Origin of the sequence: Asaia sp. W19, from assembly GCF_003994335.1 — a bacterium.
Lineage (GTDB): Bacteria > Pseudomonadota > Alphaproteobacteria > Acetobacterales > Acetobacteraceae > Asaia.
On record NZ_PNQZ01000001.1, the window covers coordinates 113340 to 165677 of the forward strand.

Annotated in this window: 45 protein-coding genes and 2 tRNA genes (1 of these 47 cut by a window edge); 26 read left to right on the forward strand and 21 right to left on the reverse strand. The window is 61.0% G+C overall.

The features are described from left to right. From C0V97_RS00535 to C0V97_RS00555, 5 genes are all read right to left on the reverse strand, one after another. A protein-coding gene (locus C0V97_RS00535; protein WP_158625312.1) for an FUSC family protein crosses the window boundary here: on the reverse strand, positions 1-1588 show its 5' portion. The gene continues 506 nt to the left of window position 1, outside the view; the window shows 1588 of its 2094 coding nt (coding positions 1-1588); the start codon lies at positions 1586-1588; its stop codon lies off the left edge, out of view. A gap of 86 nt (positions 1589-1674) precedes the next feature. Further along, a complete protein-coding gene (locus C0V97_RS00540; RefSeq protein WP_127099672.1) occupies positions 1675-2697 on the reverse strand; it encodes an efflux RND transporter periplasmic adaptor subunit in 1023 nt (340 codons plus the stop codon). An 11-nt stretch (positions 2698-2708) separates the two neighbouring features. Continuing rightward, on the reverse strand, positions 2709-2996 hold the full coding sequence (locus tag C0V97_RS00545) for a YtcA family lipoprotein (RefSeq protein WP_127099674.1): 288 nt from the start codon (positions 2994-2996) through the stop codon (positions 2709-2711). Between the two features lie 304 nt (positions 2997-3300). Continuing rightward, positions 3301-3376, reverse strand: a tRNA-Ala gene (locus tag C0V97_RS00550). Positions 3377-3469: 93 nt separating this feature from the next. After that, positions 3470-4102 carry a nucleoside triphosphate pyrophosphatase gene (locus tag C0V97_RS00555; protein ID WP_127099676.1) on the reverse strand — a complete coding sequence of 211 codons (633 nt, stop codon included), beginning with the start codon at positions 4100-4102 and terminating at the stop codon, positions 3470-3472. A 317-nt stretch (positions 4103-4419) separates the two neighbouring features. Between C0V97_RS00555 and hemE the strand changes: the two genes are divergently transcribed. Genes hemE through hemJ form a run of 3 tightly spaced genes read left to right on the forward strand, consistent with a single transcriptional unit; the run spans position 4420 to position 6638 of the window. Further along, a complete protein-coding gene (gene hemE, locus C0V97_RS00560) occupies positions 4420-5475 on the forward strand; it encodes a uroporphyrinogen decarboxylase (protein WP_233581844.1) in 1056 nt (351 codons plus the stop codon). Positions 5476-5481: 6 nt separating this feature from the next. Continuing rightward, on the forward strand, positions 5482-6189 hold the full coding sequence (locus tag C0V97_RS00565; protein WP_127099680.1) for an HAD family phosphatase: 708 nt from the start codon (positions 5482-5484) through the stop codon (positions 6187-6189). After that, positions 6186-6638 (forward strand): protoporphyrinogen oxidase HemJ, encoded by a 453-nt coding sequence (gene hemJ / locus C0V97_RS00570; protein WP_127099682.1) that lies wholly within the window; start codon positions 6186-6188, stop codon positions 6636-6638. Before C0V97_RS00565 ends, hemJ begins: the two co-directional genes overlap by 4 nt. 369 nt (positions 6639-7007) lie before the next feature. Here hemJ and pqqE read toward each other — a convergent pair whose 3' ends face one another. The 5 genes from pqqE to pqqA form a co-directional block, all read right to left on the reverse strand. Then, positions 7008-8090 carry a pyrroloquinoline quinone biosynthesis protein PqqE gene (gene pqqE, locus C0V97_RS00575; protein ID WP_127099684.1) on the reverse strand — a complete coding sequence of 361 codons (1083 nt, stop codon included), beginning with the start codon at positions 8088-8090 and terminating at the stop codon, positions 7008-7010. Further along, positions 8087-8362, reverse strand: a complete 276-nt coding sequence (gene pqqD, locus C0V97_RS00580; RefSeq protein WP_233581852.1) for a pyrroloquinoline quinone biosynthesis peptide chaperone PqqD — start codon at positions 8360-8362, stop codon at positions 8087-8089. The genes pqqE and pqqD overlap by 4 nt, the downstream gene beginning before the upstream one ends. After that, positions 8359-9105, reverse strand: coding sequence for a pyrroloquinoline-quinone synthase PqqC (pqqC, locus tag C0V97_RS00585; RefSeq protein WP_127099688.1), 747 nt, complete (start codon positions 9103-9105; stop codon positions 8359-8361). Before pqqC ends, pqqD begins: the two co-directional genes overlap by 4 nt. Then, positions 9102-10013, reverse strand: coding sequence for a pyrroloquinoline quinone biosynthesis protein PqqB (gene pqqB / locus C0V97_RS00590; protein ID WP_127099690.1), 912 nt, complete (start codon positions 10011-10013; stop codon positions 9102-9104). The genes pqqC and pqqB overlap by 4 nt, the downstream gene beginning before the upstream one ends. Positions 10014-10163: 150 nt before the next feature. Beyond that, positions 10164-10244: a pyrroloquinoline quinone precursor peptide PqqA gene (gene pqqA / locus C0V97_RS00595; RefSeq protein WP_023978294.1), complete on the reverse strand. Its 81-nt coding sequence runs from the start codon at positions 10242-10244 to the stop codon at positions 10164-10166. A gap of 360 nt (positions 10245-10604) precedes the next feature. Between pqqA and C0V97_RS00600 the strand changes: the two genes are divergently transcribed. From C0V97_RS00600 to C0V97_RS00650, 11 genes are all read left to right on the forward strand, one after another. Next, positions 10605-11750, forward strand: coding sequence for an AI-2E family transporter (locus tag C0V97_RS00600; RefSeq protein WP_370264776.1), 1146 nt, complete (start codon positions 10605-10607; stop codon positions 11748-11750). 232 nt (positions 11751-11982) lie between these two features. Next, positions 11983-13128, forward strand: coding sequence for an efflux RND transporter periplasmic adaptor subunit (locus C0V97_RS00605; RefSeq protein WP_127099692.1), 1146 nt, complete (start codon positions 11983-11985; stop codon positions 13126-13128). A 34-nt stretch (positions 13129-13162) separates the two neighbouring features. Then, on the forward strand, positions 13163-16255 hold the full coding sequence (locus C0V97_RS00610; protein WP_127099694.1) for an efflux RND transporter permease subunit: 3093 nt from the start codon (positions 13163-13165) through the stop codon (positions 16253-16255). Continuing rightward, a complete protein-coding gene (locus C0V97_RS00615; RefSeq protein WP_127099696.1) occupies positions 16252-17751 on the forward strand; it encodes an efflux transporter outer membrane subunit in 1500 nt (499 codons plus the stop codon). The genes C0V97_RS00610 and C0V97_RS00615 overlap by 4 nt, the downstream gene beginning before the upstream one ends. Positions 17752-17801: 50 nt before the next feature. Beyond that, the gene (locus tag C0V97_RS00620) at positions 17802-19589 is read left to right on the forward strand and encodes a DUF885 family protein (RefSeq protein ID WP_127099698.1); all 1788 of its coding nucleotides are present in this window, start codon (positions 17802-17804) and stop codon (positions 19587-19589) included. 351 nt (positions 19590-19940) lie between these two features. After that, entirely contained in the window at positions 19941-21218 is a 1278-nt protein-coding gene (locus C0V97_RS00625; RefSeq protein WP_127099771.1) for an MATE family efflux transporter, read from the forward strand. Positions 21219-21749: 531 nt separating this feature from the next. Beyond that, positions 21750-22805, forward strand: a complete 1056-nt coding sequence (gene rfbB, locus C0V97_RS00630; protein ID WP_127099700.1) for a dTDP-glucose 4,6-dehydratase — start codon at positions 21750-21752, stop codon at positions 22803-22805. Further along, entirely contained in the window at positions 22802-23713 is a 912-nt protein-coding gene (gene rfbA, locus C0V97_RS00635) for a glucose-1-phosphate thymidylyltransferase RfbA (protein ID WP_127099702.1), read from the forward strand. Before rfbB ends, rfbA begins: the two co-directional genes overlap by 4 nt. Positions 23714-23724: 11 nt before the next feature. After that, positions 23725-24285 (forward strand): dTDP-4-dehydrorhamnose 3,5-epimerase, encoded by a 561-nt coding sequence (gene rfbC, locus C0V97_RS00640; RefSeq protein WP_127099704.1) that lies wholly within the window; start codon positions 23725-23727, stop codon positions 24283-24285. After that, entirely contained in the window at positions 24282-25184 is a 903-nt protein-coding gene (gene rfbD, locus C0V97_RS00645) for a dTDP-4-dehydrorhamnose reductase (RefSeq protein WP_127099706.1), read from the forward strand. The genes rfbC and rfbD overlap by 4 nt, the downstream gene beginning before the upstream one ends. A 2-nt stretch (positions 25185-25186) precedes the next feature. Beyond that, complete coding sequence (locus C0V97_RS00650) at positions 25187-26206, forward strand: glycosyltransferase (RefSeq protein WP_233581854.1); 1020 nt, start codon at positions 25187-25189, stop codon at positions 26204-26206. Here C0V97_RS00650 and C0V97_RS00655 read toward each other — a convergent pair. The 5 genes from C0V97_RS00655 to C0V97_RS00675 form a co-directional block, all read right to left on the reverse strand. Further along, positions 26179-26838, reverse strand: a complete 660-nt coding sequence (locus C0V97_RS00655; RefSeq protein WP_127099708.1) for an RluA family pseudouridine synthase — start codon at positions 26836-26838, stop codon at positions 26179-26181. The genes C0V97_RS00650 and C0V97_RS00655 overlap by 28 nt on opposite strands. 16 nt (positions 26839-26854) lie before the next feature. Further along, positions 26855-29518: a DNA translocase FtsK 4TM domain-containing protein gene (locus C0V97_RS00660; protein WP_370264766.1), complete on the reverse strand. Its 2664-nt coding sequence runs from the start codon at positions 29516-29518 to the stop codon at positions 26855-26857. A 385-nt stretch (positions 29519-29903) separates the two neighbouring features. Further along, positions 29904-30458 (reverse strand): 16S rRNA (guanine(966)-N(2))-methyltransferase RsmD, encoded by a 555-nt coding sequence (rsmD, locus tag C0V97_RS00665; protein ID WP_127099712.1) that lies wholly within the window; start codon positions 30456-30458, stop codon positions 29904-29906. Further along, entirely contained in the window at positions 30458-31258 is an 801-nt protein-coding gene (locus C0V97_RS00670) for a pseudouridine synthase (RefSeq protein WP_127099714.1), read from the reverse strand. Before C0V97_RS00670 ends, rsmD begins: the two co-directional genes overlap by 1 nt. Beyond that, the gene (locus tag C0V97_RS00675) at positions 31255-31995 is read right to left on the reverse strand and encodes a gamma-glutamyl-gamma-aminobutyrate hydrolase family protein (RefSeq protein ID WP_127099716.1); all 741 of its coding nucleotides are present in this window, start codon (positions 31993-31995) and stop codon (positions 31255-31257) included. The genes C0V97_RS00670 and C0V97_RS00675 overlap by 4 nt, the downstream gene beginning before the upstream one ends. A 126-nt stretch (positions 31996-32121) precedes the next feature. Between C0V97_RS00675 and C0V97_RS00680 the strand changes: the two genes are divergently transcribed. The 6 genes from C0V97_RS00680 (at position 32122) to C0V97_RS00705 (ending at position 38037) form a co-directional block, all read left to right on the forward strand. After that, on the forward strand, positions 32122-32568 hold the full coding sequence (locus C0V97_RS00680) for a nucleoside deaminase (RefSeq protein WP_127099718.1): 447 nt from the start codon (positions 32122-32124) through the stop codon (positions 32566-32568). A gap of 107 nt (positions 32569-32675) precedes the next feature. Next, positions 32676-34238 (forward strand): Do family serine endopeptidase, encoded by a 1563-nt coding sequence (locus tag C0V97_RS00685; RefSeq protein WP_233581856.1) that lies wholly within the window; start codon positions 32676-32678, stop codon positions 34236-34238. A gap of 139 nt (positions 34239-34377) precedes the next feature. Beyond that, complete coding sequence (locus tag C0V97_RS00690; protein WP_127099720.1) at positions 34378-34857, forward strand: YaiI/YqxD family protein; 480 nt, start codon at positions 34378-34380, stop codon at positions 34855-34857. Positions 34858-34987: 130 nt separating this feature from the next. Further along, positions 34988-35800 (forward strand): hypothetical protein, encoded by an 813-nt coding sequence (locus tag C0V97_RS00695; RefSeq protein ID WP_127099722.1) that lies wholly within the window; start codon positions 34988-34990, stop codon positions 35798-35800. A 153-nt stretch (positions 35801-35953) separates the two neighbouring features. Further along, positions 35954-36790, forward strand: coding sequence for a 2-keto-4-pentenoate hydratase (locus C0V97_RS00700; protein WP_158625313.1), 837 nt, complete (start codon positions 35954-35956; stop codon positions 36788-36790). 311 nt (positions 36791-37101) lie between these two features. Next, a complete protein-coding gene (locus C0V97_RS00705) occupies positions 37102-38037 on the forward strand; it encodes a 2-hydroxyacid dehydrogenase (protein WP_127099726.1) in 936 nt (311 codons plus the stop codon). On the opposite strand, the gene C0V97_RS00710 is transcribed toward C0V97_RS00705, so the two are convergent. The 3 genes from C0V97_RS00710 to C0V97_RS00720 form a co-directional block, all read right to left on the reverse strand. Beyond that, on the reverse strand, positions 38004-39101 hold the full coding sequence (locus C0V97_RS00710; protein WP_127099728.1) for a hypothetical protein: 1098 nt from the start codon (positions 39099-39101) through the stop codon (positions 38004-38006). The genes C0V97_RS00705 and C0V97_RS00710 overlap by 34 nt on opposite strands. Beyond that, entirely contained in the window at positions 39098-39361 is a 264-nt protein-coding gene (locus C0V97_RS00715) for a DksA/TraR family C4-type zinc finger protein (RefSeq protein ID WP_127099777.1), read from the reverse strand. The genes C0V97_RS00710 and C0V97_RS00715 overlap by 4 nt, the downstream gene beginning before the upstream one ends. Before the next feature lie 216 nt (positions 39362-39577). Further along, entirely contained in the window at positions 39578-40642 is a 1065-nt protein-coding gene (locus C0V97_RS00720) for a hypothetical protein (protein ID WP_127099730.1), read from the reverse strand. A 440-nt stretch (positions 40643-41082) separates the two neighbouring features. On the opposite strand from C0V97_RS00720, the gene C0V97_RS00725 reads away from it, so the two are divergent. Further along, complete coding sequence (locus tag C0V97_RS00725; protein WP_127099732.1) at positions 41083-41514, forward strand: hypothetical protein; 432 nt, start codon at positions 41083-41085, stop codon at positions 41512-41514. A 38-nt stretch (positions 41515-41552) separates the two neighbouring features. Further along, the gene (locus C0V97_RS00730; protein ID WP_199751565.1) at positions 41553-41999 is read left to right on the forward strand and encodes a hypothetical protein; all 447 of its coding nucleotides are present in this window, start codon (positions 41553-41555) and stop codon (positions 41997-41999) included. A 53-nt stretch (positions 42000-42052) separates the two neighbouring features. Here the strand turns inward: C0V97_RS00730 and tldD are convergent, their stop codons facing one another. Next, positions 42053-43516, reverse strand: coding sequence for a metalloprotease TldD (gene tldD, locus C0V97_RS00735; RefSeq protein WP_127099734.1), 1464 nt, complete (start codon positions 43514-43516; stop codon positions 42053-42055). Between the two features lie 95 nt (positions 43517-43611). Then, positions 43612-44715, reverse strand: coding sequence for an MFS transporter (locus tag C0V97_RS00740; protein ID WP_199751566.1), 1104 nt, complete (start codon positions 44713-44715; stop codon positions 43612-43614). A gap of 200 nt (positions 44716-44915) precedes the next feature. Here C0V97_RS00740 and treF point away from each other — a divergent pair, with 200 nt between their 5' ends. Continuing rightward, on the forward strand, positions 44916-47120 hold the full coding sequence (treF, locus tag C0V97_RS00745; RefSeq protein ID WP_233581861.1) for an alpha,alpha-trehalase TreF: 2205 nt from the start codon (positions 44916-44918) through the stop codon (positions 47118-47120). Here the strand turns inward: treF and C0V97_RS00750 are convergent. Beyond that, positions 47108-48283, reverse strand: a complete 1176-nt coding sequence (locus C0V97_RS00750; RefSeq protein ID WP_127099738.1) for an aminotransferase — start codon at positions 48281-48283, stop codon at positions 47108-47110. The two genes, treF and C0V97_RS00750, sit on opposite strands and share 13 nt — an antisense overlap. Positions 48284-48851: 568 nt before the next feature. On the opposite strand from C0V97_RS00750, the gene glnA reads away from it, so the two are divergent. The 3 genes from glnA to C0V97_RS00765 all read left to right on the forward strand — a co-directional run. After that, complete coding sequence (glnA, locus tag C0V97_RS00755) at positions 48852-50342, forward strand: type I glutamate--ammonia ligase (protein WP_127099740.1); 1491 nt, start codon at positions 48852-48854, stop codon at positions 50340-50342. A gap of 541 nt (positions 50343-50883) precedes the next feature. Beyond that, positions 50884-50958 (forward strand) — tRNA-Thr (locus tag C0V97_RS00760). A gap of 488 nt (positions 50959-51446) precedes the next feature. Further along, on the forward strand, positions 51447-52338 hold an 892-nt coding region (locus C0V97_RS00765), incomplete at its 3' end, for a hypothetical protein (protein ID WP_148114908.1).

Sequence of the window (52338 nt, forward strand, 5' to 3'; positions counted from 1 at the left end):
GCGCCACATGGGTTGCGCTCACGGGCCACAGGGCAGCCGCCATCAGATAGACCACGACATTACCGATCAGGATGCCCACCACGCGGTTGCGCGCCGTCTCCATATCGAGCGTCGGGCCATAGCCCTGCAGAATGGTCATGAAATAGGCCATGGCAATCTGCACCCCGGCATAGGAGATGCGCTCACTGCCGCTCTTGATCCAGCCGGCAAAGGCCGCCACCGGAATCACGACCAGGATCAGATCCAGACAATCGGTCAAGGCAGGCATGAGCAGCAGGATTGTCCCGATGCCGAACACGGCACCGATCATGGCCCCCACAACGCGCAGGAGCATCTTGTGCACGGAGTCGCCAACCGTGCCGAGCGAAACAAGAAAGCACGTGACCACGCAGGTCTGTATACCCGGCCAGGACGTGAAGCGGGTGATGGCGTAGCAAAGCACCACCGACAAGGCGATGCGAATGGCGGCCTGAGGATAGGCCGGGTTGGTAAAGGCATCAGGTTTGAAGAAGCTGCGCGCCGCCGCCTTCATTTCAGGGGCAAAGCTTGCCGCTGTGGTTTCGGGACGGATCAGCAGGCCATGAATGATGGTGACGCTTCGTATGAACTCCTGGGCCAGTGGGTAGAGGCGCGGATTATCACCAAACTCCATGGCCAGGGCTTCAAGTTCATCCGGGTCGAAATCGATGGCGGGAGCGCGCTCGCGCCCGTGGCGATAGACCAGCCCGCACTGCGCCACGATCTGCCCCATACGATGCAGGAAACGCGCCCCGGCGGCTTCGCCCAGCCCGCTCCAGGCCACGACGATCATGACCAGACGCGCCGTATTGCGGATCATCGCGAGACCCACATGACGGCTGGTGATCTCGGGATGCAGCTTCACGCCCAGATCATGATACTGGCGCAAAAGCGCCACGCCCTGAGCAGCCAGCGCCAGAATGGTCTGCATCGTGGCGCTGCCAGGTAGCGCACCAGCCTCGCAGGCTTCGGAAACTGCATCGAACCGTCTGGCCAGCCCCTCACGCAGCATGGTGAGCGGATCATGGCCAGCCAGACGATTGGCCACCACGATGATTCCCAGTGCGATGACAAAGACCGATCCTACCCAGAGCAGCGTATGAAGCATCGCCTCTTCAGGTGGCATGAAGGCGGAATCCGGTACGGCGCTATCAGTCGTATTGCCGATGAACCCGTCGAGCGAGCCGCCGATCGTCTGCAACATATCGGCACTCATGCCCATATAGACGATCCAGAAAAGCAGGATATTGGCGAGCTGCCCCATGGTCATGGCCTGGGACAGAAACCCGGCGGCCAGTGTCATGAGCAGCATGAGCGGCAGGCGCAGCCCCGGTTCTGAGAGGCTCAGCATCATCAGGATGATCGTGAGCGCGGTACCTGCCACAATCATCGCGCCACCCATCAATGCGGTGCTGGTATTGGAGGCCGCGTCATTGCCCGACAGAAAAAAGCAGATAAAGACGAGCACCGGCAGATCGGGCACGCGAAACGTCTCACCGATCAGAATGGTCACGATCACCTGTGCCACCAGAAGCACCGTATTACGGGCACGCCCGGGGACAGGGGCCATTTCCTTTTTCAGAAATGCGTAAGTCGAGGGCGGCTGCGTGTGCCATGAGCGCCGCAGCGCGACAACGCCCCCCTGTCCGGAGGGGGTCATCGCATCACGACCACAACGACGGTCGCTCCGATACGCATCAGATCGGTTGGCGGGTTGTCCAGACGGATACGCACCGGAAAACGCTGCGCAATCCGCACCCAGTTCAGCGTTCTCGGCACTTTGGGCAGGCCATTCGCGCTTGTGCCCTCATCAGGCACCACCCCGACATTCAGGCTCTCGAGCGTGCCCGTGATCGGTGTGCCAGGCTGGCTCATGGCATAGACCCTGACCTTCTGCCCCACGGCCAGACCCGCCAGCTGTGTCTCGCGAAAATTCGCGATCGCCCACCAGATCTCGGTATCGACAAGGGTAAAGACCGGCTTGCCCGTCGTGGCATATTCGCCCGCTGCGATGTTGAGATCGGTCACGATCCCGTCGCAGGGGGCCCGCACCGTGGTCAGACGCAAATCACGTTCGGCTTCGCGCAGCTGCGCCTGGGCTGCCGCCAGATCGGCGCGCAAAGGCGCGACGCTGCGCACGGCCTGCTTCGCAGCCAGCGCCGATTGAAGGGATTGCTGCAAGCTGGCCTCGGCGCTGCGTGTCTCGGTACGCGCCTGGTCGAGGGCTTCACGGGTCACGAAGCCCTGTCGCGCCAGAGGGGTGAGCCGTCCTTCAGTGGCCTGAGCGAGGGTCAGGCGCGCGCGCGCGCTCGTGACAGCGCTCGCCTCGGCCCCTGCATGGGAGACCTGCGAACTGACCTGGCTGGTTTGTACATCGATCTGGGCCTGGAGGCCCTCAACCTGCGCCCGGGCGGCCTGAACGCGGTAGGTGTAGGGCTCGGGATCAATCACATACAGGATCTGTCCGCGCTTCACCTTTTCATTGTCATGGACCGGGAGAGAAACGATACGCCCACTGACCTCAGGCGCCAGATGCACAATATTGGCCGCAACATAGGCATCTTCCGTTCGCGGGCGACTATGTAAACGATCCAGCACGAGGAAACCCGTGATCACACAGGCTGCGAGCGACAGGATCAGCAGCGCGATCCCGCCGATACGGGAGGGGAGAGAGTTCATGTCAGCGCCGCCTAATGACCGAAAAACAGGAGCCAGACCACGAAGGTAATGGCGACCATGAAGGCAAGATAGGTCAGCATCGGCGCTGGAATGGCCTGCTGCCAACCCAGAGCTCCCACCACTGCGCGCAGCAGCGCCGCAGCCACCGCGCCAAGTGCGACGCAAAGCATCCAGGATGGAAAGAAGGAGCCCAGTACATCCTGCAGGGGTGCTCTTGTACAACCACTCAGCCCAATGGCCGGGAGCAGCAATACCCCGCGCGAAAAGGGCGAGGATCGGGGGGCGACAGGGTCGGTCATGATGCTTCTATCGGGCTTCGAAAAACGGAGCCCAACCGAAGCACGGATATGGTTTACATATCAACCATATAATCGGCCGAAATCCTGGTGTCTCTCGCTTGTGATGAGAAAACACGGCTCTTCACAAAGCTGAGGGACCGATTGATCGTGCGGGGGATGAGGATCCAGGAATAGTTGCCGCCTGAGAGCACTGCGTCCAGTCACCCGAGAAGCGTCACGGACGGAACCCGATGCGCTTTCGGCCTTGAACGCTCTGACAAGCAGGTGTCAGAGAAAACAGTCGAACCGGAATTTTCGAGGATGATGGTGGAGCCAATCGGAATCGAACCGACGACCTCCTGAATGCCATTCAGGCGCTCTCCCAACTGAGCTATGGCCCCGCCGTATCAAGACCAGCCTCTTGGGTCAGGCCAGTGGCGCGGGTATAGCGGGGGGCTTGATGGCTGACAACCCCCTAAAACAAGATTTTCTTGCTATCCCTCAATCACGCCCAGATCGCGCAGTACTGCCAGAAGAGGAAGCCGTGGCAGACCCAGAATGGCGTCATAATCACCCTCTATCTTTTCGAAGAGCTGTACACCCCGCCCCTCCAGACGGTATGCGCCGACACAGGATAAGAGTGCCTCGCCTTCTTCCGCCAGATACCGCTCCAGGAATGCGTCGCTGAAGTCGCGCATGGTCAGACGTGGCGTCACAAGATGCTGCCAGAGCTTTTTGCCATCATGGTACAGCACGGTCGCCGTCTGCAGATGATGCGTACGCCCCCTGAGATACTGGAGCTGATGCCGCGCCTCTCCAAGGTTTTCCGGCTTGTCGAAACCGACGCCATCGCACTCCAGAATCTGATCTGCCGCAATCACGAAATCGGCGCTCATAAATTGCGGATTCGTTGAAAACTCTAGAGACTTGGCATTTGCGAGCGCCAGAGCGATGGCGCCGTGACCCTCGTTTCTCGCCCTCATCGCGTCACGCAGTACGGCCTCATCAAATCCCACCGGACAGGACAGGACATCGAGCCCTGCTCCACGCAGCAAACCAAGCCGGGCCGTTGATCCGCTGGCCAGTACAAGCCGCGATTGACCGGGATTCGTGCGTTGCGACTCCATAAGGGGCTCCTTCTTTCAGGTCGTTGAATGAGTACCGTCAGTACTGGGGTACATGGGGATTGTACGGGGTTCGTCGGAGAGGCGTACCGAGTACCGTGGATTGTACTTTCTTTCGCAGAACCAGTGGGTTGTACACAGCCCTTCTGTGGGTATTTCGGGATAAGCTTCGCAACCGCCTCAAACCAAAGGCTTTATCGTTTGTACACAGTGTTGGTAACTCGGGGTACGTTTTCGGAAAGATGGGTACCCCGTCATCCACAGGGATCAACCTATCCGACAGGATATCTATCTTTTTTCTTTTATGGTTATTGGTCGGTATGGATCGCGAAATCACCCCTCAGCCCAAGCCTGCAAAACCGCTCCTGCGTGTCCTCCAGGGAGAGGCTGTCTGGCCCCCTCCGGTCTGGCTCATGCGCCAGGCAGGGCGTTATCTGCCCGAGTTCCGCGCCGAACGTGCCAAGGCCGATTTTCTTACCCGGTGTACCACGCCAGACATCGCGGCCGAGCTGACCCTTCAGCCGATCCGTCGCTATGCGATGGATGGCGCCATCCTGTTCTCCGATATCCTCGTCCTGCCATGGGCCATGGGACAGGATCTGAAATTCATCGAGGGGCGTGGCCCCGTGATGGAGCCGATCCGTAACCGGGAGGCGCTTAAGGCCCTGTCTCCTGCACGCGTAGCCGAAACCGTCGCGCCGATCCAGGAGACATTGCGGATTCTGGCTCGTGAACTGCCTCAGCCCACCACGCTTCTGGGCTTTGCCGGCAGCCCGTTCACCGTTTCCTGCTACATGGTCGATGGAGGTTCCTCGCGGGAATTCGGCGTCACCCGCGCCATGGCGCTTCAGGACCCGGATCTCTACGGCGATCTGATCGCCCTGCTGACCGAGGCCACCACCACCATGCTGATCGGTCAGATCGACGCCGGCGCCGAAGCCGTCATGCTGTTCGACAGCTGGGCCGGCCTGTTGCCCCCCTCTCAGTTCCGCAAGCACGTCATTGCCCCGACCCGTGCCATCGTGCAGGGCATTCGTGCAGCTCGCCCGGGTGTGAAGATCATCGGCTTTCCCCGTCTCGCCGGGCTGATGGCGCTGGAATACGCCCGCGAAACCGGCGTGGACGCCCTGGCCTGCGACACTTCGGTCGATATGGCCCGGATGGCAGCTCTCTGCCCCGACACGTTGGCCCTTCAGGGCAATCTCGATCCCATCATTCTGCGCAATGGCGGACAGAGCCTGATCGACGAAGCCCATGCTGTCCGCGATGCGCTGAAGGGACGGCCTCATGTGTTCAATCTCGGTCATGGCGTCATGCCAGACACCCCACCCGAGCATGTCGAGGCGTTGGTCGACGCCGTGCGCGATATTGGCTGATCGGCCATGAGCGCTTTGTCCCCCCATGCCCTCTCCGCCTCGGGCCAGCTACGTCTCGTGATCTTCGATTGCGATGGCGTGCTGATCGACAGCGAGCTGCCTTCATGCCGCCTCGTGGCCCGAGAGGCGCGCGCGCGCGGCATCGAACTGAGCGATGAGGCGGCGCTGGAGCGTTTCGCGGGCAAGGCGCTCGGACAGGTGAAGCGCGAGCTCGAGGCAGAAACCGGGTGCGATTTGGGTGCCGATTACGTTCAGATCATGCAGGACAAGCTGGTCGATCTGATGCGTGACGAGGCCGCGACGATCGACGGTGCTAAAACCATGCTCGCCGGTGTGCGGGCCTTGGGCGTGCCGTTCCGGGTGGGATCGAATTCCTCCTGGCCCGAGATGGAGGTCAAGTTCGCCCGCGTCGGTTTCACCCGCTTCTTCCCGCGTGACCGGATCCATTCGGCGCGCGACATGATGCGGCCCAAACCCGATCCTTATGTCTTTCTTCAAGCTGCCGAACAGGAAGGCGTCGAACCGAACCAATGCGTCGTGATCGAGGATTCGGACACGGGCGTTCAGGCCGCGCATGATGCGGGGATGGCTTGTATCCTGTTCCGTCCCGAAGGCCCTGCCCCGGCTCTCGACTGGCCGGGATTGGAGCGCATCACGCATCTTGACGCGCTGGTGCCCCGTCTCGCCCGGGCCTTGCAGGAGCAGGCACGATGAACGCTTTCCTGCCCTGGTTTCCGTGGCTGAAAGTTGTGCATATCCTGGCGTTCACCTCCTGGATGGCCGGGAATTTCTACCTGCCCCGGTTGTTCGTCTATCACACCCAGGTAGCGCCCGGCTCGCCCGAGAGCGTGCGTTTCCAGATTATGGAGCGCCGCCTGCTCCGTGCCATCATGACGCCTGCCATGATCGTCACCCTGCTTTCGGGCGCGGCACTGGCCTCTGTACCCGGCGTGATCGACTGGTCCGCGCCATGGTGGTGGGTCAAGCTCTTCACCGTGCTGCTCCTGTGCGGCTTTCACGGCTTCTGCACCCGTTGGCGCCGTGACTTCGCTGAGGATCGCCGCCCGCATCCGGAACGGTTCTATCGCATCGCCAATGAAGTCCCGACCCTCCTGATGATCGTGATCGTCATCATGATCGTTGCTCGTCCTTTTTCCGGGTGAGATGCAGGGCTCTGCCCTGCACCCGCGAAGGGACAGGTCCCTTCGATCCCCGCTTAATCAAACAGGTGTCCAGAGGATGACTATCCTCTGGCGGGGTGGGGGGCAGAGCCCCGCATCGGTCCAATCCCGCAGGGCTCTGCCCTGCACCCGCGAAGGGACAGGCCCCTTCGATCCCCGCTTGATCAAACAGGTGTCCAGAGGATGACTATCCTCTGGCGGGGTGGGGGGCAGAGCCCCACTTCGATCCGTTCCCGCAGAGCGCTGCCCTGCACCCGCGAAGGGACAAGTCCCTTCGATCCCCGCTTGATCAAACAGGTGTCCAGAGGACGACTGTCCTCTGGCGGGGTATGAGGCAGAGCCCCACATCTCTTATGCCTTGGCGAACCGCCGGTAGGTGAAATCCCCATCATGCCCCGCTTGAGCGGCTTCCTGCACCAGAACGTGCCGGTCTGAGCGGGCGCAGACAGGATCTGTAGCAGCGGCGTCGCCGGTCAACGCGAGGGCCTGACAGCGGCAGCCGCCCCAATCCACTTCCTTGAGGCTGCAATTGCGGCAGGGTTCGGGCATCCAGTCCGTACCGCGAAACAGGTTGAAGAGGGGGGAGTCCTGCCAGATGGTGCCCAGGGCTTCTGTCGCGACGCTTGGGAAGGTGATGTTCGGGATGGTCTCTGCGGCGTGGCAAGGCAACACCTTGCCAGAGGGGGTGATGTTCACGAAGCGCTGGCCCCAGCCGCCCATACAGGGCTTGGGCTGATCGGCGTGATAATCGGGTGTGACGTAATCGATGGCGAGGCTGTTACCGAAACGGGCGCGCGCCCTGACGACGGCCTCGGTCGAGGCTTCGAGCTGGGCGGCCGACGGCATGAGCAGATCGCGGTTTTTCAGGCCCCAGCCATAATACTGGGTATGAGCAATTTCCACGCGACCGGCGCCGAGGTCATGGGCGAGGTCGAGCATGGCAGGCACGCGCGCCACGTTCTCACGATGAACGACGAAATTCAGCGTGAGCGGGATGCCGCGCGCCTTGATGAGTCGGGCGGCGGCAAGTTTCTTTTGCTGAGCACCGCGCAGACCGCCGATACGTTCCGCGCCTGCCTCGTCGACATCCTGGAAGGAAAGCTGGACATGATCGAGTCCGGCCTCATCGAGGGCGGTAAGCGTGGCCTCGGTGATGAGGACGCCAGAGGTGATGAGATTGGTATAGAGATTGAGCGAGCTGGCGTGGCGCACCAGCTCTGGCAGATCGTGGCGCGCCATGGGCTCGCCGCCGGAAAAATGCACCTGCAGAACGCCTAGGGCCGCGGCCTCGTCCAGAACACGCAGCCAGTCCCCGGTTTCGAGCTCGACGGCCCGTCTTTCGAGATCGACGGGGTTGGAACAATAGGGACAGGCGAGCGGGCAGCGATGGGTCAGTTCGGCCAGCAGGCTCATGGGCGGCGGCGCAAAACTCATGCGCCCAGCACTTTCTGGTCGAGCAGAGAAGCGAGAAGGGCCTGCACATCGGTGGCAATGAGGTCACGCGGGGCCTGATAACTGGCAGCAAGATCGTCGATGATTGCGCTCAGGGGGCGCGCGCCATCGACGAGCCGCAGAATGGCGGCCGCGACAGGGTCGGCAATGAAGGCTTTTTCCGGCGCCTGGATCAGCCAGACATCGCGAACGCGGTCATGCTGGAGGCGATGACCGCGGGTGAATTTCAGAACGCTGGTTTCGGAAACGCTCACGCGGTGAAGGCCTCTGGTGTATGGGCTCCGGCGAAGGCGCCGGGGGCGGGATGACCTTCCATATACACATGCTGCAGGGCATCGAGCATGGTCCAGAGCACGTTGCATTTGAAAATCAGCGCATCGATGACTTCCTTTTGCTGCTCGGCGGTGCGGGCGTGTTCCTTCACATAGGCCAGAGCAAAATCGGAATCGCGCGGGGCCTGGGTCAGTCGTGGGGCGAAATAGGCCAGGGTCTCTTCGGAAATGAAATCGTAGTGACGCAGCATGCCAGAGACGCGCTCGCTGATGATCGTCGGCGAGAAAAGCTCGGTCAGCGATGAGGCAATGGCGGCTAGAACCGAGCGGTCGCGCACGTAATGCACATAGGCCTCCACGGCAAACCCTGTTGCGGGCAACATGCCCTGCAGGCTCTCGACGTACTCGCGTGACAGACCCAGACCGTCGGTCAGCTTCAGCCAGCGGGCGATGCCGCCCGTGCCGGGCTCATTGCCATCATGGTCTTCCAGACGGCGGCGCCATTCGCGGCGCAGTTCGGCCGTGGGCAGGCGGGCGAGCAGGGTCGCATCCTTTACCGGGATCGAGGCCTGATAATAGTAGCGATTGAGTGCCCAGGCCTGGACCTGGGTGCGGTTCAGCTTGCCATCATGCAGGGCGCGATGGAATGCGTGACGGTTATGATAGCGCGCGGCGCCAATCTCACGCAGTCGGGCTTCGAGGGCGTCGGGGGTCAGAACCGTCATGAATTTTCTCCCAATGTCAGGTGCAGGCCATCTTCACCGATGGTCCAGCCTGCTTCTTCCGCCATGCGCCTTTCCGGTGAGTCCGGAAGGAGAACGGGGTTCGAGTTGTTGATATGAATGAAGATGCGATGAGATGGCGCGTCATGAAGCTGCGCAATGATGCCATCAGGGCCGGACATCGAGATATGTCCCATGCGTAGCCCGGTCTTGGGGCTTAGCCCGGCACGGATCATCTCGTCATCGCGCCAGAGCGTTCCTTCCATGAACAGCGCGTCGGCATGACGGATGCGCGCACGGATATCAGGGGTAAGATCGGCGCAGGCAGGCAGAAAGACCATGCTATGCCGCCCGTCGCTGAGCGTGAGGCCGATCGTCTCGCCTTTCTGGCTTGGCAAGTGTTCGGCATAGAGCGGCGCCTTGCCGGGCACGTCGAACGCCGTGAGCGTGAGGCCAGATGGGGTTCCGTCCTTGTTGGGGAGCGCGATAGGGACGTCGCCGTCGAGCGGCAGACGCGGCACGATTTCCCGGTTCACAGCCTCGAAAATCGGGTTGGCGTCAAGCTGGGAGAGCGTTGCGGGAGTGCCATAAAGCCGGAACGGCTCGCGCTCGCGCAAGGTGAGCAGGCCGGTGATGGAGTCGATTTCACCATTGGTCAGGACCACGCCCTGTATGGGGGTGGAGCGTACGCCCTCCTGCGCCTGCAACTCGGGTGTCGCGAGGATCTGCGCCCGCAGATCGGGTGAGGCATTGAGCACGAACCAGTGCCGGCCATCGGCGCTTACCGCAAGAGAGGCCTGGCTGCGCGACGGGATCTCGCCCGCGCGGGCAGCGCGGCAGGCGGGTGCATTGGAGTTCCATTGCGGAAAGCCGCCGCCTGCGCCGCTCCCCAGAACGATGATGTGAAGCATGGTCGGACTCGGTCAGATCAGAACAGGCGCAAGCGCACCGGTTCGGGACGGGTCAGCCTGAAAACAGAGGCCCCGATGGGGCAGGCCAGAAACGACAACAGCCGCACGAGAGGTGCGGCTGTTGCTGATATGCATAGCGGTGAGAAGAGCTTACTTCTTCTGGCCGCAGACATAGGAGTTGATTTCGGCGCCGAGCGGAATTTCGGTAACCTTCGGGGTGTTCCAGGCCATGACGAGATCCTTGTGACAATCTTGAAAGTGCTTGATCAGCTATACGATAGAACCCGAAAATGGGTTGCAAGCCAAATTGATTCAACCCAATAAAATGTAACATGCTTCACGTTGACGGCAACGTTTGCGATCCCGGGTGGTTGTGCGTCGTTCATCACGGCGCCCTTCTCGTGCTGCAACCCGCCTTTCAGGAAAGAAACGCCCGCCATGTCAGGCCCGTCTCTGGCTTCGGATACGCCCACGCCTGAAGACAGGCAGACGCACGAAAAGACGATCGCACCGACCATCCTCCCCGCAATGCCCTCCCAGGAGGAAACCGCGGAAAGCGACGCCTATCAGGCCGGAGTGATCCGTAAGGCGATGCTGCGCCATAGTCTCGGGCTACGTGATGTCGGGGTTCTCATCCTGTCATTGCTGGCAGTGTTCTACACCCTGTATTTTGCCGCCGACATCGTGCTGCCCTTCGTGTTTGCGATGGTGGTCAATCTGCTGATGATCGGGCCGATGCGCTTTCTGCATGGTCGGCTGCATATCCCCAAGCCCATCTCGGCGCTGCTCCTGATCATCGCGATGTTCCTTTTGGTGGTCTGCATAGGCACGGCCATTTCGGTCCCTGCGGCGGCGTGGCTGACCAAGGTTCCGCAAAGTCTGCCCGCGCTCCAGCAGAAGCTTGCCTTCCTGCAGGGGCCGATCGACTCATTGCAGCGCGGCTATATGCGCGTGGTCGCGCTAATGTCGAATGGGGGTCATCACCATGTGAGCGCGGCGACGGCTGCCGCCCAGTCAGCATCGAATGGTGCTGAGACGTTGCGGGTCTGGGGGTCATCCTTCCTGATCGGGACTCGCGCCTTCATGGGTGAGTTTTTCACCATGCTGCTGATGCTGTTCTTCCTGATGACAGAGGGAGACAGCCTTCTGCGTCGTATCGTGGAGATCATGCCGACCTATTCGGACAAGCGTCGTCTTGTGCAGATCACCACACAGATCGAGCGCAACGTGTCGCTTTATCTGGCGACCATCACCATCATGAATATCCTGGTGGGGCTGCTCAATCTGTTGCAATGCTGGCTGACGGGCATGCCCAACCCCCTGCTATGGGGGGTTCTGGCCTTTCTGCTCAATTACGTGCCGATCATCGGTCCTCTGACCGGTGTCGTCGTCTATTTCTGTGTGGCACTCATCAGCTTCCCATCCTTCCTGATGGCGTTGCTGCCCCCTTCGATCTATCTGTGCATTCATATACTGGAGGGGGAAACGATTACCCCCATGCTGCTGGCCAAGCGCTTCACGCTCAATCCGGTGCTGGTCATGGCCTCGCTGCTGTTCTGGGACTGGATGTGGGGGATTGGCGGGGCTTTTCTATCCGTGCCCATGCTCGCCGTATTCAAGATCTTTTGCGACCATATCGAAGGCCTCTCTCCGATCGGCCATGTGCTGGGCGGTCCGGTACGCCCACGCTCCCTGCGCACCCTTGGCCCCGAGGTCACTCCCGGCCCTACCCCCTGAAGGTCGGCTAACGCCACCGCCGCGTTTGTCCAGATCAACCCATTCTGATCTGGCAACGGGCATGTGACATGAAATTATCATGCGTAATCCGCAGCCATATTCTATTAGAAGGCGGGTTCGGGGCTGAAGGTCGCTTGGCGCGATAGGTCGAACCGGCTATCAACTGCAACAAATCATTTCAAAGATCCTGAGCCGAGGTTTTAATGCGCTCCCTAGACGGCCTTGCCTGACAATGCAGGCACCTCTCCTTCGCCGCCTCGGTCTGGCAGCGCTTATCGCCATCATCCTTCTCGGGATCGTCATCACGATCATTCATGAGCATGGAGGTCCCCGCTCGGACGGCCCCCATCCGCAACTGACGCGTGAAAACGGTCTGGTCATCGTCGCCGATGATTCACCGCTCATGAAGCGGCTCCATGTCGCCCCCGTGAAAACGAGCGTGCTCGATCACGGGCTGCGCGTTCCGGGCATGGTGCAGGCCGAGCCCCGGCGCAGCATCAACATCCTGACCCCTGTGACCGGTCACGTGATCAGAACCGATCTCCAGCCTGGGCAGATGGTGCACAAGGGCGATGTCCTGGCCGTGCTGGCTTCTGGGGATCTGGATCAGGCCTATGCCGATTTGCTCAAGGCGCGTGCTCAGGAGACCTATCAGGAGCGCGTGGTCAAACGCGCGCAGGACGTGCTGGCTATCGGGGGCAATGCCCGCAAGGATCTGGACTCTGCCAGCAATGACCTTTCCCAGGCCCGTGCCGAACGTCAGCGTGCGGAGCGTCGTCTCCAATCTCTGAACAGCCGCACCGATCAGGATGGCGAGGGGCTGGTAAGGCTTGTCGCGCCCGTCGATGGGCTGATTGCCAGTACGAGCCTTGCACCAGGGGTGAATATCACCGATGCCACAGCTGTGCAGGCCGTATTGCTCGATATCTCGCAGCTCCAGATCGACGCCGAGATCCCTGAGGAGTCTGCCGGGATCGTTTCTCTGGGACAGCAGGCTGTCGCGCATATTGCGGCCCTGCCGGGACGGCATTGCGATGCGCCCATCATGTCGATTGACCCGGCCCTGCATAGCGACACGCGTCGCATGATCGCGCATTTCCTATGCGATAATCCCGACGGGATGCTGCGTCCCAACATGTTTGCCGATGTCGAGATTGCAGTGAAGCAGCCTGAGATGATCATCGTGCCAAAAACGGCCCTGCTGATGAATAATGATCGTCTGACCGTTTTTGTGCAGGACGGCGGCAGAATGCATTTCCGTCGCCGAGCCGTGACGGTGAGCTATGACGAGGGCGAGAACGTGCGCGTTCTGACCGGTCTGCAGGGGGGCGATACCATCGTCACCCGTGGCGCCATCCTTCTCAATGATAATGACTGAGCCGTCAGCGCCGCAGATGAGAGTCTCCTGATCCGTGATTGCGACCCTGATTTCATGGTGCTTTGCGCGCCGTCATATCGTTTTCATATGCGCCGTGTTTCTGGCGCTTGCCGGGGGCTATGCCTGGCGCGTGCTGCCTGTCGAGGCCTATCCCGATCTGGGCGCGGTCAACGTTCAGGTCACGACCCAGGTTTCCGGCCTGGCTGCCGAAGAGATGGAACAGCAGATTACGGTGCCGCTCGAGCGCGCGCTCTCTGCCGTGCCTGGTGTGACCGAGAGCCGCTCGAGTAGTACGTTCGGCCTGTCGCTTATCACGCTGATTTTTCATGATGGCGTCGATGTGTTCACGGCACGACAGCTCGTGCTGGAACTGCTCGGCACGGCCAGCATGCCCGATGGCGTGACCCCGCAGCTCGGCCCCATCACCGGCCCGGCAGGCGAGATTTTCCGCTACACGCTGGAATCGGATTCGATGGATCTGATGCAGCTTTCGGATGTGCAGCGCTGGATTGTCATCCCCACGCTTCAGCGCGTACCGGGAATCGTCAACGTCAATAATTTCGGTGGGCTGACACGTGAGTACCAGCTCGTGCTTAGGCCCGACGCGCTGCTGCGCTACGGGCTGAGCACCGATGACGTGGTCAACGCCATCAAGAACAACAACGCCAATGCCGCGGGCGGGCGCATCACGCGTGGCGAGCAATCCTATATCGTGCGCGGCGTGGGCATGATCCATACGCTGGACGACATGAAGCGCATCGTGGTGGCGCAGCATAACGGTACGCCGGTTCTGCTGAGTGATCTGGGGCAGGTCCAGTTCGGCCATCAGATCCGTGAGGGTATTCTGGGCAAGGACAACAACCCCGATACCATCGAGGGGATCGTGACCATGTTGTCCGGTGCCAATCCCTCTCTGGTTCTGGATAACGTGCATAACGTGGTCGACCAGTTGCAGGAGCGCCTGAAGCCGCTCGATGTGCGGCTGGTGCCCTATATCGACCGCGATAATCTGGTGAAGGCTACCACCCACAAGGTTGGCGAAACCATGGTCGAGGGTATCGGCCTCGTGCTGATCATTCTCACCCTGTTCCTCGGGAGCCCGCGCAGTGCGGTGGTCACTGCCGTCACCATTCCGCTCGCGCTCTCGACCGTTTTCGTGCTCATGCATTTCTTCGGCATGGCGGCCAATCTGTTCTCGCTGGGCGCCATCGATTTCGGCGTGATCGTGGACGGGGCTATCGTCATTACCGAGGCGATCCTGCGCCTGCGCGAGGAATCGCCCAAGGCCACGCTGACCAGTACCGAGGTGCTGAGTGTCGCGCGTATCGCGGGGCGCTCGATCTTCTCTTCGACTCTTATCATCATCGTGGCCTATTCGCCGCTCTTCGCCTTCGAAGGGAGCGAAGGGAAGCTGTTCCGGCCCATGGCCTATACCGTCAGCTTCGCTCTCATGGGGGCGCTGGCCTGTGCGCTCTGCCTTATTCCGACACTGAGCTATCTGGCTTTGTACAAGCCTCGGCGTATCTGGCATAACCGCCCGCTTGAAAAGCTGCATCATGCCTATGAGCGCGGGCTCAATCACATGCTCGCCCGCCCTCTGGTCACCTATATCGGTGGGGGAGCGGCCCTGCTTTCTGTCGTCATTCTGGGGGCTACCGTCGGGCGCGAGTTCCTGCCTGATCTGGATGAAGGGGCGCTCTGGCTTCAGGTTCAGTTGCCCACGGGTATCTCATTGGATGAGGGCAGCCGTATCGCCAGCGAGGTACGCTCGGCGGTGCGCGAATTCCCGGAAACATCCTATGCCATTACCCAGCTCGGCCGTAACGATGACGGGACCGATCCCTGGACCTTCTCGCATATCGAGATGCCCGTCGGGCTTAAGCCCTATGACCAATGGGCGAGCGGTGAAACCAAGGCGCAGTTCATCGCACGTTTGCGCGACCGTCTCTCCCAGATTCCGGGTATCAGTTTCGGTATCAGCCAGCCGATCCAGGATGGCATGAACGATCTGGTAGGGGGTGCGCATTCGCCTCTGGTGCTTCGTGTCTATGGCAATGATTTCCACGAATTGCGCCGTATCGGCCGACAGATCGTGAGCATCCTGCATGACGTACCCGGCACGACCGACGCCTCGATCTTTCAGGAGCCGCAGATCCCGCAGCTCATGATCACGCCTCGTCGCGAGCAGGCGGCGCGCTATGGCATCAACGTGTCCGATATCAGCACCGTCGTGCAGAACGCGATCGGCGATGGCGCGATCACCCAGGTTTATGTGGAAGACCGCGTCTATAACGCGACGCTGCATGTCGGGAACAACGACCTCACCGATCTCGCCTCTATACGTTCCCTGCCGCTGCGCTCCACTGATGGTGCGCCCATTCCCCTGGCTGAAGTGGCCGATGTGGGCCTTCATATGGGTGAGAGCAACATCGCGCATGAAATGGGTGAACGCCAGATCACCATACGGGTCGATAACGGGCAGCGCCCCTTGTCTCAGTATCTTGAGGATGCCCAGAAGCGCATCGCCTCGCAGGTGCATTTCGATCCACGCAAATATCGCCTGCAATGGGCGGGCAGCTTCGAGCAGGAGCAGCGTGCCCAGGCGCGTCTGGGTGTCGCGCTTCTGGTCATGTTCGCCATCATGCTGTTGCTCCTGTTCATGGAGTTCGGGACCTTCCGTCATGCCGTTCTGGTGCTCAGCGTCGTCCCGCTCGCGACTTTGGGCGGCCTGATCGCGCTTCACCTGCGTGGTGAAACCCTCAATATTGCCACAGCCGTCGGCTTCATCGCGCTGTTTGGCGTGGCGGTACAGAATGGCATCATCATGATTGCGGCGATCAATCGTCATCATCGCGCCGGGCTCAGCATTCATGACTCCGTACTGGCGGGTGCGGCCGAACGTTTCCGTCCCGTTCTCATGACCGCGACCGTGGCCAGCGCCGGCATGTTGCCCGCTGCCCTCGCTACGGGTGTCGGCACCGACGTGCAGCGCGGTCTGGCGACGGTCGTGGTGGGTGGCCTTGGCATTGCAACCCTGCTGACCCTGTTCGTCCTGCCCGTCTTCTTCTTCGAGATGGAGCATTATATCGAGCGCCGCAGGGCGCGCCGTTCGGGAGGTCTGTCATGAACCGTCTCGCGCTTTTGACCTGCGCGGCTGGCCTCGCCCTGTCGGGCTGCGCCATCGGTCCGGATTTCCATCGTCCTGACATGCTCAAGACGGGCAGCTATCAGAGCACGGCCCTGCCTGCCGCCATTCATGGTACCGCCGGTAGCGGCGCCGCAGGCGCAGCCCAGACCCTGACCGCCGGGGCTGACCTGTCAGGCGCCTGGTGGCAGGCCTTGGGCGTGCCGCAACTTGATGCCCTCGTAACACGAGCGCTTCAGAACAATCCGTCGCTCAAATCGGCCCAGGCCACGCTCAAGGCCGCGTATGAGCAGACCAAGGTGGCTGGTGCGCCCCTGCTGCCCAGTATCTCGGCCTCGTTCAATCCAACGCGTAACAAGACCTCGCAGGCCCTCTCGCCCGTGCCAGGCAATAATGCCTATCTCTACAATCTGCATACATTGCAGCTGAATATCTCCTATCAGCCCGATCTCTGGGGTGGACTGCGCCGTCAGGTGGAATCTCAGGCTGCTCAGGCCGAGATGCAGCGTTTCCAGCTGATCGCGACGACCAACACGCTGATCAATACGCTGATCGTGTCGTTGATCACGCAGTCGAGCCTCAACGCCCAGATCGAGGCCGCGAACGACATCATTGCGACGCAGCAAAAACTGCTCGGCATCATGGAGAAGCAGTTCAGGCTCGGGGATATTTCCGAGGCGCAGCTTCTGGCGCAGAAGGCCGCCCTGACGCAGGCCCAGGCCACTTTGCCGCCTCTGCATCTGCAGGCCGAGCAGGCGCACGACCAGATCGCATCTCTGGTTGGTACCACGCCCAATGAGGTCCTGCCCGAGATCCCGCTTGAGGCCTATCGCCTGCCTGCCACCCTGCCGGTCAGCCTGCCCAGTGCGCTTCTGGCCCAGCGTCCGGACATACGCGCAGCGGAATCGCAAATGCACAGCGCCAGCGCACAGGTCGGTGTCGCCATTGCCAACCGCCTGCCAAACGTGCAGCTCTCTGCCACGCCGGGTCAGGCTATCAATGCCATGAGCCAGTTCTTCACCCCTGGCTACGGTAACTGGTCGATCGGTGCGATGGTGACCCAGCCGATCTTCCAGGGCTTCGAGCTCATGCATCTGGAGCGTCAGGCGCGCGCCAATCTTCTGGCGGCGACGGAGCAATACAAGAATACCGTGCTGACCTCGATGCAGAATGTGGCCGACACGCTCCACGCCCTGCAGGATGATTCCGATGCCCTGACGATCAGCGCAGCCAATGAGGATGCGGCTGTGCGCAGTCTGCGCATTTCGCAGAGCCAGATGTCCTATGGCGATATCAGCCCTGTCCTGCTTCAGGCCGCCGTGCAGATCGAGCTCGAGGCCCGGCTCACTCTGATTCAGGCCAAGGCCACACGGTATACCGATAGCGTGGCACTGTGTCAGGCCCTGGGCGGCGGGTGGTGGCATCGTAACGATACCGCTATGAAGGTTCCCTCGACAGACTGGCGCGCGGCGTTCTGACCCGGTTCGGATCGTCCTGCGCCTGGCGCGAATCAGGAGATCCGACCCGCATGAGATTCCCCCGCTCCTCTCGCCTCGCCCTGATGGGACTTGGCTGCCTCCTTGCTTCGACGACGGCGCTCGCGGCCCCTGCTGCACCGTCGGACAACAAGGCGGCGGCCGCGTTCGATCGTCTCCTCGACGAGGAATGGCAGTATCAGTTGCAGAACGCGCCTGAACTCGCCACATCGATTGGCGATTACCGGTACAATGATCGGTGGAGCGATCTGTCTCTCGCCCATATCCAGGGCTCCGTCCCTGTTCTGACCGGCTTTCTCAAGAAGTTCGAGGCGATTTCGCCCGCCTCGCTCGATGAACAGCGGCAGATCAGCCGCGCGATGATTATCCAACAGATCCAGGACACGCTCGAGGGGATCCATCTCAAGACCTATGAGATGCCGATCGACCAGATGAACGGTGCCCAGCTTCAGTATCCGGGGTTTGTCTCGAGTATCCCCTTCGACACGACCAGGCAGTATGAGGATTACCTCGCACGCCTGCGTGCCATTCCCAAGGCCATCGATCAGGTGATCGCCCTGGCACGCCTAGGCGAGAAGGATGGGCTGATGCCGCCGCGATTCCTGCTCGAGAAAGCAGAGCAGCAGGTCGAGCAGATTGCCGCACCCGCCGGTGAGAAGAGTCCGTTTGGCGAACCTGTCACGAAATTCCCGGCCGCCGTGCCTGTCGCCGATCAGACCCGCCTGCGCAAGGCGATTCTGAATGCGATCGACCACGACGTTCGCCCGGCCTATCAGCGCCTCGCGGCCTTCATGAAGAAGGGTTACACGGCACATGGCCGTGCTCAGGACGGCGTCTGGGCTCTGCCTGGTGGCGATGTGCTTTATCGCTACGATATCCGCACTCTGACCACCACCACCATGTCTCCCAAGGAAATCCATCAGCTCGGGCTGGATCAGGTCGCCAAGATCGAGGGCGAAATGGGTGAGATTGCCCATAAGCTCGGTTTCGCCGACCTTTCTGCCTTGCGCGCTTCGGTGGCCAAGGATTCCAAGCTCTATGCGACCTCGCGCGAGCAGATCATCGAACTGTATCGCAAGTATATCGCGCAGATGGAGCCTGCTCTCACCCGCGATTTCGACAAGATCCCGACCACCAAGCTGGAGGTGCGTCCGGTCGAGCGGTATCGTGAGGCCGAGGCTGCTGGCGCCGAATATCATCAGGGTACGCCCGATGGTTCACGTCCTGGCATTGTATTCGTGAATACTGGCGACTACGCCAAGCGTGACCTCTACACCATCGAGGACACGGCCTATCATGAGGGTGTTCCCGGCCATCATTTCCAGATTTCTACCGCCCAGTCCCTGCCGCTGCCGCCTTTCCGTCAGCAGGGTTTCTATAACGCCTATATCGAAGGCTGGGCGCTCTACGCCGAAGGTCTCGGCAAGGAGTTGGGCTTCTACAAGGACCTCTACAGCGACTACGGGCGCCTGAACGGTGAACTCCTGCGCGCCGATCGTCTGGTGCTTGATACGGGTGTGCATGACCTGCACTGGACGCGTGCCCAGATGCTGGAATTCTTCCACGCCCATCCGCCCACCAGCGAACCCGATATGCAGGCCGAAACCGACCGCTACATCGCCTGGCCCGGACAGGCCCTGGGCTACATGCTGGGTCAGCAGACCATTCTGCGCCTGCGTGAAAAGGCCAGAACGGAACTGGGCCCGAAATTCGACATCCGTAAATTCCATGACGTCGTTCTCTCCGGAGGAGCCCTGCCGCTCAACCTGCTTGCCGATCGGGTGGATAGCTGGATCAGGGAAGTGAAAAACCACAAGTAAGGGCGGGTGGGGGCCCGGCCCCACACCCCACCAATGGCCGATCATTTTCTCGAAGCCTGCCCGTTGAGAGGCGGGAATCGAGGGGACCTTTTCCTATCTGGGTGCGGGGCTTTGCCCTGCATGCCCGACCCCGATCCGCGCAACGGCAGAAGCGGTCCTCTGTAAAAAAAGGCAGGTTTCGGGATTTCTGTCGTTTCCAGAGTGGCAGGAAACGGGCAGGATCGGAAGGATATGTCCCTGACTGCTCCTTCCCCCGGCAAGATATCCCCTGATGCATCGACGGTGCAGGATTCTGAACCTGCTGTCGATCTGAAGGCCACGCGTCCGGCGCGCTTCGTGCATGGCAGCATCATGCGTCATGTCGTGGTCATGGCGGGCACGGGGGCGATCGGATTGATGGCCGTGTTTGCGGTCGATCTGCTGAATTTCTGGTATATCTCGCATCTTCATGATCCGGCCCTGACGGCGGCGATCGGTTTCGCTGCGGCATTGGGTTACGTGCAAGTGGCCGTGTCGATCGGGATGACCATCGGACTGGGAGCGGTCATCGGGCGCATGATCGGAGCCCGTCGTATCATCAGGGCACGACGCTTTGCCTCGGCGTTCATGGTGGTGATGGTGGCCGTCACGGCGATCCTGGGTTGTCTGACCGCCTTGTTTGCGTCGTTTTTCCTGGCCTTGCTGGGCGCAAGGGGGGAAGCGCTGGAACAGGCTTCGGGCTTCCTGCATCTGGTGTCCCCCGCCTTGCCTATGGTCTGTTATGGCATGGCGCAATCGGCACTTTTGCGTTGCGTGGGCGATGCGCGGCGTTCGATGCAGGTCACGCTGGTGGGGGCCTTCGTTTCGGCCATTCTCGATCCGATTCTGATCTTTGGCTTTCACATGGGACTGACAGGGGCTGCGATTAGCACCATCCTGTCCCGTGGAGCGGTGGTGTTGTTCGGCTTCGTCAGTCTGCGCGATCATCGCATGCTGGAATGGCCGCGGCTTTGGGCGATTGCCCCGGCCACGCGTCAGATCGGAGCGGTGGCGCTCCCGGCGATCGCGACCAATCTGGCGACGCCTGTGGGCGGGTTGTTCACCACGCATTTCATGTCGCGTTTTGGGCTGGAAGCCATCTCCGGACAGGCGACGATCGATCGGATCGTGCCGGTCGCCTTCGCCTTCGTGTTTGCGCTGACAGGTTCCGTCGGACCGATCATGTCGCAAAACCTTGGAGCCGGGAAAAAGGATCGGGTGCGTGAGACGCTCCATGCCTCGTTGAAGCTGACGGCCTTATGTGTCGTGCTCACCTGGGCGATCCTGGCCCTGTTTCACGTGCCGATCCTGCATCTCTTCGCGTCCAAGGGGGTCGCGATCCATATCGTCACGCTTTTCTGCTGCTGGCTGGTAGCCAGCTATTTCTTCGTCGGACTGCTTTTCGTCTCGAATACGGCCTTCAATAATCTGGGGCACCCGCTCTATTCGACCGGTTTCAATTGGGGGCGCGCCACTCTTGGGACGATTCCCTTTGTCTGGGTCGGCTCGCATTACGGGCCGATCGGTATCCTGGTGGGACAATCACTGGGCGTAGTGATTTTCGGCAGCTTTGCGGCGCTTACGGCCTTCAGGGTGATCAGACGGATCTGAGTTCTGAAGGACGGCTCACGGGCAATTTACATCCAGCCCCCCCTATGCCTGCCTGGTTCTGGCTCACCCGCCATGTGAGGGAAGATATGAGATTTGAGGAGTGGGGAAGTAGCCGGGAAATCGAAGACCCAGAGGAATAATGGCTAAAATGGATGAGAGTGAATGAAATTATGGCCATTACTTAAGAAATAATCAAAGTGATGACGAGATAATTCCGCAGCCAAGTAAATATTCCCATACAGATTTCTATTTTTTCTCTTTGATCCTCCAAATATTATCGGTTGAGCGAAATTTCTTGAGGGAATTCACTTTTCTGTAGGGCAGAGATGAGATATTTCCTCTATCGTAACGAGACGAGCCAGAACTTGCGCGATGGTGCCATGATAACTATGCAATAAAACGAAATCCAAGCGTATTTTGTTATACATCTCGTCTTTCCTTCCCACCCTGTGAGACTGTAATCAGGGATCGTTGGCGCAGGGCTGAAGGCCGGACTGCTGCCTTTGTGCAATGCTGTGACTGAGAGTTGCGATGCGAATTTTATTGACAGGTGGCTGCGGTTTCATCGGATCTGCCGTGGTCAGGCATCTGATCCGTCAGACCTCCCATGAGGTCCTGAATGTGGACTGCATGACCTATGCCGCTTCGGAAGAGACGGTCGGTGAGGTTGCGGCCGATCCGCGCTATCGCCATGCTGCCGTCAATATCGTCAACGGCGTCGAGCTCTCGAAGCTGTTCGAGGAGTATCGCCCCGATGCCGTGATGCATCTGGCTGCGGAAAGCCATGTCGATCGTTCGATTGACGGTCCCGGCGTATTCGTCGAGACCAACGTGACCGGCACCTATGCGCTGCTTGAAGCCGCACGTCGCTACTGGCAGACGCTGGACGCCGAATCCCAGAAGGCTTTCCGCTTCCATCACATTTCGACAGATGAGGTCTTCGGCCATCTGGAGCTCGACGACCCACCGTTCACCGAGACCACCCCCTATGATCCGCGCAGCCCGTATTCGGCGTCGAAGGCGGCCTCCGATCATCTGGTGCGCGCCTGGTATCATACCTATGGCCTGCCCACTTTCGTGACCAACACCACCAATAATTATGGCGTCTGGCACTTCCCCGAGAAGCTGATTCCCCTGGTGACAATCAACGCGCTAGAGGGCAAGGAGCTGCCGGTCTACGGCAAGGGCGAAAACATCCGCGACTGGCTGTTCGTCGAAGATCATGCCGAGGCGCTGGTCAAGGCTGTCGAGAATGGCGAGCCTGGTGAGACCTATGCCATTGGCGCGCGCCAGCCGCGCACCAATCTGGAGGTGGTCAAGGCGATCTGCACGGTTCTGGACGAGCTGTCGCCCGATCCGGCCGGTCCGCGCGAGCGTTTGATCCGTTTCGTGACCGACCGCCCCGGCCATGATTTCCGCTACGAGATCGACCCCAGCCATGCCGAGCAGGCACTGGACTGGAAGGCGAAGCACGATTTCGAGACAGGTATCCGCCGTACGGTCCAGTGGTATCTCGATAATCGCGGTTGGTGGGAAGGCATCCGCGCCCGCCGTTACACCGGACAGAGACTGGGAACAAAAGCATGAACGCCGTTGCCGCATCCAGGCCGATGAAGGGCATTCTTCTAGCCGGTGGGTCGGGCACGCGCCTGCACCCCATGACCCTGGCAACGTCGAAGCAGCTTCTGCCCGTCTATGACAAGCCGATGATCTATTATCCGCTGACCACGCTTATGCTGGCTGGCATTCAGGATATCATGATCATCTCCACGCCCCATGATCTGCCGCAGTTCAAGCGCCTGCTTGGCGATGGTTCGCAGTTCGGTGTGCGCTTCGAGTATCGCGAACAGCCCTCGCCGGACGGTCTGGCTCAGGCCTTCCTGATTGCGGAAGACTGGATCGATGGATCGCCCTGCGCTCTGGCGCTGGGCGATAATCTGATTTTTGCCGATCATCTGAGCGTGTTGCTGCGTGCCGCAGCCGCCCGTCCGGAAGGGGCCACCGTCTTCGCCTATCAGGTGCGCGACCCCGAGCGTTATGGTGTGGTCAGCTTCGATGAGAGTGGTCGGGCCCAGCGTATTGTTGAAAAGCCGAGCGAGCCCGAGTCCAACTGGGCAGTGACCGGTCTGTATTTCTATGACCATCGCGTGGTTGAATTCGCCAAGCGCGTAAAGCCTAGCCCGCGTGGCGAACTGGAGATCACGGACCTCAACCAGATGTATCTGGAAGAGGGGACACTGCAGGTCGATCGTCTGGGGCGAGGCTGCGCCTGGCTCGATGCAGGCATGCCTGACAGCCTGATGCAGGCCGGGTTGTTCGTGCAGACCATCCAGTCCCGTCAGGGCATGCTGGTAGGGTCACCGACCGAAGTGGCCTATCGCATGGGCTTCATCGATCGCGATCAGCTCATCACGCAGGGCAAGGCCAAGGCCAAGACGGAACTCGGCCGCATGTTGCTCGAGCTGGCCCAACAATCCCACTCCGGCCGCAACTGAGGAGCCACGCCATGAAAGTCGAACGTCTCGCTATTCCTGACGTCATTCTCGTCACGCCGCAGCGCTTCAGCGATTCACGTGGGTTCTTCTCTGAAACCTACAACCATCAGAAGATGGTCGAGGCTGGCATTGACCTGACCTTCGTTCAGGACAACCAGAGCCTTTCCGTTCAGAAGGGCGTACTGCGCGGCCTGCATTGTCAGGTGGCCCCCTATGTGCAGGGCAAGCTCGTGCGCTGCACGAAGGGTGCGATCTGGGATGTGGCGATTGATGCCCGCACCGGGTCGCCCACCTACGGCAAATGGGTCGCAGCCGAGCTTTCGGAAGAAAACTGGTCGCAGCTCTGGGTGCCACCCGGCTTTCTGCATGGCTTTGTGACCCTGCAGGAAAATACCGAGGTTCAGTACAAATGCACCTCGCTTTATGACAAGGCGTCCGAGCGCGCCGTAATCTGGAATTGCCCGCATCTGGCCATCGACTGGCCGATCAGCGCGGATGAGGTCGTTCTCTCCGACAAGGACCAGATCGCACCGCATTTCCCGGAAGCCAAGGGCTGGTTCCAGTACTCATGAGCACGGCATCCGATAATCTGATCCTTGTCACGGGCGGTCAGGGCCAGCTGGCCAGCTCGCTGAAGACCCTCGGCGGGTCGCGCGTGGTCGTGGTCGGTCGTCCTGAATTCGACCTCGCTGCGCCTGAGACCATGGCGGCCACACTGGCGCGCTACACGCCTTCTCTGGTGGTGAACGCGGCAGCCTGGACCGCAGTGGATCTAGCGGAGAGCGAGGTCGGAGGGGCCACGGCTGCCAATGAGACCGGTCCGGCCGAACTGGCGCGCCTCTGTGCCGCTCAGGGAATCCCACTCATCCACGTTTCGACCGATTACGTCTATGCGGGCGACAAGGGCACGGCCTATGTCGAGACCGACCCGGTGACGCCTCAAACGGTTTACGGCCGCACCAAGGCAGCGGGTGAGCAGGCCGTTCTCAAGGCGCAGCCGCGTAGCGTGGTCCTGCGTACGGCCTGGGTCTATTCCGGGCATTGCAAGAACTTCGTGCGCACCATGGTCAATGCGGGCGCCAAGAATACCCATCTGAAGGTGGTCGGCGACCAGTATGGCTGCCCCACCAATGCCGATGATCTGGCAAAGGCCATTCTCGGTATTGTCGATCAGATCAAGGCGGGGTGGCAGGACCGGTTTGCCGGGATCTATCATGCTTGCGGTACAGGCGATACGAGCTGGCACGGTCTGGCTGTTGCGGCTCTTGAGGAAGCAACGCGTCATGGCCAGACCATGCCGGTCGAGGTTGCGGCAATCCGCACCGAGGACTGGCCGACTCCGGCCAAGCGTCCTCAGGATTCGCGTCTGGACTGCAGCAAGCTTGAGCGCGTGTTCGGCATTCGCCTGCCTGAATGGCGCGATGGTGTGGCCCGCGCAGTCGATGAGCATTTTGCGAGCAAGCCGGCCTGAGCGTGAGTCGTTCGGAGCGAGATTTTGCTGCTCCGCCGCGCCTTTATGCGGTGGGTGGGCGTGATACGGAGCGGGCGGCCTCGAGGCCGCCCGTTGCGATTCTGCTTTCTGTCTATAACGGCGAGGCGTTTCTCAATCAGCAGCTCGACAGCTTCCTGGCACAATCAGACGATGACTGGTGCCTGTACTGGCGTGATGACGGTTCGCAGGATGCATCGCGCGCCATCATGCTCTCGTTTCAGGAGCATCGCGGTCAGGGACGCTGTATCGAAGTCGATGTCGAGCCGTCCAATCTCGGTGTCGCCCTCTCCTATGCTCTGCTGCTGGACGCCGCACCACGCGACGCGCTGATTGCCTATGCGGATCAGGATGATGTCTGGGTTCCAACGAAGCTGGCCTGGGCTCGTGAAGCGCTCGATGCAGTCGCGGGACCCGCCCTTTATTGCGCTCGGCAATATCTCACTGATGAATCCCTCGCTGTTCAGGGCCCCTCCCTGGCGCTCCGTCGCCAGCCGAATTTTGCCTCAAGCCTGATTCAGAACCTGGCAACCGGTCATACAATCCTGCTCAACAGCGAGGCAGCGGCGCTTATTCGTCCGTTCATGCCCCCTGAGGGGGTGTTACATGACTGGTGGGCCTATACGCTGATCCTCGGTGCTGGTGGCACTTTCCATTTCGATGAGCGCTGCGTTAGCCTCTATCGACAGCACCGGCGAAACGCTGTCGGTGTCGAACGCTCCCTGTTCGTGCGCGGGATGCGGGCCCTGCGCCGAGGTCCTGCGGCCTTCATGGCGCTGCATGATGCCCTCGTGACGCGTCTGCTTACATCCGATGTTGAAGAATGCCTTACGGCGCAGTCGACCGGGTTCCTGCTCAGGCTGAGAAAGGCATCGAGGGGCGGGTTTGGCGCGCGGCTGCGTTTTCTGTTTGCCGAGCGCGACTTCGTGAGACAGCGCCCCGCCGAGACCTGGCTGTTCCGGCTCTGGTTCCTATTTTACGGCCAGGCCAGTTCGAAAGACTGACAACTCTCCTTCATGAAGGTCGGGGGCTCCGCCTGGGCTCGCACCGTCTCGCCGCTCAGAGTGGCTTCGAGCGCTCGGCTCATGAGATGAAGCCTGCCAGCCCCCCCGCCATATCGGGCATCGCCCAGGATAGGGCACCCCAGAACCTGACAATGCACACGCGCCTGATGGGTACGCCCCGTCAGCAAGTCGAGTTCGAGCAAGGCCTTGTTCCCCTGACGGGACAATACGCGCCATTTTGTGCGCGCGTCCTGTCCATCGGGATGGGCTTCCATGTGCCAGCCCTCTTTCGAGGTCACCTTGCGCAGTGGTGCCTCAATAATCCCTTCGGCATGATCGGGCGCGTTGGTGACTACAGCCCAATAGGTCTTCCTGACCTGCCCCGAGGCAAAAAGCGCCTGGGCCTCCACGAGCGCCTGCTTGCGCAGGGCGATCATCAGACAACCCGATGTGTCCGTATCGAGACGATGCACGAGCCATGGGCCATCCTTGCGCCGTGACAGCAGAGGAAACAGGGCCTCAACCGAATGCTGCGCTTTCGGGCCGGGATGCACGGGCAGCCCTGCCGGCTTGTCGATCACGACTAGCCGGGGGCTTTCATAGAGGATGGGATAGGGAAAGGACGTGTTCATCGGGGGAGGGGAGGGGTCAATCCTCGTCGCGTGGACGTCGTGTGAGGACTTCGCGCTTGCCCACATGGTTCGCGGCGCTCACCACGCCTTCCTTCTCCATCTGCTCGATGATCTTGGCCGCCCGGTTATAGCCAATCGAGAGGTGGCGCTGGATGAAGGAGGTGGAGGCCTTGCCCTCACGTGTCACCAGATCGACGGCCTGATCGAACAGGCTGGATTCGGCGTCATAATTCCCGCCATTCATGCCGTTCCCGCTCGATGAGGAACTGCCGCCTTCGTCATCGAGGCTCGAGATCACCTCGTCATTATAGACTGGCTCGCCCTTGCTGCGCAGATCGGCGACCACATCCTCGACCTCGCTATCGGCCACGAAGGGTCCATGCACACGGGTGATACGGGCTGCGCCCTGCATGTAGAGCATGTCGCCCTGGCCCAGAAGCTGCTCGGCTCCCTGCTCGCCGAGAATGGTGCGGCTGTCGAACTTGCTGATCACCTGGAAGGAAATGCGCGTCGGGAAATTGGCCTTGATGGTGCCGGTGATCACATCCACCGAGGGGCGCTGGGTGGCCATGATCACGTGGATACCGGCGGCACGGGCCTTCTGTGCCAGACGCTGGACGGCGGCCTCGATCTCCTTGCCTGCCACCATCATCAGATCAGCCATTTCGTCGATCACTACCACGATATGCGGCATGGTCTCGAGGGCGAGCTGCTGCTCGTCGAAAACAGGTTGACCGGTCTCTGGGTCGAAGCCGGTCTGCACGCGACGCGTCACCAGCTCCCCTGTCGAGCGCACCTGACGCACGCGCTGGTTGTAACCCGTAATGTTGCGCACCTGCAGATGCGCCATGGAGCGATAGCGCTTGTCCATCTCGCGCACGGTCCATTTGAGCGCCGCCACCGCCTTGTTCGGCTCGGTTACGACCGGCGTCAACAGATGCGGAATCCCGTCATAGATCGAGAGTTCGAGAATCTTGGGATCGATCATGATCAGGCGGCATTCTTCCGGCGTCAGCCGATAGAGCAGCGACAGGATCATGGCGTTCACGCCCACGGATTTACCCGAGCCCGTGGTCCCCGCGATCAGCAGATGCGGCATCTTGGCCAGATCGGCATAGACCGGATTGCCTGCGATGTCCTTGCCGAGTGCCAGACGCAGCTGCGCCCCCGGCTCATGGAACTCCGGCGTATCGAGCAGTTCCGAGAAATACACGGTTTCACGCGACGCATTCGGCACTTCAATGCCAATGACATTGCGTCCCGGCACAGTCGCGATACGCACGCTCAGCACCGAGAGCGAACGCGCAATATCATCCGCCAGACCGATCACCCGGGCAGAACGAATGCCCGGGGCAGGTTCCAGCTCATAGAGCGTGACCACTGGCCCCGCATGAATATCGCCGATCTGACCCTGGACCCCGTAGTCGGAGAGCACCTGTTCCAGGAGACGGGCATTGGCCTGCAGGACCTCGTTCGACGGGCCATTTCCCCCATGAGCGGGCGCCTTGCGCAGCAGACCGAGTGAGGGGGGCTGCCACCCTGCACTCTCCCAGCCCTGGCGGGCAGCGGGATCGGGCTGCGGTGGGCTCGGTCGCTCGGCGCGCGCACGCCCGAAACCGAAAAATCCGCGTTTCGGTTCTTCTTCCTGACGGGGGATGGGCGGCGCTTCTTCCGGAAAAGCCGGTGCCTCTTCATGCTCCGCATAGTGCGTCACGGCAGCAGGACGCATGGCGCTTTCCTGGTCCCGCGCAATCTGGGCGAGCTGGACACCATAGGGATTGGATGGCTTGGGCTCGGCCGCTGGGGCTGGTTGCGGGCTCGTTTGTGGTGCGTGAAGGGCTGGCACCGTTTCCTGCGGACGCTCGGGCGGCTGTAGCCAGCCCGTATTGGCCGGAATGAAAGGTGCTCGCGCAGCCTCGCTTTCGCGTCTCGGCGAGGGATAGGGGTGCTCGTGTCGATAGGCCTTTGCTTCGACAGGTTCGTAGCTGCTCCAGTCCGGTGGGGTGCTCTGCCGTGCGCGGTTGCCCACGCGCCGCGCCAGATGTTCCGACCCGCGCCCTACGGAACGCGCGCCCCGGAACAGGGCCAGCCACTCGCTGCGGCGCAGGCCCAATGCAAGCGGAATGAGCAGGAGCGTCAGCAAAAGCCCGAGCAACGAGAAGACAACGCCTCCCGCCTTGCCCATCGTGGCCCGGCCGGTCGATACCAGATGATCGGCCAGAACCAGACCGAGCTGCCCCCCCAACCCGGCGCGGGAAGGCCAAGTTGTCGTCAGGGCCGGAATCAGCACCTGTATCGTGGCAATCAGCGCTGCAGCAACAGGAAGCAGGCAGAAGAAGGCGATAAAACGCAGGATCGGCACGCTGAGCGCATGGTGGCGTACGATCTGCCAGGCCCAGCACAGCATGACGATGATCGGCAAAGCACTCGCGAGCCCCAGCCACTGCACCAGTGCATCGGCCAATGTGGCACCCGGCTGACCCAGCAGATTGGTCGGGACCGATGTCGTGGCCGTGTCAAAAGACGGGTCCTGCGGGTTGTAGCTCCACAAGGCCACACCCAGCGCAAGGGCGAGGGCGAGCAGAATGAACCCGCCCAGCTCCGTCAGCCGGTCATGAAACTGGCTGCGTATCCGGGGGGAAGCGGTGCCTGATGAAAAGAAGCGGCTGAACGAAGCCAAATTCGCGTCTTCCTGTCTTTGCGCAATACATCTTACCCCGCGCATGGGGCATCGAGCATCGTCTGGATATAACTCTGTCGTATGGCAGAACTATAGCGGAACGCCGCCCATAGACGAGAGCAAAAAAGGCTGAAATCTGCCGTTGTGGGGCGCTTATGCGTCTGGTCATGGGACTCTGCCCCATACGCCACCAAAGGGCGGTCTTCCTCCGGACATCTGTTTGAGCCGAACCGGGGATCGACGAAGCTTGTCCCCTCCAAAGGTACGGGGACTCACCTCCGGAGGGTACACCCCGTCAAAGAACGGCCCTCCCCCGCAAACCTGTGTAAGCTTCAGAGGTGATCAAAAAGGTTTAACTCTCCACTTCCGGGATAGAGCCCTGATCTCAGGAGGCGCGCCAGATCCGGATCTGGGCCACGCCGAAGCGGCGCTCGGTGAGCAGAGGGAGATCGACGGCGAGTTCATCCTTGACGGCGGTCTCTGCCACGATCACGGCACCGGGGGCGATCCAGCCCGTGCGGGTCAGCGCCTTGAGGGTGGCCGGGATCAGGTCCTTGCCATAGGGGGGATCGAGAAACACCAGCGAGCACGGCCTGTCAGCGCGCGGGGCACGGGTGACGTCGCAGGTCAGAACAGCGAGATCATGGGAGTCGAAGCGGCAGGCGCGGATATTGGCCGAGATCACGGCGCGAGCGCTGCGATCCTGCTCCATGAAGGTGACGGAAGCCGCACCGCGCGAGAGGGCTTCGAGCCCGAGCGCGCCCGTGCCGGCAAAGGCATCGAGCACATGGGCGCTGCGCATGAAATCCATACCGGCCCAAGGGGCGTGGGCCAGCATGTCGAACACGGCCTGACGTGCGCGATCCGAAGTCGGACGCGTGGTGTCGCCACGCGGGGCCTGCAGGGCAACGCCTTTGCGTTCACCACCGACGATACGCATTATTCGTCTTCGGCTTCCGTGATGGCGGGGGCGGCGTCCTTCACCACGCGTTTGACGCGGCGCGGGGCGGCAGCAAGGCCAGGAATCTGCTCGCGCAGGATCTTGCCCTGAACTTCCTCGATTTCGCGCTTTTGAAGCGTGCCGAGCTGGAAGGGACCGTAGGAAACGCGGATCAGACGGCTGACATGCAGGTTGAGCCCCATCATGACGCGACGGATTTCCCGGTTCTTGCCTTCCTGCAGGCTGACCGTCAGCCAGGCATTGTCGCCTTTCTGTGAGTCCAGACCGGCTTCGATGGGCCCATAGCGCACGCCGTCGAATTCCGAGCCATGGGCAAGGGCGGCAAGGCGGCGTTCATCCACCACGCCGAACACGCGGACGCGGTAGCGCCGGATCCAGGCATTGGAGGGAAGCTCCAGACGACGGGCGAGCTCGCCGTCATTGGTGAGAAGGAGAAGCCCTTCGGAATTGATGTCCAGACGCCCGACGCTGACGACGCGCGGCATGCCTTCGGGCAGGGAGTCGAAGACGGTGGGGCGGCCCTGTGGGTCACGATGGGTGGTCATCAGCCCGTCAGGCTTGTGATAGCGCCAGACGCGGGTGTGTTCCTTGCTCCCGACCACCTTGCCGTCGAGCTGGATGATATCGCCATCCTGCACGAAGGTAGCGGGGTGCTCGACCGAAGCGCCGTTCATGCGGATGCGTCCGGCCTCGATCATGCGCTCGATATCGCGTCGGCTACCAACGCCCGCGCGGGCCATCCATTTGGCGATGCGTTCGCCGCGTTGTTCTTCGGTCATGCTCGTCTGTCCTGTGGTGTCGCGTGTCGGGCCGCGTCGATGAATCCAGCCAATAGACGCGCATCGCCCGGATCGATAGCGAATTCCGGGTGCCACTGCACCCCCAAGGCAAAAATTCCGTCCTGTGTCTCTATCGCCTCGATCACGCCGTCAGGGGCCAGAGCACTCACCTGGAGTGCCCCAGGGTCGCGTACGCCCTGGTGATGGGAGGAATTCACCTTCATGCTCGCCTGTCCGGTCACCCGGGACAGAAGCGTGCCCGGCAGAATGCCGACTGCATGGCCCGGCTCGTCGCGGGGATTGGGTTGCTCATGGGCGATAGGACCGGGCGCATGATCGGGTAGGTGCTGATGAAGCGCCCCACCCCAGGCGATGGCCATGAGCTGCATGCCCCCGCAAATGCCCAGGATCGGCAGACGTGCGGCACGGGCGACATGCAAATAGGCCAGCTCAGCATCAGTGCGCCCGGGCTTGAGCGTGGTCATGGGGTGCGGCCTCTCTCCATAGAGCGCAGGATCGGGATCGAACGCGCCCCCCGTGACGACCAGACCGTCGAGGCGTGCCATAAGGGCAGCGGCGATGACAGGTTCATGAGGCAGCCCGACGGGTAACCCGCCAGCGGCCGTGATGGCGCTGAAATAGTTCTGTCGCAGGGCGTGATAGGGGAAGCGGGAGAAGGCTTTTGGCCCACCTGGTTCGATATCGAGGGTCAGGCCAATGAGAGGCGCGCGTGTCATAAGGTGGATGTAAACAGGGTTTTGGGGCAAACAGAAGGCCCGATCCATGCCGCACCGAACCACGCAACAGGAAGAATGGCGTTTCCCATGCCCCGCTTTTTCAGCCACGAAGCCAGAGTTGGGATTATGGCTGATGCCCTGAACGCTGCGCGCGAGGCTGCAGGCCGGGGCGAGGTGCCGGTGGGCGCGCTGGTACTCGGCCCGGAGGGACAGGTTCTGGCCCGTGCGGCTAATGAGGTCGAAGCACGGCATGATCCTAGTGCCCATGCGGAGATTCTGGCTATGCGCGCGGCGGCGCAAGCGTTGGGGTCGCGCTCGCTTTTGCGCTGCACGCTTGTCGTGACGTTGGAACCCTGCCCGATGTGCGCAGCGGCCATGGTGCATTTCCGGCTTGGTCGGGTGATATACGGGGCTTATGACCCCAAGGGCGGCGGGGTGGACCACGGACCACGGATTTTTGAGCAGCCCGCCTGCCTGCATCGGCCGGAAGTGATCAGCGGCGTCTGCGAGCAGGAAAATGCCGCATTGCTGAAGAAGTTTTTCATAACATTGCGGGAGTCGGGCGCTTCCTGAAACGGATTACCACGTTTTTACGCATGGCTATTCTGGACGAACCGAACCCCGCTTCATAAGTTCCTTTCACCACACCGCACCCTGATGGTGCCAACGCTGGAAAGATCATGACTGACGCCATGCATGTTCGTATGAAGCCTTCACGGAAAATCCGTTCTCTGGCGCTTGTTGCGGCCACCGCGCTATCGCTGGGTGCTGGCGTGACCGCTCCCGCCTGGGCCGAGGGACCGATCACCCCCCAGACGCAGCTTCAGACCCTGCCGAATTTCGTTAATCTGGTGAAGCAGGTGAAGCCTGCGGTCGTTTCCATCACCTCGCATATCCGCGCCGATGTGGCCGAGCAGGAAGAGGGCGGTGGTGGTGGCGGCCAGCAGATGCCGCAGGGCATGCCTTTCCCGTTCCCCTTCCCGTTCCAGATGATGCCGCAGCAGCAACAGCCGCATCGTACGGTCGAGGCGCGCGGTTCGGGCTTCATCATCTCCAATGATGGTTATATCGTCACCAACAACCATGTGGTGAATGGCGCGACCAAGGTATCGGTCACGCTGGATGATGGTACGACCCTGCCCGCCAAGATCGTGGGGCGTGACCCCAAGACCGATGTGGCGCTGCTCAAGATCAAGCCCAACGGCAAGCTGCCCTTCATCGAGCTGGGCGATTCAGACAATGTGCAGCCCGGTGAGTGGGTGGTGGCTGTGGGTAACCCGTTCGGTCTGGGCGGTACGGTCACGGCAGGTATCGTCTCTGCGCGCGGGCGTGACCTGAATGCAGGGCCGTATGACGATTTCCTCCAGATCGATGCGCCCATCAATCACGGCAATTCCGGCGGTCCGCTCTTCAGCCAGAACGGCAAGGTCATTGGCATGAATGCCGCCATCATCTCGCCCTCGGGCGGGTCGATCGGCATTGGCTTTGCTATCCCGTCGAACACGGTCAAGAGCGTGGTGGACCAGCTTCGTACCTCAGGGCATGTGACACGCGGCTATCTGGGCGTGCTGATGCAGCGCATCTCGCCCACGCTGGCACAGGCGCTGGGTCTGAAGCCAAGCGAGCCAGGCGCACCGCCCGAGGGGGCGCTGGTGGCTCAGGTCACCAAGGGCGGTCCGGCGGACAAGGCCGGGCTGAAGAGTGGCGATGTGGTGACGGCGCTCAACGGGTCCAAGATCAAGAGCGTGCATGATCTCGTGGTCCATACGGTGTCGATGAAGCCAGGTACGGATGCGACGCTCACCATCCTGCGCGATGGCAAGAGCCAGACCATCACCGCCAAGATCGGCAACATGCCCAAGGATGGCGAGGGGGCAGATGCCACGTCGAGCGATGACAGCGCGCAATCCGGCAGCGGCAAGATCGGAATCTCACTCGCTCCGCTCTCACGTGACATGCGTCAGCAGCTTGGGGTGGATGACACCGTCAAGGGCGCCGTGATCAGCCAGATCGTGCCTGGGTCGCCAGCAGAGCAGGCGGGTGTGCGCCCGGGTGACATCATCCAGGCCGTGGGCAATACGGCAGTCGATAATCCTCGCGCGGTGCTGACAGCCGTACGCGGTGTCATGAAGAACAAGCAGCCGGTCCTGTTGCGCGTGCTGCGCGACGGCCAGCAGATCTTCATCGCGATCGCTCCTGCCGGCAGCGATACGGATGATGATGGCAGCGACGACGGTAACTGAGAGGGCCTCCCAGGCAAGAGAACGGTCTGATGCAAGGGCGGGGTTTTTTGACCCCGCCCTTTTTGCGTTTTGTGGCGATCCACGGATCGGACGGCGCGCGGAATTTGCGGCACAGCTCCCGCTGCGGCACAGTGGAGTCATGACCCGTATCTTCATTGATTCCGATGCCTGTCCGGTCAAGGACGAGGTCTATCGCGTGGCCGGACGCTATGGACTGCGCAGTTTCGTGGTGGCCAATCGCATGATCGCCCTGCCGGATTCGCCGCTGATCGAACGCGTCGTGGTCGATGCTGGGCCGGATGTGGCCGATGACTGGATCGCTGAACATTCGGTCGAGAACGACATCGTGATCACTGCTGACATCCCGCTGGCGGCCCGCTGTGTCGAGAAAGGCGTGCATGTGATCGAGCCCAAGGGCCGCATCCTCGACGGCGATGCTATCGGTATGGCACTGGCCATGCGTAATCTCATGACCGATCTGCGTTCGGCAGGAATGATGACGCCGGGTGGTGCCTCATTCGGCAAAGCCGATCGCTCGCGCTTCCTTTCTGCGCTCGACACACTGGTGAACAAGGCCCGCAAACCCCGTCTGCGCCCGATGACCCTGCCACCCGCATAGGTATCGGGCAGGCCGAGAAGGCATCGACGCTTTGCGAAGAAGGGCCTCCTTCCTGGCTTCCCCTTGATGTTTTGAGGGCGTGATATCCATCCCCGCATGGCCGGGACAACAGGAAGCAGGAGATGGAAGAGTGAGGAAACTATCGTTCTGGCAGGCAGGTCAGTTGATGCAGAAGAGCTTCGACCTCAGCTTTCTCAAGCGAGCGGATGTCGTGATCCTGATTGGCGTTCTGATGGCTGTCGAGTGTCTGATTGGAGGGGCCAGACAGATAAATTCTCCTGTCACGACGCAAATCAACGGCGCTCTGCGCAATCCAGCTCTGCTCGTCCTGAGCAGCCTCGACATGATTGCAACGTGGTCTCTGGCGCTGACCGTTACCCGTGCATGGCTTACCTCCCTGCGAGGTGTTGCTCTCTGGCGGCTGGATCGCGGTGCAATGCAGTCCCTAGGTGTCAATGCCATCATACAGGCTTTTCCTGCCGGGCTGACCCTTCTGGCAGCTTCGAGGGTCAGCGATTACCTGAGTGAAAGCACAGCGTTTCCTACGAAAGCAGCTGGAACGAGCCTCCTGTGCGTTCTGGGCGTTTTCTGGATCTGGTTGACCGTACGGTGCTTCGCCATGAGCTACCTCGCCTGGGAGAGCGGAAATGCCGGCTTTCGAATTCGTCGAAGTTATGAGGCGATGAAAGGGCATGTCTGGAGCTACATCTTCTGGAGCGGCGTTCTGACTATCCCCTTCACCCTGATCGTTGTTTTCGCGCAGAAAATTGCTGCTTTTGCTGCGCCTGGCTCATACCTGATGTGGGGGAACCTTTTCGCGGCATGCCTGATTGGGTCTGCAAACCATATCGTGTTGCGCAGCTTCGATCTGCGGTTCTTCGAGGCGCTGGAACTCGACCAACGCGCAGGATCGAAGACGGGCAATCTTTTCGGCTCATACTGACAGCCGAAACGAAAGATGGCCAAATTCTTACAGACGTGTCATGTTTTTTCTGACTGATCAGAGCGATTCTGCTTCTGTCCGTTGGACTACGGAACAGAGCAATCCGATCGAGATTTTTTGCTGACGCTCATTCATCCGGAAATGACCGACACCATGAACGCTTCTCTCTCCCAGACCCCACTCCAAACGGCAACCGAGACCGCCCCCGATACCCTCCTGGCCTCGATGTTGCTCGAGGCGCGACGGACCAACAAGCCGCTGCATACAGTTCCCGAGACCATCGTCCCGATCAATCCCAAGGCCGCCTATGCAGTGCAGGATGTCGTGGCGCGTGTATTGAGCGAAACGGGCAAGGGCGAGATCGTGGGATGGAAAGTGGGTGCGGCCACGCCCACGGCCACCCCGTCCTGCGCACCCCTGCACAAGGCGACGGTCTTCGAAAGCGGCCATGATCTATCTCCCTCCTTCTGCCGTTTTCATGGTGCCGAGGCGGAGATTGCCTATTCCTTTGCAAAGGACCTCCCGGCCCGCAGTACCCCCTGGACGACGGAAGAGGTTGCCGAGGCAATCGGGGCCATTCATGCCGCCATCGAACTGCTCGATACCCGCTTTGTCGCGCCCGATACCCAGCATAACCTGTCGCACCTGGCTGATCAGGGCAGCCATGGTGCGCTGATCGTCGGGCGTGGTGTCACGACGTGGCGTGATTTCACCCCGACCACCCTGCCCATGACCATGCTGGTGAATGGCGACAAGCGCTACGACCAACTGGGGGGCAACAAGGCCGGTGATCCGCTGCGTCTGCTCACCTGGCTGGCCAATCACGCGATCGAACGAGGGCGCCCTCTCCGCGCTGGCGACGTGGTAACCACCGGCTCCACCATGGGCACGCTGTTTCTGGAAGACCCCTCCGACATCTGTGTGTCGTTCGAGGGGCTTTTTCCCGTCGAGGCCCGGATTGGCAAGCCGTTCCGCAGTCAGGGAGAATGATCGAGCGGCGGTTGACCCTGCGCGCCTGTCCTTAGCGCCAAGGCAGGCGGTAGACCCAAGGCTGTTCCGCCTTTCCTGGCGTCCTACAGGCAAACGGGAGCGCCTGCTTGGGCGTTCTGGTCGCATGTGGGCCGGGCGTTATCGCAGGCGCCCTGTCGGCCGTCATGCCGCATCAGCGCTGCGATGATGTTCTTGGGAGACCCTCCATCAGAGAGCGTTGCAGGGAATGCTCCGTCACGCCAAGGTGATGAGCCTCCCGGCCCGGATGTTCCTAGGGTTGCCGCGCGTGCAACCCGCAATACGGACGGATCATGACCAGAAAAACCGATATTCTGATGATCGACCCGATGTCTGCCGAGTTCAACGAGCAGCTTGGATCACCTTTTCATCTGCACCCGTTCAGTACGATCGAGGCGCTGGGCGCGTTGGCCGAGCGTATCGAGGGCGTCACGACAGGCGGCGGGAGCGGCCTGCCCCGACCGATCATGGACGCCCTGCCCAATCTCAAGGTCATTTCCGTCAACGGTGTCGGGTATGACAAGGTCGATCTGGATGAGTGCCGTCGACGTGGCATCAGGCTTGCTACCGCCCAGGGCGTGCTGACCGATGATGTGGCCGACATGGCGATAGGATTGATGCTCGACACGGTGCGCGGCATCACGGCCAGTGACCGCTTTGTCCGTGCCGGGCAATGGGGCAAGGCGCCCGTTCCGAATTCGTGGACGCTCAAAGGCAAGAAGCTTGGCATTGCCGGGTTCGGGGCGATCGGCAAGGCGGTGGCGAAGCGGGCTGCCGCCTTTGACATGACCATCGCCTATTTCAGTTCGCGCGAGCAGCCGGACACGCCGCACTATCCTTTCTATCCGGAACTGAGGGTTCTGGCCGAATGGGCCGATGTGCTCGTGCTTTGTGTGGCCGGGGGCGCGCGTTCCTATCACATGATCGACCACGCCATACTCGAAGCCCTGGGACCAAGCGGCTTCCTGATCAATGTGGCGCGTGGCACGGTGGTGGATGAAGCCGCCCTTCTGAAGGCACTGCAAGACGGTACGATACGCGGTGCGGGGCTCGATGTGTTCGAACAGGAGCCGCATGTGCCCGATGCATTTTACGGCCTCGAAAATGTGGTGCTTCAGGCGCATCGCGCCAGTTCCACTGTCGAGACGCGCCATGCCATGGGGCGTCTGGTGTTCGATAATCTGGCGGCGTTCTTTCAGGGGGAGCCGCTTTTGACCCCGATTCTCTGACCTGCCAGATGCGCCTTGCCTGAGAGGTCTTTGACGCTCGTTCGACCGGTGCGAAACCGGTCGAAATGCAGATTATTCCCCGGCTTTTGCGGCAGCGGCGCGCTCGGCAGAACATAGAGCCGATCATTGGGCTCGTCGAAAAGCACGATATGGTTCTGGAAGAAATCTGTCCCGAGAAGCCCCATGGCGAGATCGTCCTGGACGTAGACAGACATAGGGCCGAGTGACAAGTCACCCAGACGCATCGACGTTACGGTCGTGCGCCTGAGACGCGAATGAATGGTGCCGTAAAGCGCAACACCGGGATTTCCTGTCGGGTCGGCAGGATCGTCTTTCACCGGGGCGAGCCATTTAGCCGGTATCGTGGTGACCGGTGCATCGGGATCGAGGGAGAAATCACGCTCGACTCCGTCGATGCTGATCGCGATCAGACCTTTTCCATAGAGAGGCAATGCCTGCGCTCCGGTGCCCATCAGCGCAGCTTGTGCAGAACGACACGCTGCATCATGGCTGAACCGGATCAGGGCAAAGGCGCTGTGGGGCATGTCGATCAGCACAGCGAGGTTTGAGAAAGCCTCGCGCCCGATCACCCCGATCAAAGGGCGTGTGCCAATCTTCTGGGTCGGGTAATCCTCGAGCTGAATCATGTCCGGCGTCCCCATATCGAGGGGACCAATCGTCAGGTGTCCCGCCCGGATGAGGGGCTGAGGGTCGGTATAGACCCCGTTTGTCGTGATCATGCGGGATTGGTGGGTATCGTAGGTGTCGAAACCGTCCATATTCCCGACATAGAGCTTGTCGAAACCATGCGAGAAATAGAGGGCGATAGGGCGGCTATCCAACGTGGCTGGGATAATGGGTGAATCGCCCGATCCACCCAGAAGCGGGAGGGTCACTGCCCCTTCTATGCAATCCGGCTGGGCCGGGTCGCCTGTGGCCTGCGCCACCTCAGAAAAGGTGATACCGAGGCACACCAGGAGGAAGAGGCAAAGCGCCTGCCGTGTCACACCATAGACGCGAGAATGCTCCCCCTGACTATGCAGGATGGCGCCAGCCGGACTCATCTCAGCTGGCTGTCCTTGCTGCCTCGGCGATTGATACCGGTGAAAACCGGTCTTTTGTCACGCTCGGACTGGCAGTCGACGCACAGCTTCACGCCGGGGAGCGCCTTTTGCCGTGCGGGGGGTATATCCTCACCGCAATTCACGCATTCCGCAGCGCTGTCACCATGGGGCATGGCGGCACGGGCTCGGCTCACGGCGTCGGCTATTGTGTCGTCAATCTGGTCCTGAACGGCTCCATCGGGAGCCCACCCTGTTGCCATCGGTCTCATCCCCTTCCTGCAGGTCCCTGATGTTGGATCTGTGCCCAGCAGCCTCAAGATGCCCGCGCGATTCAGGCGTTGTTTCCGGGCAGCGTCTTTCAGGAAACAGCGTCCGGCTTCCTCGTTCCTTCGCTCATCCCAAGAATGGGGTCCCTCGCAATACGCCCGGCCCTTGCGGGAGGCGCATCCAGTCAGCGCCTGAAGAAGAACTGCCTCTCAGAATGGCTGGGTTCGACCGACCATGGCAGGATAGATTGGGGTCAGGGGCCAGCCGGAAAAAGAGGGGGTCATGATGTTGGGACCCAGGTTTTGCAGCCTGTGGGGAAAGCGGAGCGCGCTTCCTGCGTCTTCTCTCCTGTGACGGGAGGGCAGAAAATAGACCGTGTTTTTTGGATAGTCGAAAAGCACGACATGCCGCTCGAAAAACTCGAGCCCCAGCCCGGCTGCAGGGGGGGCGCGGTCGCATTCCCCTGAATGGGAGATGTCTCGATCCGTCTCAGGAGACTCCGTCCCATCCTCCAGATGGAAGGATGTATCCGCAATGCCGGGGGCCCCGGTGATGGGCAGGACTGCCTGGACTGTCGCGGGCTTGTTGCGATCGGGCGATCCGTCTGACGCTGAAGCAGCCGCCCAGGCGCGTGGCAGAGTGTTGATCGCCCTGTTCGGGTCCAGCATCACGGCGCGCTCGATCCCATTCAGCGGGATCCGTGCCCTATCCTGCGTGTCGAGCGGAAAAGCCGCCTCACCGGCACCCAGAAAATCCGCACGGGCGGTCTTGCATGAGGCATCGTCGCTGAAGCGTATGAGCGCAAAGACCCCATGGGGCAGGTCCAGCAGGACAGAGAGCTTCGCGAAAAACGAGGGGCCGATCACCCCGATGACAGGACGCAAGCCGATAAACCGGGCAGGAAACGCATTGAGTCTGACCATGCCCGGGCTGCCCAGTTCCAGATCGCCCAGCTTGAGTCGCTCCGGCTTGAAGATGCTGTAGTCATCGCCTTTCACCCCATCCAGAAGGAGCGAAGTCCTGGTGTTCGTATCTTCCCCGGCATAGGGCGTGATATCTCCACCGTACAGCCCGTCCACGGTTGTCGAATAATAGAGCGCAACCGGCTTGCCCTGCATCGTGGCAGGAAGAAGAGGCGCATCGCCCGATCCGCCCAGGAGGGGCAGGGTGAACGCCCCCAGGATGCATGAGGCGGGCTGGGCCCTGGCGGGGGAGATGAGGACGACCAGCGCCAGAGTCAGACCGGGGATCGTTCGCAGGATAAGGTTCAACACGACAGAATGTCCTTGCTGCTGCGATGCGAGGCTCCGGACGGGCGGGGTAGTGCATCGCGCCTGCCGGGATAGTCATGACGGCACAGACCGGTAGGCAAGCCACGTTGTCGTGGGGGGGGCGGGGGCCCAACCGCCGCTCGTTATTGTGACGCATCCGAGTGGCCGCTGTACGAGGCATGATGTGAGGGTGTCATTCCGCATCGGCGCGAGGCGAGGGTTTCCGTCGTTATGCGTCTTCTGCCTGCACGGTCTGCATCGAGACTATCTGCTCCCAAGGAGATTGGGCTCACGATGAAGGTTGGGTCGACCCTAGTCCCAGCGTCGTTCTCTCGCCTGACGGGGTGGCGGCAACCGCTTGCGGCCGCGTCATAACGGTACCGGAAATAAGCCGAACCTGTTTTGATGCCCTTCGTTCACAACGCTGAGAGGGAGGGTAAGGCGTGGATCATCGCGATCATGGGAACGGTATTGCGGTGGTGCGGCCCCTGCCGAGGCAGGAATTGTTCGACTCCGCTCAGGCCGCCGCTCATCTTGGGCTGACGCCCGGGCTGTTCAGGGCGCTACGCTTTTTCCGCTGCGGCCCGGCTCCTCTCAGGATCCAGTCCCGCATCGTCTATCGTCGGACAGAGCTGGACAGGTTACGCCATGAATGGTGCACGGCAGTGCAGGTTCGCGCCGAAGACCGGCTCAGTCTTTCTCCCAACCCTGACCAGCCCCCTGCCAGAACGCCTTATCAGTCCCGTTCCCTGCCTTACCCGCTGGATCCCCTGATGCGCATTCTGGCGCTTCGGGCCATACGCCATCGTATTGTTGTCTCGATCCTGTGGGTCATGGCGATCATTGGCGGCGGTATCTCGCTCATTTTCTACTGACCCGCCATTTCCCGGCGTTCCATGAAGGAATGGAAATCATGCGCTCCCGTCTGCCTGCCATCACGTTCTATGGCTCACTCGCCTGTAATGCCGCACTTCTGGCTCTGGGAAAGGCCAGGACCGGCAACGCGGCCAAGGGGGTGAACTGCACTGCCCACTGGCTCAAGGGCGAGGAGGCCGCCTCGATGCAGGACCTGGATCTGGTTCACTCCGGCACAGGGGTCGCGACCAATGTGGCAGCCGTTCTGTTCTGGGCCGTGCTGTATGACCGCGCGCTCGGCAGACAGCCGGGCGTGGTCCGGGCACTGTTCGCAACGCTTGCTCTCGGACCGGTTGCCGCTGTGGCCGATTACAAGGCGACCCCCAAACGCTTCACGCCAGGCTGGGAGCTTGTGTTCTCGAAACAGGATATGGCGATCATCTATGCCGCCATGGTGGCGGGTATGGCGTATGGCGCCTTGTCAGGACGCCGGCAACCGTCCTGACCGGCATGATCTGAATTCCGGCCCGAACCGGTCCGGTTCGGGCTAGGCGTGACTCAGGCAGTGCCGCCCACAGTGAGTCCGGCCAGTTTCAATGTAGGCTGCCCCACTCCCACAGGCACGCCCTGTCCGGCCTTGCCACAGGTGCCGATCCCGGGATCGAGCTCCACGTCCTGACCGATCATCGAGATCTTGTTCATCGCATCGAATCCGTTGCCGATCAGGGTAGCGCCCTTGACCGGGCGCGTCACCTTGCCGTCTTCGATCAGATAGGCCTCCGACATGGCAAACACGAATTTGCCCGAGGTGATATCTACCTGACCGCCGCCGAAATCGACGGCATAAAGGCCACGCTTCGTCGAGCGGATCATTTCTTCGGTCGTGGCATCGCCACCCAGCATCAATGTGTTCGTCATGCGCGGGAGGGGGGCGTGAGCATAGGACTGGCGCCGTCCGTTACCCGTGGGTGCCACGCCCATCAGACGCGCATTCAGACGGTCCTGGATGAACCCGCGCAGGATTCCGTCCTCGATCATCACGGTCCGCCCTGATGGCGTACCTTCATCATCGATGGTCAGGGAGCCGCGTCCTTCGGCAAGCGTACCGTCATCGACCACGGTCACGCCGGGGGCCGCCACACGTTTGCCCACCATGTCGCTGAAGCTCGACGTACCCTTGCGATTGAAATCGCCTTCAAGCCCGTGGCCTACCGCTTCGTGCAGCAGGATACCGGGCCAGCCCGGACCGAGCACGACATCCATCTCGCCCGCAGGCGCAGGGGTGGCATCGAGGCTCACCTTCGCGCGGCGTACGGCCTCATCCACTGCCCCCTGCCAGGTTTCGCGCCCCAGCAGTCGTGAGAGGTTGTAGCGACCGCCCATGCCCCGAGCGCCGCTCTCACGCCGTCCATCGCGTTCGAGCACGACGGAGATGTTCAACCGCACCAGAGGGCGCAGATCGGCAGTACGAAATCCGGCACCACGCATGATCTGCACGGCCTGCCATTCGGTGGCAATGCTCGCAGAGACCTGCACCACCTCGGGACCGAGACCGCGCGCATAAGCGTCGATCTCGCCCAGAACAGCGGCACGTGCGGCAAAATCCGTGTCGCTCAAAGGGCTTTCAGGCGCATAGAGACGCCGATTAGTGGCCTGTGGCGGTGAGGCCAATGTACCACTGCGGCCCTGTCGAACCGTCGAGACGGCGCCTGCCGCACGCTCCAGCGCGCTTTTGCTGATTTCATTGGAGTGGGCAAAGCCGGTTTCCGGTCCGATGACGGAGCGCAATCCAAAACCCGATGACGTATCGAAGCTTGCCGAGCGTATGACACCATCATCAAGGACGATGGACTCGCTTTCCCGATATTCGAGGAACAACTCGCCATCCTCGATCCCTTCCAGAGAGCGGCTGACGATCGCTTCTGCCTCATCGCGCGTGAGCGTTGTGTCCGCGCGCTCGAAAAACAGGCGGTCCGTGACGGCAAGGGCAGAAAGGGGCGTGGCTTCGGCAGGGGAGGTCATGGGGTCGAAAAGCTCCTTCTTGAACCCGAACACATGGCGCGTCCCGGTCCCGAATGCGAGGGGAAAGCCGTCATCGGGGTCAAAAAAGCACGGTTTCAGCGGGTGACACGTGCATTGAACGCGACGAACGCCATCAATACAGCCAGTAATCCGAAGGCGATTGTCAGGCTGCTGGCCTGGGCGATGGCGCCAAGGAGCGCAGGCCCTGCGAGGATGCCAGCATAGCCGATGGTGGTGATGGCCGCGACGGCCGCACTGGTCTTCATGACGTTCTGCCGCCCGGTGGCGTTATAGAGCACGGGCACGATATTGGCGCAGCCGAGCCCGATCAGCAGAAAACCGCCCAGCAGGAGAGGGATGTTCGGGCTCAGCACGACGAGGGCAAACCCGATCGCTGCGGCGCTGCCTCCAAAGGCCATGACCCTGACGCGTCCCAGCCTTGCCACGACATGGTCGCCGGTCAGACGGCCCAGGGTCATGGCGGAGGCGAATACGGCATAGCCCCATCCCGGCGCGATGCCGAAACTGCTGCGCTCGCCCGAGAGATAGACCCCACCCCAGTCGAGCACTGCGCCTTCTGACAGGAAGGCGATGCCGGTCAGGAGTCCGAACAGCCATACCACGCCGCGCGGCAACGCAAAGCCGGATCCGCCATCGGGCTCAGCCTGGTTCAACAGCCCCGGCCAGGCAGTCAGGAGCAGCATGACAAGGCTGGCTTGTCCTCCCATGACGATCATCCAGGGCGACGCACCGAGCTGCGCGAGCAACATGGGCCCGGCGGCCCCCATCGCGCCGCCAATGCTGAAAAAAGCGTGGAATCCGGAGAGCATGGGACGGCCGCTCTGTTTTTCGACATCCACCGCCTGGATATTGATGGCGGTTTCTGCCGAGCCGAATCCCACACCCAGACAGAAGACGCCTGCGGCGAGCAGGGGAACGCTGTGCATCAGGGACAAAGGCAGTAGCGCAAGCCCCGACAGGACCATGCCCCCGATTGCCACAGCGCGGCACCCCCAGCGACTGACCCAGTACCCGGCAAGCGGCATGGCGATGACAGAGCCGATGCCGAGGCAGAGCAGAAGCAGGCCCAGAGCCCCGTCATCAAGGCCGGCATGGGCCTTCACAACGGGAACCAGACAGGACCAGAGAGCAAAAAGAATACCGATCAGAAAAAAGACGCTGCGGGTACTGTTTTGCAACCTCTTTGGGTCTCTTCTGTTCATCCTGCATTCCTCCCCTGGCGTCCTTGGCTGCCTGCAGCGTCTGAAACGCCCCTCAATGGCACCGCTCTGCCGTCACATCCGTGACAAAATGATGCAACGCCTTCGTGGAGCCGGGGAGCAGACGCAGGCAGGTTCGAGCGCCGCCTGCGCGACGGTGTCGGGTTCAAGGAGATTGCATGACGAGAAACCGCCCCTCATTCGCCCTGTTCCTGCTTGTCGGGGTTTCCGTCTCGGCTCTCGCGCCATGCGCTGCGCGGGCTGCCGTGAGTGACCCGAACCCCGCGATCGACAGCGTTCAAAACCCGGCGAGGTCATCTGCGGCGCAGGCCGGGACAGCCGAACCTGCACCTCGTGGTACGGGTGATGACGATCGGACACATCCGGCCCTATCGGCGGAAGGCAGCATGCCAGGGGGCGAGACGGCGCAGCCGGGTGGGCGGGAGCGGGGCGCTGTTCAGCACCAGTCCGCGCAGCCGGCTCCCCTCGCTTCTCCATCGACAGGGCCACGCGAGACGGTGGCCAGCGAGGCAGCGCAATCTCTGCATGTCGGCTCTGTCCCTCAGGATCTGCGTTCGCCGTCGATCGCGCTTGGCGGACTTTTTGCGGCGATTGGCGGCGCGCATCTGGCGCCCGATTTCAAGACCATTGCCGATGCCCGACCGGATGAGGCCCCAGCGACCCTGCTCGCGGATTGGGAGAGTCAGCGCAAGCATCCGGATTTCAGTATCAAGGCGTTTTACGAGCAGCATTTCTCGCCGCCCTTGCGCCGTGACATCTCCTATCGCCGCAAGGCCGATGAGAATATCTATGACTATATTCAGGGTATGTGGGGCGTTCTGACGCGCCAGCCCGACAAGCCTATGTCCTATGCTTCGCTCCTGCCCCTTCCCAATGCCTATGTGGTGCCCGGCGGACGTTTCTCGGAGCTTTATTACTGGGATACGTATTTTACGATGATCGGGCTCTATGAGACCGGTCAGTGGGACCTGCTTCGCGGCATGATCAAGGACATGGCCTCCTTGATCGATCGCTACGGCCATATTCCCAATGGAACGCGCACCTATTATCTCAGCCGCTCCGAGCCACCCTTCTTCTCGTTGATGGTCGATCTTCTGGCCCAGCATGACGGTCAGAGCGCCTATCGCAGTTTTCTGCCCCAGTTGCAGAAGGAATATGATTATTGGATGGAAGGGGCGGACAGCCTCAAACCGGGACAGGCCTATCGTCATCTGGTGCGCCTGCAGGATGGCACGCTCCTCCTGCGTCACTGGGACGATCTTGATACGCCGCGTGACGAAAGTTACCCGGAGGATGTGGCAACGGCTGCGCGTGACGGGTCGAGGGCGCCTTCCGAAGTGTATCGTGATCTGCGTGCCGGGTCAGAAACCGGTTGGGATTTCTCGTCACGCTGGTTGGCCGATGGCCATACGCTCGCGACGATCCACACGACCGATCTGGCGCCCATCGAGGTCAATTGCCTGATGGTCCATCTGGAACAGACACTTGAGCATGCCTACGCCCTGACGGGACAGCGCAAGCTCGCACGCGTCTATGGCCAGCGTGCCGATGAACGCACGCTCGCCGTGCGCCGTCTCTTCTGGGATGAGGATCGTCAGGCTTTCTACGATTATGACTGGCGTAAAAACCGCCCCACGGACGTGCTCTCTGCCGCAACGACTGTGCCGCTATTCCTGCGTCTGGCGTCGCAGGAACAGGCCATGGGTGTGGCTGACACGATCAAGGCGCGCCTGCTGCGCCCCGGCGGGATCATGGCAACCGACCATGAGAGCGGGCAGCAATGGGATGCCCCCAATGGCTGGGCGCCCGAAGAATGGATGGCCATCAAGGGGCTAAACAATTATGGGGCGACCGATCTGGCGGAGACCATCGCCAGACGCTGGATGGCCAGGGTAATCGGCACGTATGAGAAATCGGGCGTGTTGCTCGAAAAATATGACGTCGACTCTCCCACGATCAGCGCCACAGGGGGCAAGGGCGGTGGGGAATACCCAATGCAGATCGGGTTTGGCTGGACCAATGGCACATTGCTCGGGCTGATGCGCCGTTACCCTGACGTGACCGAGCAGATCCTCAAGCACAACCCTCTGGCCGGGCAGCCCGCCATTGATGTCTTGCCACCCAGTGACCCCTATAGTGCGGTAGGACCTGAGGGGAGCCCGCCTGCCGATCCGCCAGCCAAGCCAGCAGGCGAAGTCGAGACCGGCCCGCAGGACGCCAGTGCCCACAAGACTGCGGCCTTGCAGCCCGATGGTACCGACGTGACTGGCGGTGACGGGTCATCGAAGCGCGTTGCCGCACGGGTTGCGCCGCTGGATGAGCGTGTACCAACCCGCAAGATGACGGCGTATCAGCCCTCCTGAGGAGCGAAATGCAGCGTGAGGCGTCTCAGGGCCTCACGCAATACGGGTTCTGTCTTGCAGAAGGCGAAGCGGATGAGATGGCGTGGTGGGGACGCCCCGTGCGGGTTGTAAAAGGCCGAGACGGGAATGGCGGCCACCCCGGCTTCAGTCACAAGATCGCGGCAAAACGCCATGTCGTCCCGCCCTTTCGAGTGGGCGCTGATATCGGCCACGACGAAGTAGCTGCCATCGGCGGGCAGGGTCGGAAAACCGAGCGCATGCAGCCCCTCGGCAAAAAGATCGCGGCGTGCGCGCAGGCTGTCGGAGAGATCCTGAAAGAAGTCATCGCCCAGATCGAGCCCGATTGCTACCGCACGCTGCAGATTGGGCGCGCTCGAAAAGGCGATGATCTGATGTGCCTTGGCGATGACTGAGGCGAGTGCGGGGCAGGCGGTGATATAGCCGATCTTCCACCCGGTGACCGAGAAGCTCTTGCCTGCGCTGCCGATGCGTATGGCCCGTTCGCGCATACCCGGTCGGGTCATGAGTGGGACATGCTTCACCCCGAAAGTCAGATGCTCATAGACTTCATCACATACTGCGTAGCAGTCATGTTCGAGCACGAGTGAGGCAATCAAATCGAGTTCCTGCGCGGTAAACACCTTGCCGCTGGGGTTCATCGGGGAGTTCAGCAGGATCAGCTTGGTCTTGTCTGAGAAAGCTGCACGGAGCGTATCCTCCGGAAGATGCCAGTCCGGCGCTTCCACGCGCACGCAGCGCGGTATGGCACCCAGCATCTTGAGTACTGGCAGATAGGTGTCGTAGAGCGGCTCGATCAGCACGACCTCGTCCCCGGGCTCGATGAGCGCCATCAGGCTCACGGCCAGGGCCTCGGTCGCGCCCGAGGTGACGATGACCTCACGCACCGGATCGACGGTAAGTCCGTAATCGCGCTTGTTGGCGCGCGCCACCGCCTCCCGCAGTTCCGGTAGGCCGGTCAGGGGGGCATATTGGTTGCGCCCGTCCTTCAGGGCCGCCGCCGCCGCTTCGATCAAAGAGGCTGGCCCTTCTGTATCCGGAAAGCCCTGACCCAGATTGACCGCATCATGCGCCATGGCGAGCTGCGACATTGTCGTAAAGATCGTGGTCGGCAGGGAGTTGAGAAATGCATTGGGGGATTTCATGCCGTGCCTGCCTTTTAGAGGAAGTCGGTATGATACCGGCTAAATCAGGCCTGTAAAATCCAGCTTTTCGCCCTGGGTCGCTGCGCGTGTATTCCTTTCCCGGAACCGGAGATCATCCGGGCGAGATGTCCCGTTCCGCGCTCGATGAGGATGGGGGATAGACGAGGGACATTCCGGCTTCGGGGTCGTGGGCGGGGCGAGATCAGATGCTTTGAACCTGCCCGTCAGACATCGAGCGAGCGCCCGGGGCAGATCGCGCACGCGAGGGACAAAAGCACGGTCAAGACCGGGACTCCGTCGGTCGAGAGCCATCACAGTCGCGTGGGGCGCAGAAAAAAACATCGATAAGGGAGCGAAACGCTCCGATATGCTATTTTTGTTGGTCTGTCATGCGTCGTTTTGCTTCCGGAAAGGGATGCGGGGGTGCGTACGAGACGCCCGGAGGGGGTTTTTCGTTACGCCAGCCCCTCAAAAAGCCTTCGGAATACTCGACAGTTCGCGAATCCTGTCCTAATCGTTTTGCAGCCGATCAGTGCGGCCCCTTGAGGCAGATACAGGTATTTGACAAATGGCGAAAAAAGCTCCAGCCGCGGCGTCCAAGGCTGCGTCTTCCACGATTGCAGCCCCGCCCAAGCCGGGCAAGCCGGACAGCGCCGCTGTAAAGCGCGTTTTCGAGCTGATGCAGGAACACTCGGTCGAGCTGGTTGACCTGCGCTTCACCGACCCGAAGGGCAAGTGGCACCACACCACGCAGTGGCACACCACCATCGAGGAAGACACCTTCGTCGAAGGCTTCATGTTCGACGGTTCGTCGATCGCTGGCTGGAAAGCCATCAATGAATCCGACATGGTGCTTCTGCCCGACCCGACCACGGCTGTCATGGACCCGTTCTCGGCCAAGCCGCAGCTGATCCTGATCTGCGATATCGTCGAGCCCCGCACCGGCAATTTCTATGCCCGTGACCCGCGTGCGACCGCCAAGGCTGCCGAAGCCTACCTGAAGACCACGGGCCTGGGCGACACCGCCTTCTTCGGTCCCGAAGCCGAGTTCTTCATCTTCGACAACGTCAAGTTCGGCACGGGCCCGAATTACGGCACATATCAGCTTGACAGCATCGAAGGCCCCGATGCCTCGATGAAGGACTACCCGGAAGGCAATATGGGCCATCGTCCGGTGGTCAAGGGCGGCTACTTCCCGGTTGCTCCGGTCGATAGCGAAGGCGATCTGCGCGCCGAGATGCTCTCCACCATGGGTGAGATGGGTCTGCCGATCGAGAAGCACCATCATGAAGTGGCGCAGTCGCAGCATGAGCTGGGCACCAAGTTCGCGACGCTGGTCCAGTCGGCCGACTTCATGCAGATCTACAAGTACTGCGTGCACAACGTTGCCCATTCCTATGGCAAGACGGCAACCTTCATGCCGAAGCCCATCGCTGGCGATAACGGCTCGGGCATGCATGTGCATCAGTCGATCTGGCGTGATGGCAAGCCGCTTTTCGCGGGTGACCAGTATGCCGGCCTGTCGGAAGATGCGCTGTTCTATATCGGTGGCATCATCAAGCACGCCAAGGCGCTGAACGCCTTCACCAACCCGTCGACCAACTCCTACAAGCGTCTGATCCCGGGCTTCGAAGCCCCCGTGCTGCTCGCTTACTCGGCCGCCAATCGTTCGGCTTCGTGTCGTATTCCGTATTCGGTCGGCCCGAAGGCGAAGCGTATCGAGGTCCGTTTCCCGGATCCGACCGCCAATCCTTACCTTGCTTTCTCCGCCATGCTGATGGCCGGTCTGGATGGCATTCGCAACAAGATCCACCCCGGCGAAGCCATGGACAAGGATCTGTACGAACTGCCGAAGGAAGAGCTGGCGCAGATCCCGACGGTTTGCGGTTCGCTCCGTGAAGCCCTCCAGGCTCTTGAGGCCGATTTCGCATTCCTTCTGGAAGGCGATGTCTTCACCAAGGACCAGATCGAGAGCTACATCGAACTGAAGTGGAAAGAAGTCTACAAGTTCGAGCACACGCCGCACCCGGCCGAGTTCGAAATGTACTACTCGGTCTGATCCGAGACAAAAGCCCGGCCTCAGCGCCGGGCTTTTTTATGGCCGTGACGCACACTTCCAGCTTCTCGCCTCCAGTCGAGCGGATGGGGCAAATGCTGGGCCGGCTCGCGAGAGCGTCTCATTCTCTGGGCTAGGCTTCAGGGCAGGCCAGCCACAGAGGGCGCGAGTCCGATCGTGCGGGAGACCAAGGGGCAGTTCGAGCCCAGCCTGATTGTTATCCCTGACAGACGGAGGGCTGAGATGCTCGTCCGTGTGGGTAAGGTGGGCGCGCTCGAACAGGACCCATAAGCGTCCGCCGCTCCTCAAGCGAGCCGATCGTCTCAGCCACTCGGTCGCGGCCGCACAATGCTACTCGGTCCGGACCGAAGGGCCCCCAGTCAGCCTGGTCGCGGGGCAACGTCTGTTCCCACCGTCTGGTATGAGCGCGCTGTTGCGGACCGCGTACCCCTGCACGCGCTGTCTGGATCAGTTGGGTAGTCGAGGTGGGAAAGATCTTGACGAATCTTCCATTACCGACGACAAGCGACCCATCCATGATCTTGCCGGGTTAGCACAGTGGTAGTGCAGCGGTTTTGTAAACCGAAGGTCGGGGGTTCAAATCCCTCACCCGGCACCAGAAATCCTTATAAATCATAGGTTTTAGCAAGCGTATTGTGCGAACGAATCGAGCTCATCGCACGGTATGTCGGACAAAAAGCCGGATATATCCTCTCGAGAATCACTCTCTCCCTTAAGAGCCATGAGTCTGATTCCACAATCCGTGTTATCTCATGGTGAACAGCCGCGCTTAGAGCTGGGATTAGGCTCGGATTTCAGACGCAGCGCTCGGATCAATGCGCGAACAGCGCTCTAATCTTCGCGCAGGGCGGTGATCCCGCGAGCGTTGACACTATCAGAGATCATGTCGTCGCCATTTTCGCGTGGGGAATTCGTAGGCGCAGACCCTGCATCTCATCCAATAGCCACTCTGCGTGAGGCTGGGCGCTTTTAAAGACTAGAACGGTCTGTAATTCACGGTAATGTTTTAAGAATACAATAATTTGTAAAACACAAACTTATTTTCCTGTGCTTTTCTGCTTTTAGATCAGAAAACTGGAAAATAACATGGTAAATTTAACTGGATTTCTTCCTAAGTCTCTGACGAATATATACATTTATGTGCTGAATGCTGACGGGACAGTTTCTGCCAGTAACGATAATGCGGCGATCGGTCCGCTTACGGCGTCGTATGACGGCAAAACGTGGAAATACACTGACGCCAACGGACAAGTGGTTGTGAGTGCGCAGAACACCACGACCGGAGCATACCAGACCGAAAACGGGTTCATTTCCTATAGCCCTAGCGGGGGCTATATCCTTGTTAGTAATGACAAGATCGCGGACCCTACAAAGGTAAGTTGGTCCAATCAGTCGGGTGTTGTACCGGGATCGACGCCTTTCCCCTCATTTGGAGGTGCCAGCACATCCCTGAAGATCACCGATTCCTCCGGAAGTAGCGCAGTCACTTACGATCGGGTTTCTGGAGGTGTAACCGCGCAAGGGACCTATGACCCGACAGCGCACGCTACCATGCCCAGCGTAACTGCACCGTCAGGCTACCTGCCCGACACACTGAACGATGTGTACATTTATGTGCTGAATGCTGACGGGACAGTTTCTGCCAGTAACGATAATGCGGCGATCGGTCCGCTTACGGCGTCGTATGACGGCAAAACGTGGAAATACATTGACGCCAACGGACAAGTGGTTGTGAGTGCGCAGAACACCACGACCGGAGCATACCAGACCGAAAACGGGTTCATTTCCTATAGCCCTAGCGGGGGCTATATCCTTGTTAGTAATGACAAGATCGCGGACCCTACAAAGGTAAGTTGGTCCAATCAGTCGGGTGTTGTACCGGGATCGACGCCTTTCCCCTCATTTGGAGGTGCCAGCACATCCCTGAAGATCACCGATTCCTCCGGAAGTAGCGCAGTCACTTACGATCGGGTTTCTG

Coding starts and splice junctions, on each gene's coding strand:
- C0V97_RS00670 (WP_127099714.1), bottom strand. CDS start 31,258: ATGACCGAAGAACAACGCGGCGAACGCATCGCCAAATGGATGGCCCGC.
- pqqE (WP_127099684.1), bottom strand. CDS start 8,090: ATGAGTTTTGCGCCGCCGCCCATGAGCCTGCTGGCCGAACTGACCCAT.
- glnA (WP_127099740.1), top strand. CDS start 48,852: ATGGCGAAAAAAGCTCCAGCCGCGGCGTCCAAGGCTGCGTCTTCCACG.
- C0V97_RS00545 (WP_127099674.1), bottom strand. CDS start 2,996: ATGACCGACCCTGTCGCCCCCCGATCCTCGCCCTTTTCGCGCGGGGTA.
- C0V97_RS00705 (WP_127099726.1), top strand. CDS start 37,102: ATGACCAGAAAAACCGATATTCTGATGATCGACCCGATGTCTGCCGAG.
- hemJ (WP_127099682.1), top strand. CDS start 6,186: ATGAACGCTTTCCTGCCCTGGTTTCCGTGGCTGAAAGTTGTGCATATC.
- C0V97_RS00680 (WP_127099718.1), top strand. CDS start 32,122: ATGGCTGATGCCCTGAACGCTGCGCGCGAGGCTGCAGGCCGGGGCGAG.
- C0V97_RS00690 (WP_127099720.1), top strand. CDS start 34,378: ATGACCCGTATCTTCATTGATTCCGATGCCTGTCCGGTCAAGGACGAG.
- C0V97_RS00600 (WP_370264776.1), top strand. CDS start 10,605: ATGCTGCGCCATAGTCTCGGGCTACGTGATGTCGGGGTTCTCATCCTG.
- C0V97_RS00625 (WP_127099771.1), top strand. CDS start 19,941: ATGCGTCATGTCGTGGTCATGGCGGGCACGGGGGCGATCGGATTGATG.
- treF (WP_233581861.1), top strand. CDS start 44,916: ATGACGAGAAACCGCCCCTCATTCGCCCTGTTCCTGCTTGTCGGGGTT.
- C0V97_RS00685 (WP_233581856.1), top strand. CDS start 32,676: ATGACTGACGCCATGCATGTTCGTATGAAGCCTTCACGGAAAATCCGT.
- C0V97_RS00565 (WP_127099680.1), top strand. CDS start 5,482: ATGAGCGCTTTGTCCCCCCATGCCCTCTCCGCCTCGGGCCAGCTACGT.
- rfbA (WP_127099702.1), top strand. CDS start 22,802: ATGAACGCCGTTGCCGCATCCAGGCCGATGAAGGGCATTCTTCTAGCC.
- C0V97_RS00710 (WP_127099728.1), bottom strand. CDS start 39,101: ATGAGTCCGGCTGGCGCCATCCTGCATAGTCAGGGGGAGCATTCTCGC.
- C0V97_RS00715 (WP_127099777.1), bottom strand. CDS start 39,361: ATGGCAACAGGGTGGGCTCCCGATGGAGCCGTTCAGGACCAGATTGAC.
- C0V97_RS00620 (WP_127099698.1), top strand. CDS start 17,802: ATGAGATTCCCCCGCTCCTCTCGCCTCGCCCTGATGGGACTTGGCTGC.
- C0V97_RS00655 (WP_127099708.1), bottom strand. CDS start 26,838: ATGAACACGTCCTTTCCCTATCCCATCCTCTATGAAAGCCCCCGGCTA.
- rfbB (WP_127099700.1), top strand. CDS start 21,750: ATGCGAATTTTATTGACAGGTGGCTGCGGTTTCATCGGATCTGCCGTG.
- pqqA (WP_023978294.1), bottom strand. CDS start 10,244: ATGGCCTGGAACACCCCGAAGGTTACCGAAATTCCGCTCGGCGCCGAA.
- C0V97_RS00675 (WP_127099716.1), bottom strand. CDS start 31,995: ATGACACGCGCGCCTCTCATTGGCCTGACCCTCGATATCGAACCAGGT.
- C0V97_RS00615 (WP_127099696.1), top strand. CDS start 16,252: ATGAACCGTCTCGCGCTTTTGACCTGCGCGGCTGGCCTCGCCCTGTCG.
- C0V97_RS00555 (WP_127099676.1), bottom strand. CDS start 4,102: ATGGAGTCGCAACGCACGAATCCCGGTCAATCGCGGCTTGTACTGGCC.
- rsmD (WP_127099712.1), bottom strand. CDS start 30,458: ATGCGTATCGTCGGTGGTGAACGCAAAGGCGTTGCCCTGCAGGCCCCG.
- C0V97_RS00540 (WP_127099672.1), bottom strand. CDS start 2,697: ATGAACTCTCTCCCCTCCCGTATCGGCGGGATCGCGCTGCTGATCCTG.
- pqqB (WP_127099690.1), bottom strand. CDS start 10,013: ATGCTTCACATCATCGTTCTGGGGAGCGGCGCAGGCGGCGGCTTTCCG.
- C0V97_RS00730 (WP_199751565.1), top strand. CDS start 41,553: ATGCGCTCCCGTCTGCCTGCCATCACGTTCTATGGCTCACTCGCCTGT.
- hemE (WP_233581844.1), top strand. CDS start 4,420: ATGGATCGCGAAATCACCCCTCAGCCCAAGCCTGCAAAACCGCTCCTG.
- C0V97_RS00700 (WP_158625313.1), top strand. CDS start 35,954: ATGAACGCTTCTCTCTCCCAGACCCCACTCCAAACGGCAACCGAGACC.
- rfbD (WP_127099706.1), top strand. CDS start 24,282: ATGAGCACGGCATCCGATAATCTGATCCTTGTCACGGGCGGTCAGGGC.
- C0V97_RS00605 (WP_127099692.1), top strand. CDS start 11,983: ATGCAGGCACCTCTCCTTCGCCGCCTCGGTCTGGCAGCGCTTATCGCC.
- rfbC (WP_127099704.1), top strand. CDS start 23,725: ATGAAAGTCGAACGTCTCGCTATTCCTGACGTCATTCTCGTCACGCCG.
- tldD (WP_127099734.1), bottom strand. CDS start 43,516: ATGACCTCCCCTGCCGAAGCCACGCCCCTTTCTGCCCTTGCCGTCACG.
- C0V97_RS00750 (WP_127099738.1), bottom strand. CDS start 48,283: ATGAAATCCCCCAATGCATTTCTCAACTCCCTGCCGACCACGATCTTT.
- pqqC (WP_127099688.1), bottom strand. CDS start 9,105: ATGACGGTTCTGACCCCCGACGCCCTCGAAGCCCGACTGCGTGAGATT.